Origin of the sequence: Prosthecobacter vanneervenii (genome assembly GCF_014203095.1) — a bacterium.
In the GTDB taxonomy this organism is placed as follows: domain Bacteria; phylum Verrucomicrobiota; class Verrucomicrobiia; order Verrucomicrobiales; family Verrucomicrobiaceae; genus Prosthecobacter; species Prosthecobacter vanneervenii.
In genome coordinates this window covers 1-57,671 of sequence record NZ_JACHIG010000009.1, presented here as the reverse complement: position 1 = coordinate 57,671, position 57,671 = coordinate 1, and the positions used below count along the sequence as shown (strand labels likewise).

Below are 57,671 nucleotides of genomic sequence, written 5' to 3'. Positions count from 1 at the left end.
TTCAGCGGCCTTGGCCTTGGTTGGGGCCTTCTTCACGGCTGCTTTTTTGGCGGGAGCTTTCTTGGCGCCTTTGGCTTCGGCTTTGGCGGCACGAGCCTTGCGGGACACGCCAGCTTTGGCCAGAGCTTTCTTGCGGGCGATGTAAAGCTTACGGCGGCGGCGTTTGATTACTTTGTTCAGTTGTTGACCCATGATGGATGATCGGTTGTCGTTTTACTTTTTTTGAGGGCCGGAAGAGTTCCACTGATCAAGGTTGAATCAAGACCAAATGCAGGCCCCCACCGCGGTTTTCCCCGGCGGCGGTTTTAGGGGTGATTTTGGCACTCCCGGCCGTTTTAGGGCTTTTTGTCGCCAGATTTCGCTTCCAGGCTTGATTCCGTCTGCGCGGCGGCCTGCTGGGTTGGGGGCACTTTGAAGAGCTTGCCGGTATAGGGGCACTTCACCGTCTGCCCAGCGCTCATGCCGGAGACGTCCACCAGCTGGGTCTTTCCTGCATAGGGACTGTTCACCATGTTCATGCGCCCCGGCACCGGCGAGCCGTAGGGCACGTTGTCAGTGTTGATGGAGGCGGGCGCAGACGGTGTGTTGGTCTTTGGGGCAGTCTGGTGCTGTGGCGCGGGGGTGCTGGCCACCTGGGGTGACGGAGAGGGCTCCTGCACGGGGATTTTCACCTTCGGGGCTGACTCAGTGGCGGGAGCGCTCGAGCGTGGGCGTGGCACATACCTGGAACTGGAAGACGGCTGGCTCAGGTAGCTGTTGGATGCTTGATACCTGCTGCGGCTGGGCAGGGGAGAATTCCAGGCGACTGAAGGCGTGTATCTGCGCTGAGGGCTGAGAGCATAGTGCTGGTAGCCCGCAGTGCCAACGCGGAATGGCGGGGATGGCTGGCGCGGGGCCTGCATGTAGCTTAGCAGGCCATTGGTCTGGATGTAGCGCCAGGCCTGCTCCGGTGGCATGGAGCATTGACTGAGGAGTGTGGCGGCTGCCAGCAAAGCGGTCATGCGTGCCATGCCTGGAGAGGTGCAACGTGAAGCTTTCATGAGTCTGCGTAAATGAAGGTTTAAGACGTTGATGCGGAGGCGCGACTCCACATGAGAACGCCCGATGCTGGCAGGCTCCAATCAAAGGGCAAGAAAACACGCAGGGAAAATCCTGCGATCTCCGAGTGGATTAAATAATTTCCATACCGACCATTCTCGCTGAACGTCAAACCATCTGTGGCTGCCCGATCTCCTGCTCATTCAGATAGCAGGAGGGGTCAGGGGCCCAGAGGTCGCCCGTCATCTGCAGCGCGCGCACACGGAAGCCGCCGCCGCACACATCCAGAAAGCTGCACTCGGCGCATTTGCCGGTCAGGTGCTCCTTGCGGTTGCGCAAAGCATTGAGCGTGGCGTTGTCGCGGTTGCTCCAGATGTCGCTGAACTTGCGGTCCTTCACATTGCCCAGCGTCAGCTCGTGCCAGAACTGGTCCGGGTGCACATTCCCCTGGGTGTCGATGTTGCTGATGCCGGTGCCGCTGCTGTTGGCACCGCCGCCGTTCCATTTCAGCAGCTCCATGGCTTTGGCGGCACGTTCGGGGTTCTCCCGCTTCAGGCGCATGTAGAGGTAGGGGCCGTCCACCGGCTGGTCCACAGTGAGAACTTCGCGCGGCTTGCCACTGGCGGCCCACTTGGCAGTGCGGTCCAGGATTTTGTCGATGGCACCCCGCGTCTCCTCATGTGGCACCTCCATCAGCTCGGCTCCGCGTCCGCTGTAGACGAGGTGGTAGAAGCACACGCGTTCGATGTCCTCTTTCTCGATGAAGTCCAGGATGCCCTCGATGTCGGCGATGTTGTGGCGGGAGAGCGTGAGGCGCAGGCCCACCTTCTGGCCCACGGCTTTGCAATTGCGGAAGGCGGCCACCGCCTTGTCAAAGCAGCCCACCTTGCCACGGAAGTGGTCGTGCGTGGCGCCCATGCCGTCCAGCGAGATGCCCACATACGAGAAGCCGATGTTTTTGATGCGCTGCGCCCACTCTGGAGTGATCAGCGTGCCATTGGTGGAAAGCGTGAGGCGCAGGCCCTTGCTGGTGGCGTATTCGGCCAGCTCAAAGAAGTGCGGGTGGATCGTGGGCTCGCCACCAGAGAGCAGCAGCGCAGGTACTTTGTACTCCGCCAGATCATCCACCACAGCTTTGCACTGCTCCCAGCTCAGCTCGCCGGGGTAAAATTTGGAGTCGGAATCCTGGTAGCAGTGCACGCACTTCAGATTGCAGCGGCGGGTGATGTTCCAGACGACGATGGGGCGGCGCTCGGCGGCGGAGGTGGGCGAGCCATGGCCGCGCCCGTAGCGCAGGTGGTCCATGGGCTGGGCGACATCACAGTAGAGGCGGGTGAGGTTGATCATAACTCCCCTAAAAACGCACAGCCCCACCCGCGATGCCCCGCCGATCTTGCGCAATGCGTGACCGCGATTGCCCGCCAAAACAAACCGCTAAAACAGGCCCGCCTTAGGCCTGCTCCGTGGTCTGGAAGTCGGGGTAGGCATTCGCCGCATGTTCGGCAAAGTCCAGCCCGTCGATCTGCTCATTGTCGGAGGCACGTAGGCCCACCATCTTGTCCACCAGCTTGAAGATGCCAAAGCAGACCGTGAAGGCGGTGAGCGTGACCGAAAAGGTGCCCAGAGCCTGCACGCCGAGCTTGTGCGCATCAAAGCCGTCCATGTTGAAGAGTGCCACGCTCAGCGTGCCCCACCAGCCATTGCAGAGATGCACGGGCACGGCACCCACGGCATCGTCGATCTGCATGCGTTCCAGCGCGATGGTAGCCACCGTGGTGATGATGCCGGCGATCAGCCCCACAATGAAAGCAGAGGCGGGAGAAATGTTTGCGCAGCATGCCGTGACACCCACCGCACCACCCAGCGAACCATTGAGCGTGATGCCCACATCCGGCCGCCCCTGCACAAACCACATCGAGATCATGGCCGAGAGCGCCGCCGCCGCCGGGGCGATGGTGGTATTCACCGCGATGCGGCCGATCGTGCCATTTCCTACCAGCGTGGAGCCCGCATTGAAGCCAAACCAGCCAAACCAAAGAATGAACACACCCAGTGCCGCCAGTGGGATGTTGTGCCCCGCGATCAGGCGCGGCGTGCCATCCTTGGCAAAGCGGCCATGCCTCGCCCCCACCACCAGAATACCCGCCAGCGCACAGGCGCCGCCGCAGCCATGCACCACCGTTGAGCCGGCGAAATCCACAAAGCCCATCGCCTCCAGCCAGCCCTTCTCTCCGCCGACTCCGAATGCGCCGCCAAAGCTGCCCCAGCACCAGTGACCGCCCAGGGGATAAACAATCGCCGCCAGCAGCGCCGCGTAGATGAGATAGCCTACAAACTTGGTGCGCTCCGCCATGGCGCCCGAGACAATGGTGCAGGCGGTGCCGGCAAACACGACCTGGAAGAACCAGAAGGCCCACATCTTGTCATCCGCCGGATGGTTGGAGATCCAGAAGCTGTCCGTGCCGATCCAGCCGCCTGCACTGGTGCCAAACATCAGGCCAAAGCCGATGAAGAGGAAGACAATGGCGCTGATGCAGAAGTCCAGAAAGTTCTTCATGATGATGTTGATGCTGTTCTTCGCGCGGGCAAATCCCAGCTCCACCATCGCAAACCCGGCCTGCATCACAAAGACGAGCGCTCCGGTGGCCACCATCCACACATAGTTCAGGTTCAGCTGCACGGTTTCAATGTCAGACTTCAGCGAGGCATCTGCCGGAGAGCTGGCCGCAGCGGGTGCGGCGGCGGGCGCAGGCGCGGGCTTCACCGCCTTGGCCACTTCGTTCAGCGTGCCCTGGCTGGCGTCCAGTTTTTTGATGATGGTGTCTAGCTTGGCCTCGATCTTGGCATTGCCCTCCTGGGCGGAGACGCAGGTGGCCAGGGTGATGAAGGCTAGAAGGCAGGCGCGGAAGTGCAGCATGTGAGTTGGGTGGGGCAGGTTCAGTTTTTCAAATGTTCCATCGAGGCATCCAGCTCCACGAGGAGCTGGCGGCGCTTTGAGGTGTTGGGCACGTGCTCGATCACGCTCACCGCCAGCTTGCGCACCTCGGTGGCGGAGAGGCGGTAGGGATCGGCTATTTTTGCCTCGTCGATCGTGCGCTGGATCAGGTTGCTGGCCTGGGCACGGCCCATCACCTTGCCCAGCACGCCCTCCACGCATTTGCGCACCGCACCCCATTGGTTGACGGTCGTTTCGGCCTTTTCCGTGATCTGCGCCAGGGCACGCGGGCTCGTGACCACCAGCTCTTCGATGCCATCCTCAGGCCCCTGAGCCGCAGGCTGCGGCTCGCTGGAGGCCGCACGCAGCAGCGGCGCATGGTCATTCAGCATTACCGAGGCGGCGCTGGCGGCCAGATCCGGGTCCGCACGGGAGGTCAGGAAAAACAGCATCACCACCTCCTCATGCAGCACGGCCAGCAGCACCCCGCCGTCAAACTCCAGGTAGATCTGGTGGATCTTGCGCCGCACCTGGCGATAACCCTCCAGCATCTGGCTCACGATCTCGCGCAGGTTGTCCGCACGCGTTTCGGAGAAGGGCATCTGCCGGTGGATGGTGTTCCGGCCTTTGAAAAGCAGCACGCCAGCCACGCCGTCCAGACGTTGCAATGATGCGGCGGAGGTGATCACAGGATTCAGGCTCATGGGCGCAAAAAAGGGTGATCAGCGTGCCAGGGATTCACGCACCTGTTTGATGGAGCGGCGGTTGCTGCTCACCACACCGTGCCAGTTGCCACGCTGCTGCCCCGCGCTGATGGCGGTCTGTCCTTCGCGGTCTTCCACGATGGCCATCTCCAGCGAGCGCATGCCCAGCGTCTCCGCCAGCTTGTCCGCAAAGTAGCCCACATATTTCACCTCGCCTGCAAAGCGTTGGGCGGACTCTGCATCCCCACCGGACACCGATTCACGCCCCTGAAAGGACTCCATTTTAATGAGACCGGGATCGGGTTCCATGCGGATGATGTTGCTGGGTTGCGTGGCCGCAGAGGTGCGGCTGGAAGATGCAGGAATGATGCGGGTTGATTCCATCTGAAGAAATATTTAAAGCAGCACGTGTGCCAAAATGTGTCTGGGCTTGGTAACAACATCCGTCAGTGTTTGAAAATCAGTCTCCTAAAAACAAAAAACCAGCCGGCGGAATTCCGGCTGGTTTGGTGCAGCTTTATTAGAGTCTGTAACTCGGACTAGAGCTTCGCCAGGCTGTCATCCAGCGCGGCGATCACCGTGCTGATGCTGGCCTCGGACTCGTCGCCCATGTTGGACACGCGGAAGGTCTTGCCCTTCAGCTTGCCGTAGCCGCCATCAATGATCATGCTGTGGTTCTTCTTCAGCAGGGCGATGAAGGCCGCCACGTCGATGTTCTTGTTGTTGGCCACGCAGGTCAGGGACTTGGAGCGGAAGCTCTCAGGGGCGAAGAACTCAAAGCCGTTGCGGCGCACCCACTCGTGCACCATGCCGTTGAGCTTGGCGTGGCGGGCGTAGCGGTTTTCCACGCCTTCGGCGAAGATCTTCTGCAGCTGATGGCGCAGGCCGTAGATGAGGCTGATGCACGGCGTGCTCGGCGTCATGCTCTTCTCGCCGTTGGCCTTGAACTCCAGGAAGTCAAAGTAGTAGCCGCGGTCATTGATCGTGGCGGCGCGGGCCATGGCGGCCTCGGACGCGGTGAAGAGCGCCAGGCCCGGAGGCAGCGCAAAGGCCTTCTGGCTGCCGGTCAGCAGCACGTCCAGGCCCAGCTCGTCAAAGTTCACCGGCACGGTGGTGAAGCCGGAGACGGAGTCCGTGATGAACATCACGTCCGGATACTTCTTCTTCAGCGCGGCGATCTCCGCGATGGGGCTGAGCACGCCTGTGGAGGTCTCATTGTGGATGAAGGTCACGGCGTCGAACTCGCCGGTGGCCAGGCGTTTGTCGATCTCATCGGCACGCACGGGCTGGCCCCATTCCACCTGGTAGGCCTCGGCTTCCTTGCCGCAGCGCTTGGAAACGTCCAGCCACTTGTCGGAAAAGGCGCCGTTGCAGCAATTGAGAACTTTCTTTTTCACCAGATTGCGGATGGAGCCCTCCATCACCCCCCAGGCGGAGGAGGTGCTCAGAAACACCTGCTGCTTGGTGCCGAAGAGCGTCTGCAGCATCGGCTGGATTTCGGCGTACAGATCCTGGAACCCCTTGCCGCGATGCCCGATCATCGGCTGCGCCATGGCGGCATAGGTGTCAGGGCTGACTTCAACGGGTCCGGGGATGTAGAGTTTGACGTGGTTGCTCATTGCGTTGGGTGAAGGGGGGAGGCGGAGTGTAGGGCGCTCCGGCGAGGGTGCAAGGGCTGTGTGGGGGGCGGCGCATAGGTGTTTGCGGCTCCGCTAGCGTCGTCTTAACTCAGCTCGGATGTGCTTGACTCTGAATGAAGGAAACATCGAGCGTGTAACGAGGCGAAGATTCAATCTGGAAGTTCGTGGACATGGAAATCACCTGGCAGTCGTCCTGATACACGACCGGCAAGTAGGTAAAAGACGTGCCGTGGCAGCCGCCGAGTGTGTCCATGATGCCGCCAATATACTCGTTGGCTACGAGCCAGTGGAGACGCTCTGGGCCAAACATGAGCAAATCAAGACCGACCGTGCCAAGAAACCACTGGCGACCACGCATCGCATTAGTTGCAGCCTCCCGAAGCAGGACAAAGCGGTCGTAATGTGGGTGTTTTGGGTTGCGGCATGAACGATGTCTCTGCTTGCGTGGCGGAAGTCCCGGAAGACTCAGTGAAAACCGCTCTCCAACATTGGGAGGTGGCAGTGTCGGCAGCTTTCCGGGGTCTGGGAACACCTTGAATTTCATATGCGCGAGGAAACGTCTAACGACCCAAGCTCAGCGATGGCAGAGGATGGCGCGCTGGCGGCAAGGTGGCGGAAGCTGCCAGCGTGACAGCCGGAGTCGTTCGCTGCTGCGCATGCTTAGGCGACGTTGGACAATCATGGCTTCACGCCTCTGGTCTTGTATCCCTTAACGTCGTTGCTTGCGGAGTAGTATCGAAGTGGGACGTCGAAGGTGGAGGCTACCGAATGAACAGTGTCTATGATGTCGGCCCTCTTCATTGCAGCTTCATTGCGCTTGAACATGAGGTGGTAGAAGGAGGCCCAGAGTAAGGCAGCGTCGGCAAAGTAAACGTCTTTCCTCGGGCCGATGAGTGAATAACAGCCGGAGCCCGGCATGATGGCATCCGCCAATGCAGTATTGGTCATCGAGCATGCGGAGATAAATAAACGGCGGTTCCGAAGGGCGGGGCGGACAATCTGGGCGAAGTCTGCGAACGGCAAGGTGTCTAGGGTCGTGAACATGGTGGTGGGGTTGCCGTGGCTGGAAATGTGAAGATACCGAAAGTCCGAATCGATGAATGTCTGGACTGCCCACATCAGTTCACGCTTCGTGCGGATATACCGGTATTCGCACTGTTTGCCGCTCAAGTGGAGTATATCTGAGATGATACGTCCCTCGAAGCGTGATGCTCTTTCGTCGTCGGGGTTGAGCGATTCGATGATGAATACTTCCGGGTGTGTCATAAGAAAAACGTTCTCAGTCGCCGAACGTCTAAGCTGAGGCACGGCAGGGGCGGAGGTGAGCTTCGACGTGGGAGGAGGCTAGCAGGTGGCGCACATCCTGCAAGGGGCGAAGGCGGTTGGCAGCAGGATGTGTGACACCTGCGGTCAAGCTACGAGTGTCATTCGCTGACACACCAATCATTTTTCAGGAGACGAACCCCACTCCACTCTATTACGCCCAGCCCAGCCACCCGCTGAGCGTCTTCATATCGCGCACATGTGCCTCGCGGAATCCCTTCAGCACGGCAGCGTCCTTCGGGTTCCCCTCCAGGTATTCCAGGTGTAACGAGATCGGTCCGCTGTAGCCGGTTTTCATGAGCATCTCGCCGTATTTCGGGTCCACCTGGCCTTCGCCGAGGGGGCAGGTGACGAGCTTCCGGCCGTTCCATTTGAAGTCTTTGAAGTAGGCGGCGCCGATGTGGTCTTTGACGAGGTTGAACTCCAGCGGCCAGGAGAGGCCGCCTTCGCAGGTGGAGTGTAGGATGTCGTAGGCGAAGCTGAAGTCCGCCGCCGGATACTCGCGCATGATGGAGTAGATGTCCCACACGGGCGCGCCGAAGTAGTCCTTGCCGCTGTGATTTTGAAACATGGGCTGGATGCCGATCTCCTTGCACAGGGCCACGAGGTCCTTGATCCTGGGGCGCACGGCCTGGAGCTGGTCCCAGATGGGCTGCTTGAGGTCGTACTTGTAGTAGTTCATGCGGAAGCGTTTCACGCCCAGCTTGGCCGCCGTGCGCAGCACCTCCTCGGTGCGCTGCTCCTTGCTCACTTCATTGATGCCGGAGGTCATGATGGTCATTTCCAGCCCCTGCTTTTTCAGCGCCTCGATGTACTTCGGCAGCTCATCCACCACCTTCTCAGGCTCGATGTGGCCCTTGGGCCGGATGGGCGACTCCACGCCGTTGTAGCCGGCCTCGGCACCCAGGCTGGCGATGTCGTCATAGCTCAGGCCGATCAGATGCTTGGTGAAGAAGCACACGGTGTTCTTTTTGGTCTCAGCCGCGGTGGCTGGCAGGGCGCTGGCGAGTGCAGTGGCAGAAAGGGTCTGAAGGAAGGAGCGGCGGGTGTTCATGAGATTGGGAGCATCCTCTCAACGCCGCACATGGCGACATTTTTCTGCCGGGTTTCGGTTACATCCGGCTGAGGCTGTCCACGAAGTTGGTGAGAACATTGATCAGGTGATGTTCCGTGAGATGCTGGCGGGTATCATTCCGACGCGAAAAGAGGGTGGGATAGCTCCAGGTGTCCCAGGGGTTGGCACCTCCGGCGGCTGTTGTTTTTTGAGCTTCGATTTTGGCTTTTGCTGCGGTCAGGGGCAGCAGCGGGCCTGTTTCCGTCGGGGGCTGGTTTTTCTCGGCGTCCAGCAGCGCACCCCAGAGGCGGCGCAGATCATGCAACCGGTTCAAGTCGGGGCCCGAATGCCTGCCGGCGGGGTCCAGGCGGAAGATCTGCAGCGCGGCATTTTCTCTCTCCTCATCGGCGATGCCGGAGGTTTCCGAAAGGGACGACAGCTCCTTCCAGGCATTAAGGTAATCGGGGTCCGTTTTCACCGCCTGGCGGTAGGCTTCAGCGGCATCCGCCGAACGGTCTTGAGATTCGCGAAGGTAGCCCAGCAGGTAATACACCTGCGCTTTCACGGGCGGTGTGGCTGCCAGCCGTGTAAACACTTTGTCCGCCGCGTTTTGCGCCTGGTGGTTTTTAAAGGCGCCTTCACAGCCAAAGCAGTGGCTCTCCACTCGGCCAAAGCTCTCGGGCATGAGCTCAAAGGCGCGCAGGTAGTGCTGCTCCGCCCTGGCCATATCTCCGACCTCGCTATAGCGCAGCGCCAGTCTGGACTGGATGCAGTAGGCGTCGGCAAAGTCCAGCAGTGCCGCCTCGTAGCGGCGCACGGCCTCGCTCAGCAGCCCGGCCTGCCACCAGTCGTCTGCGGCCTCGGACTTGCGGATGGCGCTCACGGCCCCGCGCATGATCTTGGCGGTGTCGGCGTCTCCTTTTTTCTCCAGTACCTCCGCCAGCACGGCGTAGGCGCGCATGCGGTCTCCTTTGCCCTGCTCGCCATCGCTGGGATCGATGGCGATGGCGGCACGAACGGTTTTTTCCGCTTCATCGAGCTTTCCGGCATTCAACTGCACGCGTGCCTTCCAGATGAGCGGCCGCTCCTCAAACCGGTCACGTTTCGCCATCTCATCCAGCAGTTCCTCCAGCGGTTGTTTGGCGCCCACTTTCAGCAGCAGCTCATACACGCCGTCCGTCGCAGGGTAGTCCTGCAGGGCCCGGCTGACCACGCGGCGGGCGTCGTCTGCACGTCCGGCACCGTCCAGGGCGCGTGCGGCGATCAGCAGCAGCGGAGTTTTTCCGCTGTTGTTGGACTCAAAGGCCGCCAGATCCGGAGCGCCCCAGTAGGGAGACTGCTCCAGCAGGGCCAGCACATCCGCATGGCGCCCCCCCTGGTCGTAGATGGCGGCCAGCTGAGTCAGCTGGGAGTCCAGCCGCACGCGGCCGCGTTGTGGCTTGTCTGCGCCAAGCATGCGGACGATTTGATTGGCCAGCACTGATTCCGCCTTGGGGCCACGCTGGTGGTCCAGCAGCAGATCCACCAGGGAATCCGCAAAAGATGGGCCGTTGGGGTCATTGTCAGGCAGCGTTTCATAGGTCGCGTTGGCCTTGGACAGGCCCTCCTCGATCAGTTCGGGCTTGCCTAGCAGCTGCCCCAGCGCCGCCAGCTTGCCGCAGAGGCGGATGTATTCGTCCAGGCCTCGGGAGTCGCCACCCCGCGCTTCCTGCTGAAAGCGGCTGAGCATCGCTTCGGTGACGTGCACGCCCAGCTGCTCCCAGCGTTGCCGTACTTCCTGCGCCTGTGCTTTGCCATCCGAGGCACCGCCTTGCGGGCCTGCATTCACCAGTTCGCGCAGCACCTGCACACCTTCCTCTCGCTTGTCCGCCGCCAGCAGCGCCAGGTAGCGGTGGGATTGGATCTGGCTTTTCACGCCAGCGGAGAGCCCGGGGGTGGCCAGGCTTTTGTCCATGAGTTCCAGCGCAGCGGCAGAGGCATTCTGACGTGCGGAAAGCTCGATGAACTGACGCCAGCAGGGAATGCCTGGGTCTTTCGAAAGGAGCTGCTTTAGAAAGCCCAGCACCTTGGCTCCCAGCCCCTGACGTCCCAGGGCATCGAGGTCATCCACATCGAGCTGAAGACCGCTGCCATCATCGCGGCGGCCGGCTTCCTCCAGGATCAGCCGTGTGGCATCCTCCGTCCTGCCATCGGCGATCAGCGCCACCAGGTAAATGCGCTCCGCGTGGTGCTGGTTCCCCTGCCTGTCCTTCTGGGAAAACTTCTTTTTCAGCGCCTCATAAAGAGCGGCGTCATCCAGCGAGTGCACCAGCTCCCACAGCGGCTTTTTGAGCAGGCCGATGTGCTTCAGAGCCAGGCTGGCAGCCAGCTTTTGTGTGGCGGTACCGTCGATCTCGATGGCATCAGGACCAAACTTCAGCACGCGGATCAGCAGCTCTTCGGCATGCTTTTCGCCGACGAGTTTGACGAGGTCAGGAATGTTGAGATTGCTCCCATGTCGCTGGCGGTAGGTGTCGTCTCCTTTCTCCAGCTGGGAGAGGCTTTTCTCAAAGGATGCCGCCTTTTCGGCAGGGGAGCCTGTCAAAGTTTGCAGTGTCTCCGCGATGTTCTCGATGTTCTCCAGATAGTTTTCGCGCTGGTAGTCCTCCAGTTTTTTGAGCGAAGCGACCTCCTTGCGCATCCGCTCCAGGCATTCTTTCTCTGCAGCGGTGTTTCCCAGAAGTGCTGCCGCCAGCAGGCGAAGGGCCTCGTTCTGTAGTGGCTTGGCTCCCTTGCGTTTCTCGAGCTGGGTACGGATCTCCTCCCACGCAGCGGGCGGAGGCAGGGCCATGATGATGGTGGCCATGCTCAGGCGGTCTTCATAGGCGCGGTTGGAGTAAAGCTGCTCGGCAGGGATGGTGAGGTAGGCGTCCAGCAGAGCCAGCCAGCGTTTTGCCGCCTCGGCCGGTGCCAGGGACGCCGCCTCGGTACGCATTGCTTTGACCATCAGCCGCAGCTCTTCCACGGGATCCGCCTTCTTTTCTGCGGCAGGCTGGGCTTGTGTCTTTTCCGCCAGCAGTTTGAGCACGGCGGCTGCGCCCATGTACTCCTCTGCTTTGGCTGTGAGCGATGCGGTGAGTATAAATATGCCTAGGAGTGGCTTCATGAGATGAATCTCATCAAATGATTCTTTCTTAGGCAAGAATAAAATGCCTGAAAACAAGGGTTTATGCCATTCACCCAGCCGTAAAAACCAAAGCTGCGAGGTTGCGCACGATGAGGGCACGTGTGTTCGTGCGGTTCCTCCAATCACCACACATGTCTCATCTTCAAGGCCAGAACATCATCCTCATGGGCGGCACCACGGGCCTGGGCTTGTCTGCGGCGAAAAAGCTCGTGGCCGCCGGGGCGCGGGTGGTGGTGACAAGCCGCACGCAGGAGAATGTGGACGCCGCTCTGGCAGAGCTCGGCCCGCAGGCGCGTGGCTTTGCCGCCGATGCTGCCACGCCTGAGGCGGCTGAGCGTGCAGTGGAGCTGACCCTCAGCGAGTTTGGCCGGGTGGATGCGCTCTATCACGTGGCAGGCGGCAGCGGCCGCAGCCGTGGCGATGGCCCCCTGCATGAGCTGACCGACGAGGGCCTGGACTACACGCTCGCTCTCAACCTGAACTCCGTCATCTACTCCAATCGCGCCGCGGTGAAGCAGTTCCTCAAGCAGGGCGGCGGCGGGGTGATCCTCAACATGGCCAGCGTGCTCGGCTACTCGCCCTCCGCGCAGTTCTTTGCCTCGCACGCCTACGCGGCGGCCAAGGCGGGCATCATCGGCTTCAGCAAATCCATCGCCGCGTATTATGCGCCGCAGAACATCCGCGTGAACGTCATCGCTCCCGCGCTGGTGGAGACGCCCATGTCCAAGCGCGCTGCGGGAAACAACGAGATCATGACCTTCATCAAAACCAAGCAGCCCCTCGACGGCGGCCGCATCGGCCACCCCGAAGACTGCGATGCCGCCGCGCTGCTGCTGCTCTCTGCCGATTCCAAATTCATCACCGGCCAGGTGCTTGCCGTGGATGGCGGGTGGACAGTGAGCGAAGGGCAGATTGGTTAGATGATGGATGGTAAAGTGCAGCGCTTTATATATTTATGGCATTCACGATCAAATCCCTGCATGAGATGGATTACGATCTATGCTATGCCGTCATTGGCCATGGTGGTGCTGAACTTCCGGTCATTCTGCGCGCAGGGCATGAGCAGGCATCGAGTCTATCCTTGGAATTTTCAGCCACGGTGCATTTTCGTTCGGTGATTCGTTTTGAAATCGAGAGGGAGCAGAATGAAGGTGAATCAGGCTTTTTCCCGACTGATGATCCCGCTGTCAGTGTGATTGATGGAACCGTGCAAAGCCATCTAGAGATCGACCCGGAATACGTTTTGATTGATGTCTGCATCCAGAATGGACCTGAACTTGTCACTTTCTGTTCTGAAGACCTGCTGAATACCATTCCACCCGTTGGGGCAAGGTTGAAAGCATGGGTATTAGGTCTCTCAATCAGTCCGACATTCACTTGATGAATTCAGCCCAACCCAACCTCATGAATTTATCCATCGGCATCGACCTCGGCGGCACCAACATCAAAGCCGCGCTTGTGGAGACAGCCAGCGCCCGCACCGTGGCTACGCTTTCCAAGCCCACCCGCGATGGCGAATTCGACGGCGACACCCCGCGCTTTGCTCTCACGGTGCGTGAGATCGTGCAGGAATTCGAAGCACAGGCCGGGCAAAAGCTCCGCGTCGGGCTCTCTGCGCCCGGGCTGGCGAATCCCAACGGCCATTGCATCGACTGGATGCCGGGGCGCATGCATGGGCTGGAGAAATTTCACTGGTCAGCCTTTCTGGAGCGCGACTGCCGCGTACTGAATGATGCCCACTCCGCTCTGCTCGGCGAGGTCTGGGCAGGCGCGGCGAAGGACACGCAGGATGCCTTCATGCTCACGCTCGGCACGGGCGTGGGCGGTGCCATCTGGAGCGGCGGTCGCTTGCTTCAGGGAAAGATCGGACGCGCAGGGCATCTCGGCCACGTCACGGTTGATGCGAATGCCGCCTGCGATGACTTTAACACCCCCGGCAGCCTGGAGGACGCCATCGGAAACCAGACCATCTCTCAGCGCGGCGAGGGCCGCTACGCCACCACACATGCGCTGATCGATGCGTATGGCGCAGGCGATGCGCATGCCGCCGCCGTGTGGCTCAAATCGGTGAAGCATCTCGCTGCCGCCATCGCCTCGCTCATCAATGTGCTCGACCCCGAGGTCGTCATCGTCGGCGGCGGCATCGCCACCGGAGCAGGGGAGCGATTGTTTGGCCCGCTGCAGCAGGCGCTGGACGGCTTCGAATGGCGTCCCGGCGGCAATCAGGCCCGCATCGTCCCCGCCACCCTTGGCGACAGCGCCGGGTGCCTCGGTTCTGTTTTTAATCTTCTTCAACACTCATGACTCCCGCCCTCCAATACCTCGACGCCAGCCAAGGCCTTCTCAACCGTGTCCGCGATCAGCTTCCGCTCATCCAGCAGGCCGCCGACCTGTTCGCGCAGACGATCCTCGCCGGGCAGATGGTGCACGTCTTCGGCTCCGGCCACAGCCGCATCTTGGTGGAGGAGATGTGGCCGCGCTACGGCTCATTCCCCGGCTTCAATCCCATCGTCGAGCTCTCGCTGACCTTCCACAATCTCGTCGTCGGGGCGAACGGCCAGCGGCAGGCCATGTTTCTGGAAAACGTCAGCGGTCTGGCGAACCGCATCCTGCGCAACTTCGACCTCAAGGCCGGAGACAGCGCCCTCGTCATCTCCAGCAGCGGCTGCAACGTGGTGCCCGTGGAAATGGCCGAGGAGTTCCAAAAGCGCGGCGTCAAGGTGGTGGGCATCATCAGCACCGTGCACAGCCAGGCCAGCACCAGCCGCCATCGCGATGGCAAAAAGCTCCAGGATTTCTCCGACATCGTCCTCGACACTGGCGCGCCGGTTGGAGACGCGATGATCAAGATCGAAAACCTCGACACCCCCGTCGCCCCAGGCAGCACCGTGGGCGGCTGCCTGCTGGTGAACAGCATCAAGGCCGAAGTGGCAGATCGCCTCACCAAAGCCGGCCAGCCACCCAAGGTGCTCACTGCAGGTGCAGTCGTCGGCGCTGCGAAAGCCACCGAACTCTTCGAGGCCGCGTATGACGAGCACGCCCGGCGTATCGCCCCGTATTATGCGGGGCTGGGAGCTTAGTTAGCCCAGCCTCCTCCGCCTCAGCAGCATCGCCACGCCCACGGAACCGATCAGCACACAGCTTCCAGGCTCCGGCACAGGGGTGGAGGTGATGTCGAGGTTGGAGATCGTGGCATAGGTGGTGCCTAGGCTGAGAGCGGAGGAGCCGACCTGCGCATCACCGATGAAGCGTACTCCGATAGGCCCGGTAGGCGTCGAGCTGTCCGTGGTGTAGGTGAGGCTGATCGTTCCCGTGGGCACGCCGGTGCCCAGCAGCCCGGCAATGTTGATCTGCGTGCCGTTGCTGTTGCTGGTCAGGGCATTGCCCGAGCCGTCGATCAGCTCAAAGGTGAAGCTCGGCGTCAGCCCGGACACCGAGCTGAGCAGGCCGTTGTTGCCGTCCACGTCAAAGCTCACGCTGTAGGTCGTGTTTGGGCTGTAGCTGAGGATGCTGCCCGGTGTGTCAAAATAGGCCACGGCATCCCAGGCATAGTGAATGCTGGCTCCCGTGCCCAGCAGGCCCAGAAGCGAGTTGTTGTCATTGCTGACACCAAACTGCAGCGATGTCCCCGTGAGCGTTGCTTGCGCTGCCGACTCCGTCAGGCTGAGCAGAATGGTGGCATTGGCCCCGCCTTGAGCCGTCAGGTCCCACAAGCCTCGAGTGGCGGTGGTGGAGCCATTGGAAAGCGTGATCGATATCAGCCCTCCGCCGGGGACGTCATAGGTCACTGGGCTAGAAGAGGGGAAGAGGTCGCTGTAGCTGCTGCTTCCAGATCCCACCAGGGTGGTTTGGGCGCTAAGCGTATTGAGGGTGCAATAATTAGCTAATGCAAAACAAAACACATGGTTAAGTTTCATAAGGTTGGATGGTTGGAGCTGTACTATCCATACCTAGTGCATCTATTGCAAACTAAACTAAGGTTTAGTTTAGGCGCAGTTGCGGTCATTGCAGCTTTCAGCCCAGCAGTTGTGCTTTGCGGCTTGGCTTTGACGCTAAGTCTCTTGCAGTCCTATGCTTGCCCATGCAGTCCCAACCGCTCCGCACCTCCGTCATTGGCAGCTATCCTTTTCCCGGCTGGCTCGAGTTTTCAGCCCGGCATCTGGCTGAATTTGGCAGTGCGGACATCTCTGAAATGCAGGACGACGCCGCTCAGGTGGCCATCCAGGATCAACTGGCCGCCGGGCTGGATGTGATCACGGACGGCGAGCAGACGCGCTTTGACTTCAATCTCTCCTTCTACGGCTTCATCGAGGGCATCGCGCTGGAGCCCGCCAGCCCGCGCCGCTTTGGCCCCCCGGCGCATGACCAGCGTGGCAAGCACGAGATCGTGGGAGAGCTGCGCGCCCCGCGCGGCCTGGGTGCGGTGGAGGAGTTTCAGCGCCTGCAGCGGCTGGCTGCGCATACGGGCAAGCGCCTCAAAGTCTCCGTGCCTGGGCCCTACACGCTTAGCGGGCGGCTTGCGCCGAATGCTCAATACAAAGACCGCTACGCCATCACCGAGGCGCTGCTGCCCCTCGTGAACAAGGAGATCGCCGATCTCGTAGCCGCCGGCGCGGAGGAGATCTGCGTGGATGAGCCCAGCATGAGCTGCTACGGCTACCGCGAGGATACCAAGCGCTTTGTGGACATCTTCAACCGCACCGTGAGCAGCGGCTATGGCAAGGCACGCATCTGCACGCACCTGTGCTTTGGCAATTTCAAAGGCCACCCGGTGGGCTGGCGCAAATACGCGCCGCTTTTCCCCGCCTTCTTGGATCTTCATTGCGACGAGGTCCACGTGGAGATGGCCAACCGCGAATACGCCGAGCTGGAAGTCATCAAACCGATGGCCGAGCGCTACGATGTCGCCGTGGGCATCATTGATGTAAAGAGCTACCACATCGAGACACCCGAGCAGATCGCCGACGCCGTGCGCGCCTGTCTCAAGCACGCGCCTGCGGAAAAGCTCGTCTTTGCCCCAGACTGTGGTCTCTCACAGACCGCACGCTGGGCCGCCAAGAAGAAGCTCGCGAGCATGGTGGCTGGCGTGGGCATCGTGAAGAAGGAGCTCGGCCTGGCCTGAGGCCGCCTGGCCCGCTAACGCAGTCAAAGTTAGACAAATAAAAAGGGCGGACCGGAGTCCGCCCTTCTGGTTTTGGGTTTGGGTTTTGGGGGGGGAATCGAATCAGGCCAGACGCGGCTTCACCAGCGTCTCCAGGCGGTTCACACCACGGCGGATGCGCGCCTTGATGGTGCCCAGTGGCTCGTGGAGGCGCTCGGCCACCTCGGCCTGCGTCAGTCCGCTGAAGTAAGTCAGCTCGATGGCCTCGCGTTGGTCGTCCGTCAGTCGTGACACCGCACTGTGCAGAATGGTGTCGCGCTCCTTGGTTTCCAGATTTTCGTGGCCGGAGGGCTCAAACTCATACTGGTCCTTCTTGTTTTCTGTCTCAAAGTCGTCATTCAGGCGTGAGCGGCGCTGCTTGGAGCGGATGCGGTCGATGGCACGATTCCGGGCCAGGGTGGTCAGCCAGGTGAGGGGCTTGCCCTTGCGGGGTTCGTAGAGGTGGGCCTTGTTCCAGACCTGCACCAGCACTTCCTGCATCACGTCCTCGGTGTCGTGGTGGTCGTTCAGTACATTGGAGATGGAGGCAAAGATGAGGCCGCTGTACTTTTTGTAGAAGGTCTGGAAGCTGGCTGAATCGCGCTCGGCGATTCGCTTCAGGAGCCGGATGTCTTCGATGACGCTGGGATCTAACTCGGGGGTCGTTTCAGTCGCGTTCATGTTGAGGTGTGGTTGGCTAACGAGGGGAATAATTGCGACAAAAGTGATCTTCGTCAAAGATTTGTTTTATTTTTGTCTAATAGTAAGTCGATTTTGTCTAGATTCCGCTACACGGCGGCTCCCGAAGACTGGACAAATGTACGAGGTCCGGGGTAGGGGGCTTATTCCCAGCTTGTCTAGATTTCCGCACAGTGTCGGCGGACATGGCTAATCGGCCATGACGGGCTGAAGGTGTCTCCACGGGAGTCCTTCGCTGGGTTCAATGTGCATCCACACCCAGGCTTGAAGCGCCAGGCACTCCAGCCAGCGCAGTGCCTTATTGGACCTTCTTTTTGCCTGCTTTCTTCCCGGCATTGGCAGGCGGCGCGGCGCGGCCGTCTGGCTTGGAGGGATCGTAGGCGGGGTTGGGCGTGGGTAGCAGCGCACCCACGTCTTTCTGCCAGGCCTGCAGTTCGGCCAGCATGGCCTTCACACGCTCCGGTTCCTGCTTGGACAGGTCTTTGGTTTCACTGAGATCAATCTTTAGATTAAAAAGCTCCGGCCGCTCCTGCTCGGACCACTGGATGAGCTTCCAGTCACCCTTTCGCATGGCGGCCCCGGGGGCTCCGCCCTGATTGCCGTAGTGCGGGTAGTGCCAGAAGAGCGGGCGCTCCGGCAGCTCTTTGCCCTCCAGCACGGGGCGCAGGCTCACGCCGTCGATCTTGGAGGTCGGCTTGGTGCCTGTGATATCTGCCAGGGTGGCAAAGTAGTCCGGACTGCACACCGGCGTAGCCACCGCGGTGCCTGGCTTCACCACGCCGGGCCAGCGCACGATGAGGGGCTCGCGGATGCCGCCCTCATACAGCCAGCCCTTGCCGCCACGCAGCGGCAGATTGGAGGTGGGAGATCCCTCGCTCGTGCTCAGGCCGCCGTTGTCGGAGGTGAAAAAGACGAGCGTGTTTTTGTCCAGGCCCAGTTGTTCCAACTTAGACAAAACCTTGCCCACGGCGGCGTCCATGGCCTCCACCATGCCGGCATAGACAGCGTGCTCCTGCACCAGCCGCACATCGCGTGGCTCCTCGCGGCCAAACTTGGGCTCCAGCCCCAGTTTCTGGCGCTTGGCCTCATACTTGGCCTGCAAATCCGGGCGCGACTGCAGCGGCGTGTGAACGGAGTAGAAGGAGAAGCAGACAAAGAAGGGCTGCGCCTTGTGCGCCTCGATGAACTTCCCCGCCTCCGTAGCCAGCCGGTCAGGCAGGTGCTCGCCAGGCGGGCCGTCGGGCAGGCGCGGGTTGTCGTAGGGCACGAAGTATTTGCCACGGCCATAGGGCCCGCCGCGGTCGATGCCGCCCATGTTCACGTCGTAGCCCTGGTCCTCTGGCCAGAAGCCCTCGGGGCCCAGGTGCCACTTCCCGCCAAAGAAAGTGGCATAGCCCGCGCTTTTCATGAGCTCTCCCAGCGTTACCTCCTCATGCGCCAGGCGGTCGGAGTACGGCGCAGGCAGCAGGCGTGTATTGCGCTTCCAGCCTTCCGGTTTCAGCGGCGCGCCGATGTAGTCCGTGATGCCCGTGCGCTGAGGCCAGCGCCCCGTCTGGATGGCTGCACGCGTGGGCGAGCACACCGGGCAGGCGGCGTAGGCATCGGTAAAACGTGCTCCTTCTTTGGCCAGGCGGTCGATGTTCGGCGTCTCGTAAAAGCTGCTGCCGTAGCAGCCGAGGTCGCGCTGCCCCAGGTCGTCCACCAGGAAAAACACCACATTGGGCCGCTCTGCGGCAGGCAGCACCGAGGCGCAAAAGACGAGGGAAAGCAGGCATTTCCGAAACATGGCCGGTGAAAACGGACCGCCGGGCCCGGACCTTGCCCGCGTTTTGCCTGCCTCCATTCCCCCTTGCACCCGGGCCGAATCCGCCGACTCTACGCGCCCTTTTTTCCGCCATGATCCCCAACGCCTACCGTTCCCTTCACTGCAACGCCGTCCGCTCTGAGCACATCGGCCAGACCGTCACCCTGTGTGGCTGGGTGAATTCGGCGCGCGACCATGGCGGCGTCATCTTCATCGACCTGCGCGACCGCGAAGGCCTGACCCAGGTGGTCTTCCGCCCGGAAGAAAACGCCGAGCTCGCCGCGCAGAGCCACACTCTGCGTGACGAAGACGTGCTGCAGATCACCGGCAAGGTGGCCGCCCGTCTCAAGGGCACCGAAAACGCCAAGCTGGGCACCGGCGATGTCGAAATCGTCGCCACCGAGTGCAAAATCCTCAACAAGGCCGACGTGCTGCCCTTCCAGCTGGACCGCGAGCTGTCCAATGAGGACATGCGCATGAAGTACCGCTACCTGGACCTGCGCCGCGAGCGCATGAGCAAGAACATCCGCACGCGCCACAAGATCACCAACGCCGCGCGCAACTACCTGGACGGAGCTGGCTTCATTGAAGTGGAGACGCCGATCCTCAGCAACCCGACGCCTGAAGGCGCACGCGACTTCCTGGTGCCTGCCCGTCTGAACCCCGGCAAATTCTACGCGCTGCCGCAGGCCCCGCAGCAGTACAAGCAGCTCATGATGGTGGCCGGTTTGGAGCGCTACTTCCAGATCGCCCGCTGCTTCCGCGATGAAGACCTGCGCGCCGACCGCCAGCCGGAGTTCACCCAGATCGACATCGAGGCCAGCTTCATCCAGCGCGACGACATCGTGAACCTCGTCGAAGGCCTTCTCGTGAGCATGTTCAAAGCCGGCACCGGCCGCGACATCCCCGCGCCCTTCCCGTGCATGACCTACCAGGAAGCCATGGACCGCTACGGCTCCGACAAGCCGGATACGCGCTACGGCAACGAGATCGTGGACATGGCCGACGTCTTCGCGAACAGCGGCTTCAAGATCTTCCGCACCACCATTGAAAACGGCGGCGTCGTGCGTGCCATCAATGCCAAGGGCTTTGCCGGCATCACCACCGGCCAGATGATCCGCCTCAACGAGATCGCCACGCAGGCGGGCATGAAGGTCAAGCAGCTCGCCTTCATCAAGGTGGAGCGCGATGCCAACGGCGTGCTCGAATACAAGAGCCCGCTCTGGAAGTTCTTCAGCGAGGACGAGCAGAAGGCGCTCATCGCCAAGCTCGGGGTCGAGGAGAACGACATCGTCTTCTTCTACGCCGGCACCTGGCAGGAAGCCTGCGACATCCTCGGCCGCGTGCGCGTGGAGATCGCCAACATGACGCAGCTCACCAAAGACAGCACCGCGCTGAACTTCCTGTGGGTGGTGGACTTCCCGCTGCTGGCCCAGGACGCGGAAACGCAGAGCTGGGTGGCCGTGCATCATCCCTTCACCCGCCCGAAGACGGAAGACATTCCGCTCATGGAAGCCGGCGAATACGCCAAGGTGCGCGCCGAAGCCTACGACGTGGTGCTCAACGGCTACGAACTCGGCGGCGGCTCCATCCGAATCCATGAAAAGGACCTGCAGGCCAAGCTCTTCAGTGTGCTCGGCGTGAACGAAGAGGAGCAGGCCCACAAGTTTGGCCACATCCTCGACGCCTTCCGCTTCGGCGCACCTCCCCACGGCGGCCTCGCGCTCGGCCTCGACCGCATCGCCATGCTGGTGAGCGGAGAGGACAGCATCCGCGAAGTGATCGCCTTCCCGAAAAACAACAAGGGCAGCGATTTGATGACCGACAGCCCCACGCAGATCGACTTCAAGACCCTGCGCGAGATCTACATCCAGAGCACCTACAAGGAGAAGAAGCCGGAGGCTGCAGCAGTGGCGTAAAGTTGCTCAGTTGCGCCGCAACTGAGTTTCTGACCGCACTGAACTCCCGACACTCCCAGACCAACCCAGTTGCGGCGCAACTGGGCTACTTGGGCTTTGCCCACACTCGATACTCGCCTTCCTTCAAGCGGGCCTTGATGGGGTTGTCGAAGATATATTTCTTGAACTTCTCCAGGCTCGCCGCGCTGCGCACGACGTGGTCAAAGCTCTCCCACTGCCAGAACTGCCCTTCTTTCCCGAGCATCGTGTTGATTCTCCCTGCGGTGTATCGCTTCCAGTTTCGGCAGAGATTTTTCATCTCGCCACGTCGATGCACGCCTGCGAGCACATGCACATGATTTGGCATAACCACAAAAGCCTCCAGTGCATATCTGCTGCCGTCTTGATGCCGCAGGTTTTCAGCCACGATCTCGCTCACCCTCGGCTGCTTGAGAACACACTCGCCATGGCACTCATCCAGCATCCCATGCCACTTGAGGGTGAAGAGCCTGTAAAACTCCCGATGATCCCGCTCTGGCAGCATCTCGACTTCACGCTGCCAGTCTTCCAGCTTTGGATCGATGCCATGCGCCTCCAGCCATGCATGTCGCTCCGCCTCCCATTGTACCAATACATCCCGTGGAATCGAATCCGCCGTGCGCCAGGTGATGAAGTAGAAGGCGTTGTCCTGTTCCCAGTGCGGCAACTGCCGCTGCGAGACATCAGTCTTCGCCCGTGGATCAAAGAACCGAAACTCCATGCAACAGCGTAAAGTTGCTCAGTTGCGCCGCAACTGAGTTTCTGAATCGCGTTGACCACACGAAGACCTTGGGACCAGAACCCAGTTGCGGCGCAACTGGGCTACTTCCGCAGCGCCCGCATCAGCGCGTCCATCTCTTCGTTCACATCTCCCGCATGGCCAAGCGTCTGCGCGATCTCTACCTTCACGGTTTCGCGAAAACGCTTCCGCAAACGATGCACGGCCACCTTCATGGCTTCGATGCTCATGCCTAGCTTCGCAGCGGCTTCGCTCTGCGGAGCGGCATCGCCTTCGGCCGTCAGCCAGGGTTTCAGTGTCTCAAACTGCGTTGATTTGCCATCCTCGCGCATGTCACGTTCCAGCTGCGCCAGCGCACGCGCCAGCAGCGTCAGCGCCCATTCACGGTCAAAGGCCACATCCGGTGATTCGATGCTCGCATCCGCGATCTGCAGTCCCGCGCCGGTCTGCTCAGAGCCGCCGTCGATCACCGCATGCACCTGCCCGCCTCCACGCTTGGCCGCATGGTCCCGGTCTCGTTGATTGGCGGCAAAGCGTTTCAACACCATGAGCAGATAGCTCCGGAATTTCCCACGCAGCGGATCGGCCCCGTCAATCGTCCCGCCCTCAAGCAGCTTGGCAAAGAAGTCATGCGCCAGATCCCGTGCCACATCCTCGGCACGCCCGTCGCGCCGCAGAAAGGCCACCACCGGCGCATAGTAGGCCGCGCACAGCTCGCTCAGCGCCGCTTTCGCCTGCGGGTCCTCGCCACGCGAACGGGAGACGAGCGTCCAGCGCGTGTCATGGAAGGAGGAGGTCATGGGAGGGGCGGGGTCTTCACGTGAGTAAAAGTCACGCTTTGGATCTTGCGGCTGCGAAACTGAAAAGACTCCACTTCGCTGAGAGACACCCGGAAGCTCCGTCGCTGAACGATGTTCCCTCCGCTTCCAGCCCACGACAGATCAAGCGACCCGGTGCTGCCGCCGTTTTTCAGCCGCGCCACGGCATCATAGAGAGTGTCGTAGGAACCCATGGACCATGAGACAAAAGCCAGATGCCGGGAGTCGTCTCCAGGCCCGGCAAGCATGCAGTCCTTGCTCAGCCACATCGCCCCCTGCCAGGTGGATGGGATCACTTTGCCAGGCTGCCATGGACCGATGGAGTACCGCAGGGTGATCTGGACTTCCGAAGGCAGCCTGCCAACGCGCCCAGGACTGAGCACATAGCCGAGCAGTGGATTATTTCGCCCCGCCAGACCATTGCCCTGCCCCATGAGGCTGCCATCGCGATCTTTTAACGGCAGGCCGCTCGCATCACTGATTTCCACCCCGACCGCGCTGTAAGGATCAAAGTCCGGATGTTCAAACCACATCTGCAGCCAGCAGTCTTCAGCACCAGCAGAGCACATGGAATCTCCCGATGATTCGGTGACGAGACGGCGGGATTTTTCATCGTACAGCGGCTTTCCATCCGGAGAATACAGCGGCCATTCCCAGCTTTGCTGGTTCCGCTGCAGCCGCACAAAGCGCAGCACGGGCTTTTGCTCCAGAGCACGGGCGGTGCCTTCCACCACAGGCGGCGGTGAGGCGTTAGGCGCTTCCGGCCCCACATCCGCGCCCGCCTTCCACGCCTCCCTGGGCCAGTACGAAAACAGCATCTTGCCGATGATCTTATCCCACGGCATGAAGAACTCCTCCTTGCTGCTGCCACGCTTCAGCCGCAGGCCCTTGGGCTCCACTGCCACCACGCGGCCCAGCCACGTCTGGCCGCTCTCATGGGCATAGGCAATCAGATCTCCTGGCGCGAAGCCGGTGTTGAGGCGTGAGGCCAGCCACCAGCTGCCTTTGGCCACGCCGGGCTCATTGCCATGGGGGATGGAATAGGACGCGCAGATGAAGGCCTTGATGAAAAAGCCCAGCACCAGCGCCGGTAGCAGCAGTTCAAGATTTCGCGCCAGCCGGTGTGGCTTGATCTCCGGCCCGCCCACCGGATGGCGGCGCATCCATACCAGCGTGGAGATCACCGAAGCCGCCACGCCGGCAAGTGTGAGCGTGAGCGCAGCCCAGGCATACGCATCCTGATGGCGCGGCAGCTGGTAAAAGCCCGCCAGCCCTGCTCCCACGATGGTGAGCGACCAGCCAAAGAGCTGCTTGCCAAAGACAGCGTTCACATCATACCAGCGCTGATCGGAGACAAAGGCGGAAGGCAGGCGCACGCCGTAGAGGGAGTTCATGGGCACCAGCCGCAGCCACAGCGGCAGGCTCATGCCCGCCAGGATGAGTCCCACGACTCCGATTGCAGATGCGATAAAGATGGGCGCGCTTATTCCCGCCACGCCCGCGTGCAGCCAGTGGCTGAACATCCACGCCAGGGCTCCAAAGACCAGCAGCATGGCAGGCAGCGTCCATAGCACTCGAGAGGGGCGCTCATACCAGGGGGTGGCATTCCTGCTGCTCCCCAGTGCCTCAAACTCCAGCTGCCTGCGCGCCCACCATGGCACGAGGACTGAGGGCAGCATCAGCGGCAGCCACAGGAAGGCCCCAAAGCTCATCCACCCGGAGGTGTCTGACATCCAGCGCAGCGCGGCGGGCAGCTCGGCAAAGGCTTGGTACACATGCGGCGCGTACACCTGGCCGCCCAGCCCATGCTGGGCGATGACATAGCCTCCGTGCGCGTACCATCCGAAAGCCGTGCCCCCCAGCGCCTGCCAGCCGATGGCCGCACCGCCTGAGGCCAGCGTGCCGATGCTGAGCCCGCCCAGGGCAAACACCAGCGCCAGCGCCAGCCCGCCCCAGCAGACCAGCCCCACCGCCATGCCCCCGATGGCCACCACGCCCACGGCCATGCCGCCGCAGGCAAAGATGCCACGAGCCTGCCCGCCAAAAGCCACCACGCCCACGGCCTTGTCTCCCAGGGCAAAGAAGCCGCGCGCTACGCGCTTGCGCCCGGTGGCGGGATCGATGCCGGAGGTCACATGCAGCAGCGGCATGCCAAAGAGCGTGCGCCTGGTCTTGTATTCAAAGCTTTGAAACTGCCACGCCACTGAGCGCCGCATCTGAGGTGGCAGGCTGGCCACACCTTCGATTTGTGTCTTAAACTCCCCCGCACTCTGCTGGCGGCGCTCGCGCTCTTTGGCCAGAGCCCTGAAGACGATCTCGTCCATGCCGCCGTTCACCGCCGCCTTTTCAGAGGGGGCGGCAAAGCGGCCGAGCGGCAGCTCTCCGGTGAGCATCTCGTAAAACACCACGCCCAGGCTGTAGATGTCTGCGCGGTGGTCCACCGTGGCGGGCTTTTCGATCTGCTCCGGCGCCATGTAGGGGGCAGTGCCCAGCCGCGCGCCGCTCTGCGTCAGCAGCATGGAGTCGCCGCCTTTTTCATCCAGGATCTTGGCGATGCCAAAGTCCACGATCTTCACCCGGCCCTGCGCATCCAGCAGGATGTTCTCCGGCTTGATGTCGCGGTGCAGCACGCCCTGGCTGTGGGCATACTGCAGCGCCTCGCACATCACGGGCACGATGCCCAGCGCCTGCTCCGGTGTGAAGCGCCCGGCACGCATGGCCTGGCGCAGGTTTACACCATCGACGTATTCCATGATGAGGTAACAGAAGCCTCCGCTCTCGCCAAAATCATGCACCGTCACGATGCCCGGATGGCTCAGCCGCGCCAGCACACGGCCCTCCCGTGTAAATCGCTCCGCAAAGCCGGGCGTCGCCGCCAGCGACTTGGGCAGCACTTTCAGCGCCACGATGCGGTCCAGCCTCGGCTGGCGCGCCTTGAAAACCGCGCTCATGCCGCCGTGGCCGATGAGATCCAGGATTTCGAGATCAGGAAACGCAGCCGCGATTTCCGCCACAGAGGGCAGGTCGGCGCGGGAGAGTGGCAGTGTGTCCGCGCCGCCGTCGGTCGGCATGGCTGCTGCGGCCATGAGGTCGGCGGGGTTCAGCCCATGAAAGGGATCAGAGGAGGAAGGGGGAGAGTCCATGATACCGGCTGCATGGGGAATGTGGCGGCGCAGGTTACACAAGATCATGCGGGGCTGGCCAGAAACTTCAGCAAGGCGGCTGGAATCCTTTCTTGCCTAACGCTGGCGAAAACGGCAAACTCCGCCCCAACCTCTTTCCCACCAACCCCGCCATGCGCCGCCACGCGCTGCCCAGCCTTTTCCTGCTCCTCATGTCCATTTCCGGTCTGTCATCTGCCGCCAGCGTGGAATCCCGAACCTGGGGTAAAACACCGGCGGGCGAGGAGGTCCAGCTCTTCACGCTGAAAAACACCGGCGGTCTGGAAGCGCAAATTTGCACCTGGGGCGGCTACATCGTCACGCTGAAGGCGCCGGATAAAAAAGGAGCTCTCGCGGATGTGACGCTGGGCTTTGACAGCCTGGACGGCTACCTCGGCAAGAACCCCTTTTTTGGCTGTATTACCGGTCGCTACGCCAACCGCATCGGCGGGGCAAAGTTCACCCTCGATGGCGTGGAATACTCCGTAACGGCCAACTCTGGCAAACACCAGCTTCACGGCGGCAAGGCAGGCTTTGACAAGAAACTCTGGGCCGCCAAGGCGGTTAAGGATGGGGTGGAACTCAGCTACACCAGCCCCGATGGCGAGGAAGGCTACCCCGGCACCCTGAAGTGCACCGTGACCTACACCCTCACGCCTGACAACGGCCTGAAGATCGACTACGCGGCCACCGCGGACAAGGCCACTGTGCTGAACCTGACCAACCACGCCTACTTCAACCTCTCCGGCGAAGGCAGCGGCGACATCCTCGGCCACCAGCTGACGATTCCCACCGAACAGATCACCGCCACGGACGATGACCTCATTCCCACCGGCGAGATCGCCAGCATCAAGGGCACGCCGTTGGACTTCACCACTCCGCATGCCATCGGCGAGCGCATCGGCGCGGACTTCAAGCCTCTCGTGCAGGGCATCGGCTACGACCATAACTACGTCCTCCAGGGCAGCGGCCTGAAGCTGGCAGCCATCGTCAAAGACACCGCCAGCGGTCGCGTGATGACCGTGCGCACCACGGAGCCCGGGGTGCAGCTCTACACCGGCAATCATCTCAATGGCGTGCCGGGCAAGGGTGGGCATATTTATGCAAAGCGGCATGGTTTCTGCCTGGAAACGCAGCATTATCCCGATAGCCCGAATCATCCCAGCTTCCCCGGCACGACCCTGCGTCCGGGCGAAACCTTTCAGAGCACCACGATTTACCAGTTTTCTGCCGAGTGAGCGCCCCCACCACCACCGTCCTGACCGATCGCGTCCCCCTGCTTGAAACCCAGCCCCCTGCTTTCATCCAGGAGCAGGACTTTGCCGCCCGGCAGTACCGCGGCCGCCGGGACAATCAGGAGGACTACTATGCCTTTGCCGATGCGGCGGAGCCCGAGGAGCGCAGCCTGGAGCGCCTGCTTCTGGTGGTGGGAGACGGCCTCGGCGCGCATGCCGGTGGCAGCGTGGCCAGCTACATCGGGGTGAACGCCTTTGTCCGTGCCTACCACGAGCAGGACGGTCCCAACTCCTGGAAGCTCCGCCACGCCGTGGAGGTGGCGAATGAGACGCTAGGCTTCATCACCAGCCGCATGCCCAGCGTGGCCCCGCCCATGGGTACCACGATGGTGGGCGTGCTCATCACCCCCAAAACCTTGGAGTGGATCAGTGTGGGGGATTCCCCGCTCTTCCTCTTCCGCGATGGCGAGCTCATCCGCCTGAATGCGGACCACAGCCTTTCCCCCATCATCGACGCCCGCGCCGCACGCGGAGAGATCACCCGCGAGGAGGCGGAAAACCACCCCGACCGCCACACGCTGCAGGCCGCCCTCATGGGCATGCCGCTGGCCCTCATCGACGCCCCGCCGGAGCCGCTGGTGCTGAAAAAAGGAGACATCGTCATCGCCGCCAGCGACGGCATCTTTACCCTCACTCACAAGGCGCTGGAGGAGCTGCTCAGCTTTGGCAAGCACACCACGGCCGACAAGATCTCCGACGCCATCATCTTTGCCATCCGCCGCATCAACAACGACCGCCAGGACAACACGACGGTGGGTGTGGTGAAGATCAGCTAGGAGTGAAAGGAACTTGAGGAAGTGGCGCGCCTTCGTGCCATCTCCTGGCTTACTCCCTTGCCCTTGAGTCGATGCAGATGGTTACAGGGCCGTCATTCACCAGCGCCACCTTCATGTCCGCTCCGAAGATGCCACGTGCCACCGGTCTGCCCATCTCCGTCTCCAGCAGGGCGAGAAACTGCTCGTAGAGCGGGATAGCAATCTCCGGCCGCGCCGCGCGGATGAAGCTGGGGCGGTTTCCTTTCTTGGTGCTGGCATGCAGCGTGAACTGGCTCACCACCAGCAGATCGCCGCCCACGTCTTTCACACTGAGGTTCATCTTTCCCTCCGCATCGCCAAAGACCCGCATCTGCGTCACCTTTTGCACCAGCCAGGTCAGGTCATCGAGTGTGTCCTCGCCTTCAATCCCGGCCAGGATCATGAACCCGGTGCCAATCTGGCCGGTGATGCTGCCATCCACAGTGACGGAAGCAGAGGAGACGCGTTGGAGTACGAGGCGCATGGGTTATTGACGTTCAATCCACCGATACGCCGCCAGCGAGTTCTTCCAGAAATACTTTTCACATGCCTCGCTGCCCTTGCTGCGGAAGAACTCGTCCACGACCTTGAAGACGACATCATAGGATGCGCCTTTGTCGGAGACGGGCCAGTCGCTGCCGTAGATGAGGCGGTCGGGGCCGAAGGATTCCCAGAGATGATCGAGAATGGGGAGGTAGTAGGCGGTATCCTGCGGAGCCTTGCCGTACTCACATTTCACCTGTTCCACCAGCGCGGAGACTTTCATGAGGACGTTCGGCAGCTTGGCCACGGCACGGATGTTTTCCTTCCACTCGGGGCGCAGAGACTGAGGATCGCCGGAGGCTCCGAGGTGATTGATGACGATGCGCAGGTCCGTCACATCAGTGGCCAGCTTGGCGGCATGTGGCAGATAGGTGGGGCCGCCATTGAGGTCCAGCTCCAGGCCATGCTCAGCCAATGCCTTGGCACCAGCCAGCACAGCATTCTGCTTTGTCGTGTCCTGCAAATGTGTGCCACTCCAGCGCACACCACGAAAGATGGGATTGGCGGCAAAGCGCTTCAGATGGTCAGCGAATGCATCGCCCGGATCGAGATGCCCCACAAAGCCCACGATGCTCTTCTCCTTCGCGGCCAGATCGAATATCCACTGGTTGTCCTCCACCAGCGGGCTGGCTTCGACCACGACGGTTTCCTTCACGCCATGCGGTGCAGCCACAGCCAGCCAGTCGGCAGGCAGCACGGTGCGGTAGAGTGGTGATCCTTTGCCAGGCCATGGCACGCCACCTGGCCGCGAGGGATCATAGAAATGAGTGTGCGTGTCGACGATGCGCGTGGCTGGCGCTGCGGCCGGCGCAGATTCATGCAGCAAGGCAGCGGCAGCGGTGGTCTGGAGAAAACGACGGCGGTTCATGCGGAGATGGGTGAACAAACGTCACACGATCTCAATACTGTGCGGCAAAAGATCGAGCGTGCGGAAGAGTGCGCCTTTCGTCCGCGCGTGCACGCGCAGCAGCACATCGCCCGCCTGCACCTGCGTGCCGGTCTTGGCGATCTGGTCGCAGCCCACGGCGTAGTCGATAGGATCGGCGGCCTTGGAGCGTCCGGCCCCCAGCTCCAGCACGGCCTGGCCGATGCCTCCTGCATCCATCTTTGTCAGTGTGCCGCTGGCAGTGGCCTTGAGTTCGCCGATGAAGGGGGCACGATGCACGGAGGTCATCTTTTCCAGTGTCTCCACATTGCCGCCCTGGGCCTGCACCATCTTTTGAAACTTCAGCCACGCTTCACCCCGGTGCAGCATGGCGCGCAGTTCGGCGCGGGGGGAGATGGAAACGGCGGAGGCCAGATCCAGCACGATGTCCTCCAGGTCCTGCGGGCCTTCGCCCTTCAAGCAGCGCACGCATTCGGCCACCTCCAGCGCATTGCCGGCGGACTCTCCGGTGGGCTCATTCATGGCGCTAAGGCGAACGCTGGAGCGCACTCCCATGGCCTGGCCCACGGTCACGAGGCTCTGGGCCAGATGATGGGCGTCCGCCTCCGTTTTCATGAAGGCGCCGCTGCCCCACTTCACATCCAGCACCAGGCGGTTGAGACCCTCGGCCAGCTTCTTGCTCATGATGCTGGCGGTGATGAGCGGAATGCTTGGCACCGTGCCGGTCACATCCCGCAGGGCGTAGAGCTTCTTGTCCGCCGGGCAGATGCCGGCGGTCTGCCCCACCATCACGCAGCCGATGCGGTCGATCACGTTGTGAATCTCCACCTCGTTGAGCTGCGTGCGGAAGCCGGGGATGCTCTCCAGCTTGTCCAGCGTGCCGCCGGTGATGCCGAGGCCCCGGCCGGAGATCATGGGCACCCAGACGTTGTCACAGGCCAGCAGCGGCGCGAGAATGAGGGAGGTCTTGTCGCCGATGCCGCCGGTGCTGTGCTTGTCCACACGCATGGGGTCATGGTCATTCCACAGCAGCATGGTGCCGCTGTGCAGCATGGCCTCCGTCAGCGCGGCGGTCTCCTCCGGCGTCATGCCGCGGAAGTAGATGGCCATGGCCAGCGCGCTCATCTGGTACTCCGGCATGTCTCCGCGAGTGAAGGCGTCGATCACATGGCGGATGTCTCCGGAGGAAAGAACGCCGCCGTCGCGCTTGTGCTCGATGAGGGTCGGAATGTGCATGGAGCATGCTTGCTTCCGGCCTGCCTGTTTGGCAATGCCGGAGTGGTTTTGTTGGTATGCTGCAACTGGGTTCCGCTGTGTCCATGCTTTACGTGGTTTCTCAGCGCGGATTGTACTGCGTCAGTGCTCGTTCTAGCTCCTGCTCTGGCAGGTGCCATCAGTGTCATACCACGCACAGCAGAAAACGGGTCTCATGGGTGGAAGCCAGCATCCCATGCTCCCGGCCTCTGGCGTAGAGGGATCGTCCCGATCCCTCACGCTTTCGCATCTCCCTGCATTCTCGCGTCTCCACCTTCAGACCTGTTTTTATCGCATCAGGGTGTAGATCTGTTCTCGAAAAGCCAGTCACATTGCCATAGCGGTGCAGGGGCCCCATCGACTGCGTTAGTCGCTTGCCTGGTATCTTCAAATACCAGGTGGCGCTCCCGCCTTTCCACTGCGGCCGATGCGCTCGCTGGTTCACTCGGACAATCTTTTCGAGAACAGGTCGAATGACCCGCCGTGAGGTCGCCATGCTGAAAGTCGCGGTTTTCTTTCGCGAAGTGGTTGTTCAAGCCTTCATGGTAGTGCTGCACCTTGTGCTAGCAGGTGCTGCCTGAATGATGCCATGGGTGTCTCGCATAGCTGCGAAAGCCATGGGCTCATGGATAGGCAGGCGTAATTAGAATCTGATGTTGTAGAGCGGCAAGGTGCTCCCGGTCTGCACACGGAATTCGCGATTCACAACGCAGGGCACTTTGTCCAAAGCCAGAATCTCCTTGGTGTAGCGGGCGTTGGCGTCGGGGCTGGCCTCCACATGAATCATGTTTCCGGCAGCATCCTGGATGATGAAGACATAGCCGTGAGTTTTGACACCATAGCGGTCGCTGGGATCCTGGCTGTACGTAAGATGCACAGGTGGCGTGGTATAGACCATTTTTGACTGTGCGCGGATGTTTATCTCAAAGTTCACTTTCTGCAGCACGATCAAATGATCGTCGGAATCGCTGAGGTTTCGGGCCAGAGTGATGGCGGTGCCGCGGGCATTTTCCAGGTCGCGCCGCACCTCCTGGTTGCTGAGGTTGAAAGTGTAAGTGACCTCCACGGTTCGCAGGTCGCCGTCGGATGCGCCCCGCGTGTTCTTGGCTGGCAGCGTCTGGCAGACCAGCCGGTATTTCTGCGATGGAGCCGCTGCCGGAGCTGGCGCAGGAGCCGGTGGTGCTGCTGCTGTGGCCGGAGTGGTCCCATGCTGCTCCTGCCAGCGGGAAATGTACGCGTTGTCCTCCTTGCAGAGTGTCTTGCGGCTGACGGTGAGAGTCTGCTGATCGTCGGCGCGTTTCAGCGTCACGCTGTCACCGGAGACAGCGGTGATCTCCGCCTCCAGCAGCGAGCCCGCGAGGCTGACAAACACGCGGTTCTCCGCAGCAGCCAAAGGTGCTGTGACGAACGATAGTAAGAGCAGGCAGAGAAAGCGCATGGCCGCGAGAAAGTAGGGCTGAGCCCTATTTTGCCCGAAATGTGGCGTGCTTTCAAGCCTCCCGCAGCAGGATGGCATCCACATTGATGCCGTCATATAGCGCATCACTGAGGATGACCAGAGGGTCTCCATGCTTGATGAGTTTTTCACGACGCAGGAGTTCCAGCGCGTTGCGGATGGCCGCCTCAGGGTCGCCTTCGGCAAACTGCAGCACAAAGGGGTTTACCCCGCGTGCCGTGACAAGTGTGCGGCTCACGTGCAGGTTGGGTGTAAAGGCAAAGATGGGCGCAAACTCCGGACGCTGATGCGCCAGCAGATGCGCCATGACGCCACGGATGGTGAAGACGAGCAGCTTGCTGCCGGGAATGCTGTTGGCCAGTGTGATGGCGGCCTTCACGGTCTTGTGCTTGTTGGTCTTCAGCGGGGCATCACTGGCAAAGCGTCCGGAGGGATACTTTTGCTCGATGCGGCTGATGACGGTGTCCAGCACCTCCACGCACTTCTCAGGATAGCGGCCTACGCTGGTTTCGCCGCTGAGCATTACGCAGTCCACCTGCTCGATCACGGCATTGAAAATATCCGTGACTTCCGCGCGGGTTGGCACGGGGTTTTCGATCATGCTCTCAAGCATCTGCGTGGCCACGATGACCTTTCGGCCGTGGTAGGAGCAGCGCTCCACGATCTGGCGCTGGATCAGCGGCAGGTCTTCAATGGGGCACTCGCTGCCGAGATCCCCGCGGGCGATCATGATGCCTCCAGATGCCTCCACCAGCGCGTCGATGTTGTCGATGGCCTGCTGGTTCTCGATTTTGGCGATGACGCGCGCCTTGCTCTGTTTCTGCTCCAGCAGAAGCTGCAGGTGCTGCAGGTGGCCGGGCTCCCGCGCAAAGCTGAGGGCAAAGAAATCCACGCCCAACTCCACCCCGAGGTCGAGGTCTGCGTAGTCCTTTTGCGTGAGCGGGGGCAGGCGCACCGGTACGCCGGGCAGATTGATATGGCGGCGGGATTTCATCTCGCCTTTCGTCATCACGGTGCCGATGACGCGCACGGTGGAGACTTCGGTGGCCTTCACCTGAATCATGCCTCCATCGACCATGATGGTGTCGCCGATTTTGAGGTCCTTGCCCAGCTCCGGGTAGTTCACAGTGACGGAATACTTGGTGGTGGCGGGGGCCTCCGGCTTGCAGCGAAACTCCACAGTGTCTCCCACCTGCAGCTGCCAGGGCTGCTCCACATCTCCGGTGCGTATGCTCGGGCCGGTCAGGTCCATGAGCACGGCGATCTCCCGCTTGGAGGCGGCGGCGGCCTCCCGCACGCGGCCATAGACGGTGCGCACCCAGTCATGCGAGGCATGGCTCATGTTCAGGCGGATCACATCCGCTCCTTTCGCGATTAGATTAGCCAGGACTTCAGGACTCTCCGTGGCAGGCCCGAGAGTGCAGAGGATTTTGGTTTTGCGCATGGTTGGCATATTGAGAGCAGGTGACGGGCCAGCGTTGGCCCTGTCTTGCTGCCGCGCAACACTTAGAAGGCAAAGAGTGCGTTGTAATTCGTTGAGATGATTCCTTGCAATTCATCCACACCCATCCCCCGAACCCTGGCCAGCAGCTCGTAGCTCACGCGCAGGTTGGCCGGATGATTCAGCGCCTTGCCATTAGCTGTGTGCAGCGGATGGGGGTTGAGCTCGTCCGGCGGCCACATGTCGGGGGCGTCGGTTTCGGCAAGAAGGCGGTCCAGGGGAACCTTGGCGAAGGTCTCCAATTGCGCGGCTTTGCGCGAGTGCCCAAAGTAGGGACTGAGGGAGAAGTAGGCGCCCATTTTGACAAAGCTCGGAATCATCTCCGCAGGGCCGCCGTAGGAGTGCAGCAGGAATCCACGGCGTGGCAGCGGGGTGCTGCGCAGCGTCTCCTCCAGCAGGCCAAAGGCGCGCAGGCAGTGGATGATGGCGGGGCGGTCCAGCTCCACGGCCAGGGCCAGCTGCGTGCGCAGACAGTCGAGCTGGGCCTCGATGTCCGGGTTCTCGATCCAGCGGTCCAGGCCGATCTCTCCCACCACAGCTTTGGGGTGGGATACCAGAAAATGCCGCAATGTGGTGGCCCATTCAGGTGTGCGCTCTTTGACATACCACGGGTGCAATCCAAAGGCCGGGCGCACCCACGAGTGCTGGCGCGCCAGCTCCGCCACAGCGGGCCAGTCCTCCTCGCAGGAGCCATTCACGATCATCTCCGCCAGCCCGGTCTGCGGCATGCCTGCAATGATCTCCGCCCGCCATGGTTCAAGGCGGTCGTCCTGCAGGTGATTGTGGGCGTCGTAGAGCATAAAGCAGCCCAGTTGCGCCGCAACTGGGGAGGGCTGGCGCAAACAGCCATGCATCCGGACATTCGCAAACGGGCGTTGATGCGGACGCGCTTTAATTGCAGCGGCATAGCAAGACTGCTCTAAACAAAAAAGCCCGCGCATGCTGTGGAGCACACGCGGGCGTTTGAATCAGTCGCGCCTCAGTTGTTGGGCACCATGAGGAGCTTGGTGTCTCCCTTGCTCCACACGCGCAGCAGCACGGTGTTTTCGCTGTTCTTCGCCAGGGCGCGGGCCTCGGCGGCATTGGCCACGGGCTTGCGGTTCACGTGGGTGATCACGTCGTTCTCCGCCACACCCATGGCGGCGGCGCGGCTGTCGGGCTCCAGCTTGGTGACGATGACGCCGCTGACGCTGGCGGGTACGTCGTGGCGCTCGCGCAGGGCGGGGGTCAGAGTCTGCACGGTCACGCCGGTGACGAGCTCGCCGATGTTGTCCTTGGCCGGGCCGCCCTGGCCGGGGCGGGGCAGCATGCGGCTGCCGCCGTTTTCAGAGAGGGCCTCCTCTGGCAGGGCCTCCAGGGTGGCGGTGAGAGTGATCTTCTTGCCGCCGCGCATCACCTCGATGGGGATCTGCGATCCGGGCTTGGCACTGCTGACGATGAGTCGCAGGCGGCTGCTGTTGTCCACCCTCTGGTTGTTGATGGAGACGATGACGTCCTCCAGCTGCACACCGGCTTTTTCGGCAGGAGATTCCGAGCCCACCATCATCACGACAGCGCCGCCCTGCTCCTTGATGCCAAGGCGCTCGGCCAGGGCTGCGTCCAAGTCGGCGATCTGCACGCCGAGAAAGCCGCGCTGCACTGCGCCGTCGTCCAGCAGGTCCTCGACGATGTTGAGGGCCATGTTGATCGGGATGGCAAAGCCGATGCCGGCATTCATGCCGCTGCGGGAGAGAATGGCGGTGCTGATGCCCACCACACGGCCCATGCCGTCCACCAGCGGGCCGCCGGAGTTGCCGGGATTGATGGAGGCATCCGTCTGGATGAAGTCCTCATAGCCCTGCACGCGGGTGCGGCCGTTGTTCTTGCCCACGATGCCCTCATTGCTGCGGCCCAGGGCGCTGACGATGCCCTGCGTCACGGAGCGGCTGAGCTCCATGGGCGCACCGGCTGCCAGCACGATGTCTCCCACGCGCAGCTTGGAGCTGTCTCCCAGCGTGGCGGGCTTGAGGCCCTTGGCGTCGATCTTGATCAGCGCCACGTCTGTCAGCGGATCGGTGCCTATCACCTCGGCCTTGTAGGTCTTGGTGGCGCCGTTTTCATCCAGGGAAACCTCGATCTTTTTGGCGTCGGCCACCACGTGGTTGTTGGTGATGATGTAGCCGTCTTGCGTCACGATCATGCCGGAGCCGACACCGCGCTCCTGGTGGGCGTCGTCATCCTGGGGGATCTGCGGGCGCTGGGGCTGCTGCGGCTGGCCACGGCGGCGCGGGTTGGGATTCGGCGCGGGCTCATCGTCCTCATTCATGCCGCCAAAACCGTCCGGGCCGCCAAAGAAGCGGTAAAAGAAGGGGCGCAGCTGCGGCGGGATCTGGTCCACGCCCGGGGTCTTGATGGGGGTGGAGGAGTAGATGGTCACCACGCTGGGCAGGATCTTGTCCACCACGCTGGCGTAGCTCATCTGCAGCTGCCCGTTATTGGGCAGGGGGCTGTTGTCCTTGAGGATTTTGCCGGAAAACTCCGAGGGCGGCTGTCCCTTTTGGTCCGCAGGCGGCATCAGCGTGGGCGTTGACACAGCCTTCTCGGTCGGAGGGAGCGGTGCCACTGCCTGCTGGGCTTGGAGGCCGGAGAGGCCTGCGGCCAGCACACCGGCACAGGTGAACGCGATACAGAAGCGGGGATGAGTCTTCATGAGTGGTGCGGAGGTTGGTTTTTGGGGCTGGCACTGCGGACGTGCCGCAGTGCTTTCAGACGGGGGATACCGGGTAATGTTGAACAATTCCGTCGGAAAGAAAGGGGCTCTTTCATGGCGATGGCTGGCAGGAAAAACCCACGGCAGCGATCTTGTTGCGCATAACAGAATGTTTTTTCATGGCCGTCACCCACAGGTCCCACGAGTGAATTCTCGGGGGGTTGAGGAGATGCAGGAGTAACGCTGGCGGAGCGGGAATGGATGTCCGCTCCGCGCTTAGGGGCGGCTTACTTCCGCGCCTCGGCCAGGGCCTTGTCCATCACTTCCTTGATCGTGACTTCAGCACCGCCGCGGCGTTTGCTCTCATCGGCGGCTTCCATGAAGGCGTAGATCTCCAGGGTTTCCTCGGGGGTCACGGGGGCCACGCCGGTGCGGAAGAAGTGAACGGCGGCGTAGAGCAGGGGATCATAGCCGTCGTAGGTGCCGATGTCGGCCTCGCCTTTCTCGCCAATGGCCTTGCCGCCGTAGCCTTTGGACTCGGTAAAGGTGCCGGTGCGGCCACCTTCCCAGGTGCCGGTCACGGTGATGCGGCTGACGGTCTGCTTGCTCTCCTTCTTGGTGGCCTTGTCCACGGTGGTCACTTCCTCCATCACGGTGCCGCGCTTCACGCTTTGGCAGCCGGTGCCCATGACGGTAAAGAGGGACTCCACACCGTGGATGCCGTACCAGAAGAGGTCAGGGTGGTGCTCCTCCAGGCTGGCGGGGCTGGTGGTATTGGCCTTCTGCACTTTGCCCACGCTGCCACCGCGCACGGCCTTGGTGCCTTTGCCAAAGCGCAGGGAGGATGACGAGAAGACCGGGATGCTGGCCTTCTTGGAGGCGTCGAGGATCTTGATGGCGTCCACCAGCGTGCCGGCGATGGGCTTGTCGATGAAGACGGGCTTGTGCGCCTCCAGGCACGGCAGCACCTGCTCCAGGTGCACGCGGCCGTCATTGGACTCCAGAAAGACCACGTCCACCTTGTCCAGCAGGTCGTGGATGCTGGGCACGATCTCCACGCCCATGGCCTTCACCTTCTCCGTGTACTCCGGCACGCGCTGGGTGCTGGAGGGAATGTCCTTGGACCCCTGCGGATACGCGGCCACCAGGCGCACGCCCATGACCTCCGGCTTCTGCGGCGTGGTGTTCAGCGTCTTGGTGAAGGCCAGCACGTGGGAGGTGTCCAGCCCGATGATGCCCGCACGGATGTTCTGGGCGCTGGCTGGGGAGGAGAGAAGCGCGAGTGCGCCGACGGCGAAGAGCAAGGAGCGAATCATGGCGCAGGACTACGCCGCGCACGGCACGGCCTTTCGCCGCCGTTTTGGACACCCAACGCCCTGCGTAGGAGAAACCGCCCCCGAGAAGCACAAAAGCACGGAAACAGGTGCGAAAAAGCAGTGGGCAGAGTTTGCAGTGGTTTGCGGTTGTTGGCGATGGTTTGCTATAGCTGTGCAAGCGCGGAGCTCTAGGCGAGTATGTGTCGCTATGTCGCTACGTTTCTATGCGCTTGTGCTCGCGCGCGTTTTCGCACTCTGGCAAACCACTGCAAACAATCGCAAACGACAGCCAACCATGGCAAGCCTCCCTCACTTCCCCCCCACGCAATACACCGCCTGATTGCTGCGCAGGATCAGCCTGTCCCCGCTCACGGCGGGCGTGCCGTGGAAGTAGGTGGTGTCCTTGGCAAATTCGTTCGTGCCCAGGAGTTGGTACTTCGGGCTGGCGGCCAGGATGAAGGTGCCGTTGCGGCGGGAGACGCACACCAGCTTGTCGCCGAGCAGCACGGGCGAGGCGTAGAAGGGCTTGCCACCACCGCGCGAGCCCATGGTCACGCGCTCGCGATAAACGGCTTCGCCGGTCTTGGCGTCGATGCACAGGGCGAAGCCCTGATCATTGATGACATAAAGATAGCCGTCTTTGTACACGGGAGTGGGCACGTAGGTGCTGGAGCTGCTGTCCCACAGAACGGCAGAAGTGCCGAGATCGCCCTTGGCACCCGGCTTCACGCTGATGCCCACGCTGCGGGTGGAGGGGAAGCCGCCAAAGACAAACACCTGCCCCGCAGCTCCGGGAACAATGCTTGGGGAGACATTGCCGGTCAGACCGTGCGCGGCATACCAGCGCAGCTTGCCGGTTTCGGGATTCATGCCCCAGAGCTCCTGCGGGATGGCGATCACGAGGTCATCCACGCCGTCGTGCTTGAGGATGCTGGGCGTGCCGTAGGCCATGCCGTAGTCGCCCTCGGCCTTCCACAGCACCTTGCCGGTCAGCTTGTCCAGGCCGTAGAGGAGCTGGGATTCATCGCTGGCGTTTACGATGAGCACATTACCATGCAGGATGGGGCTGGCGCCTGAGCCCCAGCGGCGCTGGCCGGAGCTGGTGCCGCAGGAGGTCTGCCAGAGCTTTTTGCCCTGAAGGTCAAAGGCTAGAGCCCCGGTCTTGCCATAGAAGACATACACGCGCTCGCCATCCGTCACGGGGGTCTGCGTGGCATAGCCGTGCTCGGTGATGAAGCCTTGAAATGGATCTTCCGCAGCCGCGCTGGGCACTTTGGCATCCCATAGGATCTTGCCATCGGCGCGGTTCAGGCACACGAGGTGGCGCGTGAGCTGGCGCATGTCGTTCGCACCCTCCTTGTCGCCATAACCGCTCCAGCAGGTGACGAAGACACGCTCTCCGGAGACGATGGGGCTGGAGGAGCCCGGGCCGGGCATGGCGGCCTTCCAGAGCAGGTTTTCCGTGTCGCTCCACTTCAGCGGGATCTTCGATTCGCCCACCACCGCCGCCCCCGTGGGTCCGAGAAAGCGCGGCCAGTCTGTGCCTGCGGTAGCCGCAGAAAGCAGCGCAGGAGCCGCCAGCGCAAAGGCGGAGGCAAGAGAGCGAACGAGAGGGAAAGTGTAGGAGCGAGAGTGGATGCGGGAGCAAAGCGGAGTCATGTCGGCATCCCTTAACCCTGAGCGCGGAGAAAAGTTACGCGTGGAATGCGGAGGGCTGATCAAGCCAGTTGAAAGTCCAGCCTTCAGCCGCCATCTTCAAAGCATGAGCTTCTTTGAATCTGCGGCCGTGCTGGAGGATCCCCGGCATCTGACTCTGGGCAGCCCAGTCCCTGAAGTGTTCTCGCGCCACTGTCGTGTCATAGTCATGTTTGATAGTGAAGTACAGAAAACGTGGCCGCAGGGCTTCCTCGAAGAGATCCACATTGATGATGCTGCGTTTGAGCGTCCGGCTCAGGGGACAGCGCCCGCCATCGCACCGCTGGATGCATGAAGGTGCTGCTGGATACCAATATCTGCATCGCCCTGATGAAGGGGCGTGAAAAAACGGTGCAGCGGCTGCAACTGCTCCAGCCCTCGGATTGCGCCATTTCCACGGTGACGGCCTTTGAGTTGCTCACCGGAGTGCTCAAATGCCAGAATCCCGTCGGTGAGCGCGCCAAAGTGATGCGCCTGATGTCTCTGGTGCCTGTGCTGCCGTTTGATGAGGCAGCAGCTGTTAGGGCGGCAGAGGTGCGTGCCTATCTCGAGTCCATCGGCAAAGTGTGCGGTCCCTACGACATGCTGCTCGCTGGGCACGCCTTGTCTCAGGGGCTGAGTATGGCGACGAACAACGTGGGCGAGTTTTCACGTGTTCCAGGATTGCAGGTCGAGGACTGGCTGGCTTGAGGGTTAAGAGTAGAACAACGAAGATGGGCGTAATCGAGGAATGATCTGATGATCACCCTCACGCCCGCACCGGCTGCGCCTGCAGCGCGGCCATCGAGAAGCGCTTCATCAGACTGCCGGCTGCCACATACCCAAAGCCAAACAGGAAGAGCAGCAGGAAGGGGATGCTGCCCCACTGGCCGCGCTGGGCGGCGAGGGCGATCATCCAGCCGAAGTAGCCGGTGAGCAGGACTTCGATCCACAGGGCGATGGATTTGCCGGCTTTGTAGAGCGGGCGCTGTTTCGCGGCCTGGGCCTTGCTTTCCACGCCATACTTCGGTGTGCGCACAAATTCCGAGGACTGGTTCATGAGCGCCTCCAGCACGGCCTTGCCGTTGTTGATGCTCATGCCGATGCCGAGCGCCAGCAGCATGGGCACGTAGGGCAGGGTTTTCAGCCAGCCGCCGCGCTGCTGCGCACCCTGGGCCGTCATGTAGAAAATCACGACGCTGAGGGAGGCGAAGAAGAACACCGGCACGTCCACAAACACCGCCTTGTGCCAGGAGCTGCCCATGACGAAGTTCGCCGGATACATCAGCACCAGCGTGCAAAGCGTGAGCAGGTAGGCAAAGTTTGAGGTCAGGTGGGAGGTGGCCTCGATCTTGAGACGCAGAGGGATGTCGCTGCGCCAGACGTCCATGAGGATCTTTTTGCACACCTGGATGCTGCCCTTGGTCCAGCGGTGCTGCTGGCTCTTGAAGCCGTCCATGTCCGGAGGCAGCTCGGCGGGCACGACAACGTCTTTGAGGTAGATGAATTTCCAGCCCCTGAGCTGGGCGCGGTAGCTGAGGTCCAGATCCTCCGTCAGTGTATCGTGCTGCCAGCCGCCGCCGTCTTCGATGGCCTTGCGGCGCCAGATGCCGGCGGTGCCGTTGAAGTTGAGGAATTCGCCATGGCGGCTGCGGGCGGTCTGCTCCAGCACCAGGTGCCCGTCCAGAAACAGGGCCTGCAGCTTGGTGAGGAGGGAGAAGTCCTTGTTCAGGTGCCCCCAGCGGGCCTGCACCATGCCCACCCGCTCGTTGGAGAAGTGGTGGATCACCTGCTTCAGGTAGTCGGGCGCGGGCTGAAAGTCGGCGTCAAAGATGCAGATGTACTCGCCCTTGGCGGTGGCCATGCCTTCGTCCAGCGCACCGGCTTTGAAGCCGTGGCGGTTGGTGCGGTGGCGGTACTCGATGTCGAAGCCCTGGGCCTTGAGGTCGGCGGAGAGCTTCTCAGCGTGGGGGGCGGTTTCGTCCGTGGAATCGTCCAGCACCTGGATCTGCAGGCGGTCGCGGGGGTAGTCCAGGGCGCTGACGGTGCGCAGCAGGTTTTCCACCACATGGAGTTCGTTAAAGATGGGCAGCTGCACCGTCACGAAGGGCAGTTCCTTGAACTCATAGGCAGGCACGGGCACGTCGTCACGGTGCTTCCAGAAGTGATATAACACCTTGATTCTGTGCGCACCAAAGGCGGACAGGGCGGTGAAGACGAGGATGTAGCTGGTAAACCAGAAAAAGTTATCCCACACAATCATATCGGGAAGGGGAGGCGGGCCATGGGGGCGTCATCAATCTCCACCAGTCACCAAGAATCAAGCAGCAATTCGGGTGCCAGCAGGAGAGGGATTTTTGAGGTCGGGGTAGTTATAAAGATGAATTTGCGGGCAGGCTTGGCGCGATCAAGGCAGGTGACGGAAGGAAGGTACGCAGTATGGGGGAGGGAACTCTCCAAAGGAGGAGCTGCTTTGCTGGCGCTCAGGGCCAAACTCGCCATCATGCCCCGCATGGCCACTGAACTGCGCGACTGGTACGACACCCCTCTTTACTACGACATCGTCTTTGATGATGGCACGGTAAAGGAGGCCGACTTTCTGGAGGGGGCCATGGCGCGCTACGCACGGCCTGGCAAGGGGCGCCGCCTGCTGGAGCCCGCCTGTGGCAGCGGTCGGCTGGCGCTGGAACTGGCGCAGCGCGGCTGGGAGGTGTGCGGCTTTGATGGCAATGCGCACATGACGGCCTTTGCCCGGCAGCGGCTGGAGGGCGCAGGCCTTCAGGCCCGGCTCTGGGAGGATTGGATGCAGAGCTTTACCCTGCCCAAGGGGGTGAAGGGCGGCTTTGATCTGGCCCACTGCCTGGTCAGCACCTTCAAATACCTCCACACGGAAAAGGACGCGGCCGAGTGCCTGCGGCGAGTGGCGGCGGCACTGCGCCCCGGCGGCCTTTTTTGCCTCGGACTGCACCTGACGGACTATGACCGTGGAGGCTCCGAGCACGAGCGCTGGGTGGCACGCCGTGGCAGGATCGAGGTGGTGTGCAACACCCACACCTGGCCCGCCGACCGCCGCACCCGTCTGGAAAAACTGCGCACCCGGCTCAAGATCACGGACTCAGGCCGCACGCACACGCAGGAGACGCGCTGGGAGTTCCGCACGTACAATGCCGCTCAGCTCCGTGCCCTGCTGCGCAAGGTGCCCGAGCTGGAGCTCATGGAGTGCTATGACTTTACCTGCGACCTCCAGGAGCCCCGCCGCCTGGACGACAGCTACGCCGACGTTCTGCTGGTGCTGCTGCGGCGGTAGGGACGGCTCAAGCGGCCTATTTCGCGGTCAAGATAGGCATTTTTGCACTAAGGTATTGCTTTAGCCGGGCCGGTTTCGGTAGGATGCTGATTTCCTGTGGTGCTCCGGACTTCTGAAATTTCGCACAAATTTCTAATAAAGTGGACTGTGGGAAGTTAGTCAGATGACGCCGCCAACCACCATGCGCCCCCGTCTTTTCATCCTTCTCTCTGCGGTGCTCGTTGCAGCCGCTTTTTTTGCTTTTCGTGCCACCCGCCAGCAGTCTTTGACCGTGGAGGGGCACTCCTGCTGCCCTCCTGAGAAAAGCCGCACGCGCCAGACTCCAGGCCCTGTCCACGCCAGCACGCTGAAGCCTGGCAAACCGAAGGCGGAGGCTGTGGAAAGCACCGAGGCAAAGATCCAGTCGAACGGCGAGATGGCCGCCTTCACCAGATGGACGCAGGACTATCTGGAGGCAGCGCCCGAGGATCGTGCCAAGATGGTGGAGGAAGGGGTGAAGCTGGCGCAGGCGCGCCGGCCGGTGATCAAGCAGCTCATCAAGGATGATCCGAAGACGGCGCTGGAGCGCGCGGTGCCGATGGTGGTGCGGCAGCAATTGCCGACTAGCATCGTCTCGCTGTTGGAAAAGCGTTTGAATGGAGTTGCCGCCATTCAAGTGTTTAAGGGGGTGCCCGCACCTGGTGAACCGTTGCCGAACAAACCGGTGATGTTTCGTGAGGCAGAGTTTAAGGAGGGGGGGACATACCGCGCGTATGTCTATGGCTCGCTGGAACAAAAGCTTTCGAACTCGCCTGGTGTCTCTCTGAATGGCATCGCTGTCGACTCGGACCTCGCGGTGAATGATTCACCTTCTCGTCAGCTCGAGCCAGGCGAAAAACTGTCCGCAGAAAAGCCGCTTGTTGCGATTTGCCCGATCTCGGGCCTGAAGACCGAGGCGGAAGGTTTGCAGCCGGGCGATGCAGTGAGCGAGACGGCCAACATTGTCGAGACAGCGACCGAGATCGTGAGCCTATGCGGCGGGTATCACCGAGATCCGTTCAACCAAACCATCATCTGGGGCGAAGGCGTGAGCGGCGGTGTGTTTGGTTACTCTGGGAATTTGCCGTCCGCACCGACGCCATCGCTCGGCACCTTCAAGGTGCTGGCGATCCCGATGACGTATGCAGATACCAACAAGGTGCCCGCGACCGAGGCGGAGCTGTCCGCCGTGATGCGTGACTGCGGCGAGTTTTTTTCCAAGGCATCGTTTGGCAAGCTCACGATGCTCGGCGTGGTAACGCCACCGGTGAAGTTGCAGCACAATGAAGCCTGGTATGTGAATCGTGACACCTCGAACGGCGGAGACATCAGCGGCACCAGCCTGGAGCATCAGCATGCGCGTGAGGCCGCGCGGCAGCTCGGCTATGATTGGAATGACTACGATTGCATCGTCGTGCGGCACAACGGTGGCCCTGGCTCCTACGGTGGTCTTGCCAGCGGCAATCTCGTTTGGGCACGCGACAACACTCTGCGTGTATGGTGCCACGAAATGGGCCACACGTTTGGCCTCGCTCATGCCAACTTCTGGGACACCGCCGGCACCAGCAGCATCGGCGTGGGTACCAACGAAGAGTATGGTCACGACTACGACATGATGAGCGGTGCGAGCACGACCCTGGCACACCATTACAATTCACAGGCGAAGAATCAGGTGAGGTGGCTGCCGAGCAACTTCATTCAAAACGTCACCCAAAGCGGCCTCTACCGCATCTACGCGATGGACACCGGTCTGCTGCTGCCAAGCCGCGCGTATTCGATGACGATTACGAAGGACACGCAGCGTGTTTATTGGGCCGATGTCCGCACCTTGTTTGACACGAACCCGTGGATCAAGAACGGCCTCTTCCTCGGCTGGCGCTTTCCGAACGGCGGCGCGAGCAATCTCCAGCTCATCGACAGCACGCCGGGTTCACCGTTTCTCAAAGAAGACTCGCCCATCTCACTCGGCAGCACGTTCTCGGACACGGAAACGGGCATTCACATCACCACCGTCGCGATGAATGATTCGCCGCGCTACATGGATGTGGCGGTGAACTTCGGTTTCTTCCCGACCAACAACGAACCAACGCTCACGCTCACGGCCTCGAACACATCGGTGCCCACCGGAGCCACTGTGACGTTTACGGCAACTGCCGCTGATGCCGATGGCGATACGCTGGCCTACTCCTGGCAAAACTTCGGCGACACGTCAGTGAAGGTGGTTTCGCCAAACGCACCCACGATGTCGCGCACCTTCCCGACTGCGGGCAGTTACGTGGTTACGTGCACGGTGAGCGACATGAAGGGCGGCACGGCGTCGCGCAACGTTTTGATCACGGTCGGCAATGGGAATTCCCGCTACGCCATCAGCGGTCGCATCACCAATGCTGGTGCTGGCGTTGCGGGGGTGACTGTGCTCGCCAACGGTGCCAACGGCGTGGTCACGGACACTGATGGCTACTACATCATTCCCAATCTCTCGGCGAACAGCTACTCGATGACGCCGCTGCTCTACGGCTTCAACTTCAGCGAGCGCTTCAACAACAACATTGTCGTCGGCCCCAGCGCCACGGGTGCGGACTTCGTGGCTACGCCGAGTTCGTTCGTCACCATCACGGCAACGAATCCAAACGCGAACGAGCTTGCACCCGTCACCACCGGCAGCTTCCGTCTCACCCGCACGGGTGATCTTGGCTCTGCGCTGGTGGTCAATGTCAATGCCGCATCGGGTGGCGCGACCAAGGGCACGGACTACACATTTGCTCCCGACTACGCCACCGGTTCGCAGGGTTTCAGTACTTTCACGATTCCGGCGAACTCGGCGACGCTTGATGTTGTCGTCACACCATTGGTCGATGCGCTGGTGGAAGGTCCTGAGACCGTGATTCTACAACTCGGTCCCGGCGTTGGTTATCTGGCCAGCAATCCATCGACGGCGACCGTCGTGATCAATGACGATGACACGGTTTTGCCCAAAGTATCGCTCGCTGTGTCGAAGGGCTCAACGATTGAAAACAGCGGCGTGCCGATGAGCTTTACGTTCACCCGAACGGGTTCGACGGGAGCCGACTTGATTGTGCCTTACAGCATTGGAGGGACGGCGACGAACGGCACGGACTACACGAGCTTGAGCGGTTCGATCACGATCCCGAACGGCTCGGCATCGGCGACGCTGAGCGTATCACCCATCGACGATGCCTTGACCGAACCCGTTGAAACGGTGGTGCTCAGCATCACGACGGGCGCGAGCTTCATCGCTGATCCGCTGGCGCTGAGCGCCTCGGCAAACCTCGTCGATGATGAAGTGCAAACGGTGAGCGTGGTGGCGACGGATCCTGTGGCGCAGGAGATCGACCTGACGCAGCCAGGCGCTGTGGCGAACACGGGAACCTTTGTCATCACACGCACGGGTGACACGACGAATCCGCTCACCGTTTACTATGCGATGAGCGGCACGCCAAGCACCGGCACGCCCGCATTGCATGGCGTGGACTATGAGCAACTGCCTGGTTTGGTCACCATTCCGGCATCGCAAACGCAGGCAACCGTCACGATCATCCCGCGCTACGACACGATCGGTGAAGGTCCGGAAACAGCGGTAATCACGCTCGGCGCGGGTTCCGCAAACTATGTCGTCGGCACGCCGAACGTCGCCACTGTGACGATTAATGACGCGGCGGGAACCGTGCCTTACATCGACGTGGAGAACATCGGCGCAGTCACCGAGCCAAGCACGACCGGAACCTTTCGCTTTACGGTGCGTGGCGATCTGACCACGCCGCTGATCGTGAACTATTCACTCAGTGGTACGGCAACGAACGGCGTGGACTATGACAGCGGATCGGTTTGGAATCCGCAAACATCCAATACAACGTCCACGCTGAATGCGGTGTGGGCGGCCGATGCGAACAATGCCTGGGCCGTGGGTGCCGGAGGCACCATCATGAAATGGGATGGCACAAGTTGGAGTGCGCAATCATCCGGCGTGACCTCCAGCCTGAACGCCGTGTGGGGCACCAGCGCCACCAGCGTGTGGGCCGCGGGCGACGGCGGTGTCATCTTGAAATGGAACGGCACTGCCTGGAGCGCACAGACTTCAGGCACCACGAACATCCTGCGTGCGGTCTGGGGAACGTCCGCCACAAGCATCTGGGCCGTGGGAGATGGCGGCACGATTTTGTTCTTCAACGGCACGGCCTGGAGCGCGCAGACGTCTGGCATTGCCACCGCGCTCTACGGGGTGTGGGGCAGCTCCGCGACCAGTGTGTGGTCAGTGGGTGCGGGCGGTGTGATCCGCTTTTGGAACGGCTCGACGTGGGCGGCACAAACCTCGCCCACGACCAATACGCTGCGCTCGATTACCGGCAGCAGCGCGACGAGTTTGTGGGCTGCCGGTGCGGCGGGCACGCTTCTGCGTTCGACCACCGGCACGAGTTGGAGCACGCTCACTTCTCCCACGACTCAAGACCTTTCCGGCATCTGGGCAGCCGATTCGAGCAATGCCTGGGCCAGCGGCAGCAACGGCGTCATTCTGCGCACCACCAATGCCACGACATGGACTGCGCAAGTCTCCAATGCCGTGCCAGCACTCAGCGGAGTGCGCGGCATCAGCACCGCCAATGTCTGGGCCGTGGGCGCCAGCGGCACCATCGTGAACTACAACACCGCCGCGAGCATTCCGCTGTCGGGCTCGTTCACCGTTCCACTGGGGATGAGTGTCTTTGACATGATTGTGCGTCCCATCGACGATGCCGTGGCGGAGGAGTTGGAGAATGTGGCGATCACCATCACTCCGAGCGCCAGCTACACGACTTTTGGCCCGACCAGTTCAGCATCCATGTGGGTCATCGACAATGAGCAGCCATCGGTGTTTGTCGATACGCAAGTGGGCACTGCCGGAAGCTCGACGGTGACGGAAGGCACGACCTCAACCCCCACGAAGTTTTATGTCTCACGCACCGGTTCGACGACGGCGGCACTCGCTGTGAACTTCACGCTCGGTGGCTCTGCGACGGCTGGCACTGACTACACGGTGACGACAGGTGCGAACCTCACCTTCAGCGGCAACACCGGTACTCTCACCATCGCAGCGGGCGCCCTTGGAGGTGATATACCGCTCGTGATCACCAACGACACCACCTTTGAAGGCACTGAGACGATCACCTTTGACTTGGCTGCCGGCTCGTATGGGCGTGGTCCTGGCACGCTGATGTATCTCGCCGACAATGAGACGAGCACAGCCTCGGTCGGCTTCCAGGCGTCGTCGTCTGCGGTCAATGAGAACGCGGGCACGGTGAACATCCCCGTCACGCTCTCATCCGCACAGGCGGCGCCAGTGAGCATTGATTATGCGCTGGGCACGAATACGTCGGGTTCGAGTTCCAGTGTCAGCACGCAGGCGCTGCCTTACTGGGTGCGCGTGGTGCGCGCGGGATCGAGCCTGACGTTCTTCGAGTCCAACGATGGCAGTGCGTGGGTCCAGCGCGGCGGCACCGTCACGCTGAGCGGTTTGTCTTCGTCCACCTATTACGCAGGCATTGCGCTTGGGTCGGCATCGTCCTCCGTTTCTTCGACGGCATCGGTGGACAATTTTGCCATCACCGGTCTCGATGCTGGTGCCACCGTCGGATCAGAAGGTGCGGTGAATCTCAGTGCCGCCACGGGTTCGCACACCAACACCAGCGGCGTTTACAGCATCACAGCCACCGGCACCGGACCGGGCGGTGGTGCGACGACTGATCAATTCAGGTTTGTCTATTTTCCTGTTTCAAATTCGGCGAACTGCACTGTTACCGCACGCCTTGCGAGCCAGACTGCAACAAGCACCGGCGCCCGGCTCGGCGTGATGCTGCGTAACGATGTGACCAATGCAGGTGCGATTTACGCCGCTTCGCTGGTGCATGGCACGGGTGGTTTTCTCAGCGGTTCACGCGCAACCCTGAATGCTGCAGCAGCCACACAGACGGCGGTGACCACGCCGATTCTTTCCAAGTGGTTCCGCCTCCAGCGCTCGGGTGATGTTTTCACTTCATCGCAGTCAAATGACGGCACCACCTGGGTCAGTGTCGGCACCACGCAAACCATCGCGCTCGGTCCCACAACACTTGCCGGCATCTTCTGCTCCGCGCGCTCAGATGGCACCGTTGCCACGGCGACGTTTGACAATGTGAGCCTTACTGGCAGCGGCACTCTTCAGGGACGGGATGTAGGGTTCGTCAACGTCGATGGCTCGGAGAGCTTGAACGGCGGCGTGTGGACGGTGAATGGATCGGGTTCCGGTGTGAGCACTGGCGGAGACGAGGGGCGCTTCGTCGCCAGAGAAGTCAGCGGTGACTTCACCTTGATTGCCAGGCTCACGAGTCTGTCGGGTGGCGCCAGCAATGCGCAGGCAGGTGTGATGATGCGCACGGACCGCAACGGCTACGCACGTGACTTCTATGCCGGCTGGTCGAACTCCCTGGCCATTGAACAATTCTACCGCACGCAATCCGTCTCGAGCGCCTTCGGCTCCGGCGTCGATTACACGTTCGCACCTGGCACGCTCACCTTCGCTCCGGGCGAGACTTCCAAGAACATCAGCATCATAATCAACGACGACAACATGCGCGAGCCGAACAACCTCGTGACCTTGCAGTTGCTCAATCCCAACGGTGCAGTGCTTGGCACCAACAGCTACCACGGACTCACCATCGTCGATAACGACACCGGCTCCGCAAGCCCCTATGTGAGCTTTGCTGCGGCATCGACGACGGTGGTGGAGAACGCGGGCTTTGCCGTGATTCAGGTTAGTCTCAGCACCGCCGCGACAACGAACGTCTCCATCGACTACTCCATGGCGGACGGCACGGCATTGAGCGGCAGCGACTACACGGGTGCCAGTGGCACGCTGAACTTCGCTGCGGGCGATACAGTGAAAACGATCACCGTGCCGATCCTTGATGATGGCATTGTCGAGAGCGCGGAATCGTTCACACTCACACTGTCCAATCCCGTCGGATTGCTGACGAGCAGTATCACCACGCACACCGTAACGATCAATGACGACGACCTGCCGACCGTGAGCATCGTCGCGAATGATCCCAACGCTTCTGAGACCGGACCCGACAACGGGCAGTTCACCATCAGCCGCTCCGGGCCGACGACCTCCCCGCTGACCGTTTTGCTCGCGCGCAGCGGCACCGCGACGAGCAGCACGGACTTCACCGCGATAGCCACACCCTTGAGCTTTGTGATCCCCACCGGACAGACCAGCGCGACGCTGGATGTGGTGCCGGTGGATGATGCGACCAACGAAGGCTCTGAGACCGTGATTGAAACCATCAGTGCTGACGCTGCCTATGTGATCGGGACTGCGTCCTCGGCCACGGTCACCATCGCCGACAATGATCGCAGCACGGTGACCATCGCCGCCACCGACAACATCGCCAGCGAGACGCCGGGAAACACCGGCACCTTCACCATCACTCGCACCGCACCGACCAACGTCGCGCTCACGGTGACGGTGGCGATCGCAGGCACCGCCACGAACACCACGGACTACAGCACGGTCAGCACGTCAGTCGCGTTTGCGATCAACGATGTGAGCAAGACCATCACCATCACACCCGTGAACGACTCGTTGCAGGAAGGTGATGAAACCGTGGCCGTCAACATCGTGGCTGGCGGGGGCAATTACACGATCGGCACGCCGGACGCGGCATTCGTGACGATCCAGGACAACGACAGCGCGCCGACGCTCTTCATCAACAGCCCCGGTGAACAAGGCGTGCTGCTCGCCAGCAGCAATGGGATCATCCTCAGCGCCACGGTGAGTGATGATGGACTGCCTTCGGCAACGACGCTGCAATGGACACAAGTCAATGGTCCTGGGACGGCGGCGTTTGCTTCACCGACGAGTGCGACCACCGCCGTCACCTTCAGCGTCGCAGGAACCTATGCGCTGCAACTCAGCGCCTTCGACGGATTGTTCACCAGCACAGACCAGGTCACGGTCATCGTTGGCGGCAGTCTCACGGCGGGTGATTGGATCTCGCAGGATCTCGATCCCATCGCGGCCAAGCGCGGACAAGGATTGCAGAGCGGCACGCAATTCAGCGTGAATGGCAGTGGTGGCGGCTACGCTTCGCGCGGCACCGATCAAGCCAGTGTGATGCTGCGGAGTTTGGATGGCGATGGCAGCATCGTCGCCCGACTCACAACGTTCACCACGACAGCAGCGCTTTCTGGCATAACCATCCGTGATTCGATGGCGCGCGGCGCGCGGCGCGCTGTGCTGGGTTACGTGCCCGGCACTGGGCTGCAGTTTCGTGCACGCACCACTGCGAGCTCGAGCGACACGCTCGTTGCCACCGGCACTGGGTTGACCTTGCCATTGTGGCTCAAACTGGACCGCGTGGCCGCCACCAATAACATCACCGCATCCTACAGCAGCGACGGCGTGAACTACACGCAACTCGGCACGACGACCGCGATCACGATGGACAACCGCGCGCTGTTCGGACTCACGACCACGAGCAATAGCACGAGCACCGTGGCGAATGCCGTGCTGGACAACGTCAGCACCACACCCGCGCTGAGTGGTCCGGCATTGGTCAGCGAAGACGCGACGGCATCACCTGCCGCCGCCGGCAGCGGCAGTGAGAGCGCGGGGACTTACACCATCGCGGGTTCGACGACTGGTTACTTCTACGGCTGGCAGTACTATGGTGATCTGGTCGTCACTGCGCGCCTCAACACCATGACCTCCGGCGCGGGCAGCGCCATCGCGGGCCTGCGTTTGTCGGAAGGTCTCGATGCCGGAGCTTATGTGCAGTTTGGTCGCATCGGCTCCAGTGCATACAATGGTTACTATTGGACCGTCATTGCCGGCGGCACGGGTGATGGCCTGCCGAGCGGTGTCAATAACGGCGACTGGCTGCGTGTCGTGCGCAAAGGCACCTCCGTCACCGCCTTCCGTGCGCCCAATGTGAGCGGCAGTCCAGGCACTTGGATTCAAGTCGGTCAACCACAGACCATCATCATGACCACGCCTGTGTGGGTCGGCTTCTACGTCAACAATGCGTCGGGCGTCGGACTCAACACGGCCACTTTCAGCGGCCTCACCATCGAGTCCCTCAACAAGGCGCCGATTGTCGGCATCGCCAGCACCGCCACCTACCCGCTCTCCCCCGTGCCGCTGGACGGCACCGTCACGGACGACAGCTACCCCACGCCCGTCAGCCTCAGCACCACCTGGAGCCGGCAGAGCGGGCCCGCCAGCGTGGTCTTTGCCGACGCCACGCAGGTGGACACCACCGCCACCCTCAGCCAGCCCGGCAGCTATGTGCTGCGCCTGACCGCCAATGACAGCAGCGCCCAGACCTTCAAAGACCTGACCTTCACCGGCTACGCCAAGGCCTTTGAAGTCTGGCAGGCGCAAAACTGGACCGCCTACTCCGACCCCAACGCCGCAGCCACCTACGACGCCGACCGCGACGGCCAGGCCAACCTCCTGGAATACGCCTTTGGCACCCCGCCGCAGACCGCCGGCACCTCCCCGCTGGTGTACGACACCACCGCCGTCAGCACCGACAAATACCTCCGCATCACCGTGCCGAAAAACGCCGCCGCCACCGATGTGACCTTCACCGTCGAAGCCACCAGCGACCTCACCAATCCCAACGGCTGGAGCAGCGTGGGCCTCGTCACCGAGCAAAACACCAGCACCCAGCTCATCGTCCGTGATGCCCTGCCCATGAGCGCCAGCGGCCCCCGGTTCATGCGCGTGAAGGTGGTGCGGAATTAGAGGGGAGCTTGCAGTCGTTGGCGGTTGTTTGCCGTGGTTTGCCGTGGTTTCCCAGAGCGCGGAGGCCACTCCCAGCGCTGTGGAGCGGCGACGATCCGTCGCCATGCAGAGATATCCAGGCACGCGGGTGCCCCACCCGCAAAGACGGTCTCCCCGAGAGGAGGAGTAAGAGGAAGAGGCGGAGGAAGATCTCGCGCACACGCGCAGCGCTGTGGAGCGGCGACGATCCGTCGCCCTGAAGACTCATCCAGAAGCACGGTCCGCCGCACGCAGGGCCGGTAGCGACGCGCTGCGCCGCGTCCGTAGAATCCTTCCTCCCATCGCCATCTGCTAACCTTTCCCTCATTCCCAAAGCCCCCTGCTTCCCGACCAACCACTGCCAACCACTGCCAACCATCGCAAACAACTGCAAACAACTGCACCCCCCCGCACCTCCCCCCGCACCTCACGCTGGACATTCGCCGCGAATCCGCTCCAATACCGCCCGCATGAATTCCTCCCCCCTGGCCGGCCTCCTCGCACTCGCGCTTTGCGTCTGCGCCCCCCACGCCCCTGCCCAGGCTCCCGAGCCTGCCGCCCCCGCTCCCTCCAATCCGCCCCAGCCCAAGACCTTTGAATTCAAAGACGGCGACCGCCTCGTCCTCCTCGGCAACACCGTCCTCGAGCGCGAGCACGACTACGGCTCCTTCGAGCCCCGCCTCGACCTCGCCCTCGGCGAAACCAAAGTCACCGTGCGCAACCTCGCCTGGAGCGGCGACACCGTCTTCGGCCATGCCCGCTCCTACTTCGGCCCGCCTGAGGAGGGCCTGCAGCGCCTCTCCGTGCACCTGGAGATGCTCAAGCCCACCGTCGTCCTCCTCTGCTACGGCAGCGAGCTCGCCTTCGAGCGCCTCGGCGGCCTCCCCGAATTCCTCACCGGCTACCGCAGCCTCATCGAGCTCATCCACGCCAAGGCCCCCGGCGCCCGCATCATCATCGCCACCCCGCCACCCCTTGAGACCCTCCCGCCCCCGCTGCCCGACCTCAGCGGCGAAAACAAAAACCTCTCCAGCCTGCGCGATGCCCTGCGCACCTTTGCCCTCAGCCAAAATGCCTTCTTCATCGACTGGTTTGAGCTCATGGGCGGCCTGCCCAAGCCCGGCGTCATCCGCCAGCCCCTGACCGAAAACGGCGTGCACTACACCCGTGCCGGATATGAAAAGCTCAGCGCCAAGCTCGTCGAAGGCCTCGGCCTCAAGACCCCCACCGCCCCCACCCCCGCGCTCGAGAGCCTGCGCCGCGCCGTCATCGCCAAAGACACCCTCTTCTTCAACCGCTGGCGTCCGCAGAACGAGACGTACCTCTTCGGCTTCCGCAAACACGAGCAGGGCCAGAACGCCAAGGAAATCCCCATGTTCGACCCCCTCATCGCCCAGGGCGACGAAACCATCCAGAAGCTCAAGGAAGAAGCCCTGCAGCAGGCCCGCAGGCCGTGAGGCCCCCCGCGCAGCGGAATCCTACTCGTCCTCCTACTCCTCCTCGATTCTATAGCGCCGCAGACACGAGCGGTTAGCAGTCGTTTGCCGTTGTTGGCCGTTGTTTGCAATGGTTTGCAATCGTTGATCCCAGCCCGCAGGGGCAACGGGAGTGCGGGCCTCCGCCACACCCATCCAACGACCTGCCGCCCCCCCCCCCCCCGCATTCCAAACCGCCCCGCATCTTGCACTGGCAAGTGCCCGCCTGCGGATACCTTGGCGGCCATGAACCTAAAGCTCACCGATTTCCTCTTCACCGCCTTCAACGGCATCGTCGCCGCTGTGCACCGGGGCACCGGCGAGATCCTCTGGAAATGGCAGGCCCCCTGGGGCAACGGCTTTGTCAGCCTCCTGCCAGACGGCGACCGCCTCATCGTCAGCGTCAGCGGCTACCTCTATGCGCTCGATGCCTGGTCAGGAGCTCAGATCTGGATGAACGAAATGAAAGGCTGCGGCATAGGCGTGGCCAGCCTCGCCTCCATGAGCGCCAGCACCAGCCACCCCCACCTCGCTGTTGCCGCTGCCGCCGCCCAGGAATCCGCTGCCCCCGGCACCTTCCCAGGCATGATGCCCGGCGGCATGGGCTGACCGCCACGCTGCCAACACGCCGCAGGTGTGGGGATCAAGATGATCCCCCTCCGTCGCTGTGGCAAAGCCTCTTATACCACCAGCAGTTGAAAAGGAGTCTTGATGCCATCTTAAGATGGTGATCATCACCTCCACGTCTCCCAGCCTTTCCACATTCCAAGGACGGCGCACCTTTTTCAGCGCCTGCGATACCACAGACCCGAAACTTCGGCCCCGGCACAGCGGTGCCCTACCAGCCCCTTGGCACGCGCTACTCTGGATGGTAGGGATGCGCTGTGCGCGTCCCTGGAATCCTTTGTTCCCAAGCAGCCTGCCACCTTACCGCGATCCCCCATTCCAAAAGCCCCGCCTCCCGGCGGTCTGCAGCGGTGAGGCTTTGCCTGGCTCAGAGTCAGACCTGTTTTCAACAGATTGTGGTATTACCCGGCACCCCGCCTCTGCCAAAGCCTCCGCGCCCCGAAGCGGAACAAGCGCTCTCTTTTCAACCACCCGGCTGCCTGCCCCGTCGGCTGTCCAGCTCCAGCGCTGAAGTCATTCCCAGCCCTCAGGGCCGCTCCACCACCCGCTCTGCGCTCAGCTCAGTGCCCAGGTGATTACGCCCATGCATTTGCTTGCGATCCTGGCGCACGGTAAAGTAGTCAAAACGTTCCCCCGTGCCCCAGTGCAGTTCATAGCTGTAGGTGTCATTACGGTAGCGCTGTACGCGCTTCCAGGTGCCGTCGGAGTTCACGGTGCCGTCTTCGCGGATCGTCGCCATAAAGCCATCCTTCCACCGCCACGTGCCCACAAAGGGCTCAGGCACTGGCGCGCGGCCACGGCGGTCGCCCTGGGTGTCGCGCTCATTAGCCACGGTGAAGTGGTTCGCATCTGTGTTAAAGGTCAGCACCAGGCCCACGGCATCGCGCACCGCCACGCGCACCGTGCGTGGGGCCACCACCTCCCACCTGCCCTCCCAGACGATCTTGTCCTTGTGCCAGGCGCTCATCATGCCGCCCGGGCGGAAGCGCACCGCCTGCCAAGCCCCCTGCTTCAGCACCGTGGTGCCGCCCACCTGCACCTTGTCATCCGCATTCACCCAGTCCCAAAGGGTGTTTTCCAGGCTGGCGCGCAGGCCCTCCGCCGTATCTGGCACGGAGCCCGGCGCATTGCGCGGGCTGTTTTGCAGCGCCCCCTGGTCAAAGCCCTGGCGCACCAGGTAGAGGATGTCCTCATCGCTCAGCTGGCCCGCCTTCAGCGTCACCAGCATGCCATCCACCGACTTTTTCACCACGATGTCATCGCCCGAGATCTTCTCCAGACTGGCGCGCAGCACACGGCCCTGCAGGTCGGTAAAATTGCGCTTTTCACCCGCAGCCCACCCCGGGGCCGACACTAGGCAGAGCACGGCAGCAGCCGCTGGGATGCACCTGACATTCAGAAACAGCAGAGAGCGGAAACACATGGAAGAAAAAGCAATGAGATGCCCGCATTCTGCAAAAAAACCATAAGAAGCGCAACATAAACCAGCAGGCTCCCACCCTACCGGCACATCCCCACCGCCTGCAAAGCAGCGCTCCCCCCTCGCCCCTCCGGCCAGCCAACACAAACAATCGTCAACCACAGTAAACCACCGTAAACTCCCCGCGTATGCCCGATGTCTTCACCCCGGCCAAGCGCAGCGAAGTGATGAGCCGCATCCGCTCCACCGGCAATGCGGCCACCGAGCTGCGGCTCGTGGCGCTCATGCGGGCGGCAGGCATCACCGGCTGGCGGCGTCACGTGCAGCTCTCCCTCGGCACCACCGCCATGTCAGTGCCCCCATCTTCCTCGGCCTCCCCCGCAGCCCCAGGCAAAGCCAAAGCCGGGGGCAAAGTCAAAGCCAGTGCCCCCACGCCCGCCACACGGCCCCTGCGCGTGCGGCCCGACTTCATCTTCCGCACCCAGCGCGTGGCCGTCTTTGTCGATGGCTGCTTCTGGCACGGCTGCCCCCGCCACGCCACCCGCCCCCGGCAAAACCGCAAATTCTGGGACGAAAAGATCGCTCGCAACCGCCAGCGCGACCTCCTCGTCACCCGCCGCCTGCGCCAGCGCGGCTGGACGGTGCTGCGCCTCTGGGAATGCGCCCTCACCCGCCAGCGCCAGCCGCGCACCCTGGCCAGACTGCGCCGGGCGCTGGAAAAGTAGCCCAGTTGCGCCGCAACTGGAGGGGGCAGGGGGCACCGCTTTGGGCGATGGCTTGCCGTCGGTGATCCCAGCGCCCGCGCCAGCGCACGTCCGGATGGAGCGCCTGCGTCCCGCAGGCCGTCTTCCGCGTCCTCGCGGAAGACCGTCTCGTGACCCCGCATCATCCCACAGCCCCGCGTGTCGCAACGCCCCCCACATCGCACGCCCCACCGCACCGAGCCCTCCCCTCATCGCCCGCCCCTCGCACCGCGAGCACCCACACCCCATCGCACCCCACAGACCCGCATCCCGCGAGGACGCCGGATGCAGCACGCGAGACGCGTGCGCTCCTCCCGGACACGCCCCCAGCGCCCACAAACCCACGGCAACTTTTCCCCTCTCCCAAGTTGCCACGCCACGTCCCCAAATCCTCCCCGCCGCCTTCCTCCGCCTGCCATCCGCTGCGCTGCCATTCTCTTCCCTGCCGCTTCGTTCACAGGCTCCGGCCCTCAACTCGCGCTCATGGTTGCCGGTTGCCCACCCTAAGCACGGCAACCGGCAACCACCTTAGCCTGAAGCTCATAAAGCCGATGATCAGCTCCAGCGATAGGAGACTGGAAAGCCCGGCATCAGAGCCTCCACCTTGACTCATTGTCTCTAGGCCGTGTTTGAAAACCCTCAAGAGCCATATCTGAGCCAGTCGATGACGGAGGCAAACTGAATGAGGGAGAGGAAGTGGCGAGCAAGCTTGT

43 protein-coding genes (1 of these 43 running past the window's edge) are annotated in these 57,671 nt (G+C 62.0%); 15 read left to right on the top strand and 28 right to left on the bottom strand.

The features are described from left to right. The 11 genes from HNQ65_RS18950 to HNQ65_RS18900 all read right to left on the bottom strand — a co-directional run. Window positions 1-192, bottom strand: partial view of a hypothetical protein gene (locus tag HNQ65_RS18950; RefSeq protein WP_184341893.1) — the 5' portion only. 57 nt of this gene lie to the left of the window's left edge; the window shows 192 of its 249 coding nt (coding positions 1-192); it begins with the start codon at window positions 190-192; its stop codon lies off the left edge, out of view. A 143-nt stretch (window positions 193-335) separates the two neighbouring features. After that, window positions 336-1,040 (bottom strand): hypothetical protein, encoded by a 705-nt coding sequence (locus HNQ65_RS18945; protein ID WP_184341891.1) that lies wholly within the window; start codon window positions 1,038-1,040, stop codon window positions 336-338. A gap of 166 nt (window positions 1,041-1,206) precedes the next feature. Beyond that, window positions 1,207-2,385: a radical SAM/SPASM domain-containing protein gene (locus tag HNQ65_RS18940; protein WP_184341889.1), complete on the bottom strand. Its 1,179-nt coding sequence runs from the start codon at window positions 2,383-2,385 to the stop codon at window positions 1,207-1,209. A gap of 103 nt (window positions 2,386-2,488) precedes the next feature. Then, the gene (locus HNQ65_RS18935; protein ID WP_184341887.1) at window positions 2,489-3,955 is read right to left on the bottom strand and encodes an ammonium transporter; all 1,467 of its coding nucleotides are present in this window, start codon (window positions 3,953-3,955) and stop codon (window positions 2,489-2,491) included. 20 nt (window positions 3,956-3,975) lie between these two features. Continuing rightward, on the bottom strand, window positions 3,976-4,677 hold the full coding sequence (locus tag HNQ65_RS18930) for a hypothetical protein (RefSeq protein ID WP_184341885.1): 702 nt from the start codon (window positions 4,675-4,677) through the stop codon (window positions 3,976-3,978). 18 nt (window positions 4,678-4,695) lie between these two features. After that, window positions 4,696-5,061, bottom strand: a complete 366-nt coding sequence (locus HNQ65_RS18925) for a hypothetical protein (RefSeq protein ID WP_184341883.1) — start codon at window positions 5,059-5,061, stop codon at window positions 4,696-4,698. A gap of 155 nt (window positions 5,062-5,216) precedes the next feature. After that, window positions 5,217-6,296: a pyridoxal-phosphate-dependent aminotransferase family protein gene (locus HNQ65_RS18920; protein ID WP_184341881.1), complete on the bottom strand. Its 1,080-nt coding sequence runs from the start codon at window positions 6,294-6,296 to the stop codon at window positions 5,217-5,219. A gap of 109 nt (window positions 6,297-6,405) precedes the next feature. After that, a complete protein-coding gene (locus HNQ65_RS18915; protein ID WP_184341879.1) occupies window positions 6,406-6,861 on the bottom strand; it encodes a hypothetical protein in 456 nt (151 codons plus the stop codon). A 134-nt stretch (window positions 6,862-6,995) separates the two neighbouring features. Next, complete coding sequence (locus tag HNQ65_RS18910) at window positions 6,996-7,583, bottom strand: hypothetical protein (protein ID WP_184341877.1); 588 nt, start codon at window positions 7,581-7,583, stop codon at window positions 6,996-6,998. A gap of 211 nt (window positions 7,584-7,794) precedes the next feature. Then, window positions 7,795-8,694: a sugar phosphate isomerase/epimerase family protein gene (locus HNQ65_RS18905; protein ID WP_184341875.1), complete on the bottom strand. Its 900-nt coding sequence runs from the start codon at window positions 8,692-8,694 to the stop codon at window positions 7,795-7,797. Between the two features lie 58 nt (window positions 8,695-8,752). Next, window positions 8,753-11,839 carry a tetratricopeptide repeat protein gene (locus HNQ65_RS18900; protein WP_184341873.1) on the bottom strand — a complete coding sequence of 1,029 codons (3,087 nt, stop codon included), beginning with the start codon at window positions 11,837-11,839 and terminating at the stop codon, window positions 8,753-8,755. A gap of 152 nt (window positions 11,840-11,991) precedes the next feature. Here HNQ65_RS18900 and HNQ65_RS18895 point away from each other — a divergent pair, with 152 nt between their 5' ends. Genes HNQ65_RS18895 through HNQ65_RS18880 form a run of 4 tightly spaced genes read left to right on the top strand, consistent with a single transcriptional unit; the run spans window position 11,992 to window position 14,940 of the window. Next, complete coding sequence (locus tag HNQ65_RS18895; RefSeq protein ID WP_184341871.1) at window positions 11,992-12,780, top strand: SDR family NAD(P)-dependent oxidoreductase; 789 nt, start codon at window positions 11,992-11,994, stop codon at window positions 12,778-12,780. 35 nt (window positions 12,781-12,815) lie between these two features. After that, window positions 12,816-13,241, top strand: coding sequence for a hypothetical protein (locus HNQ65_RS18890; RefSeq protein WP_184341869.1), 426 nt, complete (start codon window positions 12,816-12,818; stop codon window positions 13,239-13,241). 23 nt (window positions 13,242-13,264) lie between these two features. Next, window positions 13,265-14,164 carry an ROK family protein gene (locus tag HNQ65_RS18885; protein ID WP_184341867.1) on the top strand — a complete coding sequence of 300 codons (900 nt, stop codon included), beginning with the start codon at window positions 13,265-13,267 and terminating at the stop codon, window positions 14,162-14,164. Continuing rightward, on the top strand, window positions 14,161-14,940 hold the full coding sequence (locus HNQ65_RS18880) for a sugar isomerase domain-containing protein (RefSeq protein ID WP_184341865.1): 780 nt from the start codon (window positions 14,161-14,163) through the stop codon (window positions 14,938-14,940). The genes HNQ65_RS18885 and HNQ65_RS18880 overlap by 4 nt, the downstream gene beginning before the upstream one ends. Here the strand turns inward: HNQ65_RS18880 and HNQ65_RS18875 are convergent, their stop codons facing one another. Continuing rightward, window positions 14,941-15,777 carry a PEP-CTERM sorting domain-containing protein gene (locus HNQ65_RS18875; RefSeq protein ID WP_184341863.1) on the bottom strand — a complete coding sequence of 279 codons (837 nt, stop codon included), beginning with the start codon at window positions 15,775-15,777 and terminating at the stop codon, window positions 14,941-14,943. A 164-nt stretch (window positions 15,778-15,941) separates the two neighbouring features. On the opposite strand from HNQ65_RS18875, the gene HNQ65_RS18870 reads away from it, so the two are divergent. Beyond that, entirely contained in the window at window positions 15,942-16,982 is a 1,041-nt protein-coding gene (locus tag HNQ65_RS18870) for a methionine synthase (RefSeq protein WP_184341861.1), read from the top strand. Window positions 16,983-17,084: 102 nt separating this feature from the next. On the opposite strand, the gene HNQ65_RS18865 is transcribed toward HNQ65_RS18870, so the two are convergent. Both HNQ65_RS18865 and HNQ65_RS18860 read right to left on the bottom strand, forming a co-directional pair. Further along, window positions 17,085-17,681 carry an RNA polymerase sigma factor gene (locus tag HNQ65_RS18865; protein ID WP_184341859.1) on the bottom strand — a complete coding sequence of 199 codons (597 nt, stop codon included), beginning with the start codon at window positions 17,679-17,681 and terminating at the stop codon, window positions 17,085-17,087. A gap of 316 nt (window positions 17,682-17,997) precedes the next feature. Then, complete coding sequence (locus HNQ65_RS18860; RefSeq protein WP_246438426.1) at window positions 17,998-19,485, bottom strand: sulfatase; 1,488 nt, start codon at window positions 19,483-19,485, stop codon at window positions 17,998-18,000. 110 nt (window positions 19,486-19,595) lie between these two features. Here HNQ65_RS18860 and aspS point away from each other — a divergent pair, with 110 nt between their 5' ends. Beyond that, window positions 19,596-21,422, top strand: coding sequence for an aspartate--tRNA ligase (gene aspS, locus HNQ65_RS18855; protein WP_184341855.1), 1,827 nt, complete (start codon window positions 19,596-19,598; stop codon window positions 21,420-21,422). 85 nt (window positions 21,423-21,507) lie between these two features. Here aspS and HNQ65_RS18850 read toward each other — a convergent pair whose 3' ends face one another. The 3 genes from HNQ65_RS18850 to HNQ65_RS18840 form a co-directional block, all read right to left on the bottom strand. Continuing rightward, window positions 21,508-22,161: a transposase gene (locus HNQ65_RS18850; RefSeq protein WP_184341853.1), complete on the bottom strand. Its 654-nt coding sequence runs from the start codon at window positions 22,159-22,161 to the stop codon at window positions 21,508-21,510. Between the two features lie 101 nt (window positions 22,162-22,262). Beyond that, the gene (locus HNQ65_RS18845) at window positions 22,263-22,979 is read right to left on the bottom strand and encodes an RNA polymerase sigma factor (RefSeq protein ID WP_184341851.1); all 717 of its coding nucleotides are present in this window, start codon (window positions 22,977-22,979) and stop codon (window positions 22,263-22,265) included. Beyond that, entirely contained in the window at window positions 22,976-26,140 is a 3,165-nt protein-coding gene (locus tag HNQ65_RS18840; protein ID WP_184341849.1) for a serine/threonine-protein kinase, read from the bottom strand. The genes HNQ65_RS18845 and HNQ65_RS18840 overlap by 4 nt, the downstream gene beginning before the upstream one ends. A 152-nt stretch (window positions 26,141-26,292) precedes the next feature. Between HNQ65_RS18840 and HNQ65_RS18835 the strand changes: the two genes are divergently transcribed. Both HNQ65_RS18835 and HNQ65_RS18830 read left to right on the top strand, forming a co-directional pair. After that, window positions 26,293-27,396, top strand: a complete 1,104-nt coding sequence (locus HNQ65_RS18835) for an aldose epimerase family protein (RefSeq protein WP_184342278.1) — start codon at window positions 26,293-26,295, stop codon at window positions 27,394-27,396. Continuing rightward, window positions 27,393-28,229 carry a protein phosphatase 2C domain-containing protein gene (locus tag HNQ65_RS18830; protein WP_184341847.1) on the top strand — a complete coding sequence of 279 codons (837 nt, stop codon included), beginning with the start codon at window positions 27,393-27,395 and terminating at the stop codon, window positions 28,227-28,229. The genes HNQ65_RS18835 and HNQ65_RS18830 overlap by 4 nt, the downstream gene beginning before the upstream one ends. Window positions 28,230-28,278: 49 nt before the next feature. Here the strand turns inward: HNQ65_RS18830 and dtd are convergent, their stop codons facing one another. From dtd to HNQ65_RS18785, 9 genes are all read right to left on the bottom strand, one after another. Further along, the gene (gene dtd, locus HNQ65_RS18825) at window positions 28,279-28,731 is read right to left on the bottom strand and encodes a D-aminoacyl-tRNA deacylase (RefSeq protein ID WP_184341845.1); all 453 of its coding nucleotides are present in this window, start codon (window positions 28,729-28,731) and stop codon (window positions 28,279-28,281) included. A gap of 3 nt (window positions 28,732-28,734) precedes the next feature. After that, complete coding sequence (locus tag HNQ65_RS18820) at window positions 28,735-29,658, bottom strand: amidohydrolase family protein (RefSeq protein ID WP_184341842.1); 924 nt, start codon at window positions 29,656-29,658, stop codon at window positions 28,735-28,737. A gap of 21 nt (window positions 29,659-29,679) precedes the next feature. Beyond that, window positions 29,680-30,912: a thymidine phosphorylase gene (locus HNQ65_RS18815; RefSeq protein ID WP_184341840.1), complete on the bottom strand. Its 1,233-nt coding sequence runs from the start codon at window positions 30,910-30,912 to the stop codon at window positions 29,680-29,682. 661 nt (window positions 30,913-31,573) lie between these two features. Then, window positions 31,574-32,368: a hypothetical protein gene (locus HNQ65_RS18810; protein ID WP_184341838.1), complete on the bottom strand. Its 795-nt coding sequence runs from the start codon at window positions 32,366-32,368 to the stop codon at window positions 31,574-31,576. Between the two features lie 52 nt (window positions 32,369-32,420). Then, complete coding sequence (gene pyk / locus HNQ65_RS18805; protein ID WP_246438424.1) at window positions 32,421-33,830, bottom strand: pyruvate kinase; 1,410 nt, start codon at window positions 33,828-33,830, stop codon at window positions 32,421-32,423. A gap of 62 nt (window positions 33,831-33,892) precedes the next feature. Further along, a complete protein-coding gene (locus HNQ65_RS18800; RefSeq protein WP_184341834.1) occupies window positions 33,893-34,687 on the bottom strand; it encodes a TatD family hydrolase in 795 nt (264 codons plus the stop codon). A gap of 179 nt (window positions 34,688-34,866) precedes the next feature. Next, the gene (locus tag HNQ65_RS18795) at window positions 34,867-36,576 is read right to left on the bottom strand and encodes a Do family serine endopeptidase (protein ID WP_184341832.1); all 1,710 of its coding nucleotides are present in this window, start codon (window positions 36,574-36,576) and stop codon (window positions 34,867-34,869) included. 287 nt (window positions 36,577-36,863) lie between these two features. Continuing rightward, on the bottom strand, window positions 36,864-37,892 hold the full coding sequence (locus HNQ65_RS18790) for a Gfo/Idh/MocA family protein (RefSeq protein ID WP_184341830.1): 1,029 nt from the start codon (window positions 37,890-37,892) through the stop codon (window positions 36,864-36,866). A gap of 309 nt (window positions 37,893-38,201) precedes the next feature. Further along, on the bottom strand, window positions 38,202-39,551 hold the full coding sequence (locus HNQ65_RS18785; protein ID WP_184341828.1) for an outer membrane protein assembly factor BamB family protein: 1,350 nt from the start codon (window positions 39,549-39,551) through the stop codon (window positions 38,202-38,204). A 103-nt stretch (window positions 39,552-39,654) separates the two neighbouring features. Here HNQ65_RS18785 and HNQ65_RS18780 point away from each other — a divergent pair, with 103 nt between their 5' ends. Both HNQ65_RS18780 and HNQ65_RS18775 read left to right on the top strand, forming a co-directional pair. After that, window positions 39,655-39,882, top strand: coding sequence for a hypothetical protein (locus HNQ65_RS18780; protein WP_184341826.1), 228 nt, complete (start codon window positions 39,655-39,657; stop codon window positions 39,880-39,882). Beyond that, window positions 39,879-40,277, top strand: a complete 399-nt coding sequence (locus HNQ65_RS18775) for a PIN domain-containing protein (RefSeq protein WP_184341824.1) — start codon at window positions 39,879-39,881, stop codon at window positions 40,275-40,277. Before HNQ65_RS18780 ends, HNQ65_RS18775 begins: the two co-directional genes overlap by 4 nt. Window positions 40,278-40,335: 58 nt before the next feature. Here HNQ65_RS18775 and HNQ65_RS18770 read toward each other — a convergent pair whose 3' ends face one another. After that, on the bottom strand, window positions 40,336-41,829 hold the full coding sequence (locus HNQ65_RS18770; RefSeq protein WP_184341822.1) for a cellulose synthase family protein: 1,494 nt from the start codon (window positions 41,827-41,829) through the stop codon (window positions 40,336-40,338). A 249-nt stretch (window positions 41,830-42,078) separates the two neighbouring features. Between HNQ65_RS18770 and HNQ65_RS18765 the strand changes: the two genes are divergently transcribed. From HNQ65_RS18765 to HNQ65_RS18750, 4 genes are all read left to right on the top strand, one after another. Next, a complete protein-coding gene (locus tag HNQ65_RS18765; RefSeq protein ID WP_184341820.1) occupies window positions 42,079-42,873 on the top strand; it encodes a class I SAM-dependent methyltransferase in 795 nt (264 codons plus the stop codon). A gap of 181 nt (window positions 42,874-43,054) precedes the next feature. Then, on the top strand, window positions 43,055-52,675 hold the full coding sequence (locus HNQ65_RS18760; RefSeq protein ID WP_184341818.1) for a Calx-beta domain-containing protein: 9,621 nt from the start codon (window positions 43,055-43,057) through the stop codon (window positions 52,673-52,675). Between the two features lie 488 nt (window positions 52,676-53,163). Continuing rightward, window positions 53,164-54,150 (top strand): GDSL-type esterase/lipase family protein, encoded by a 987-nt coding sequence (locus tag HNQ65_RS18755; RefSeq protein ID WP_184341816.1) that lies wholly within the window; start codon window positions 53,164-53,166, stop codon window positions 54,148-54,150. Window positions 54,151-54,414: 264 nt separating this feature from the next. Then, window positions 54,415-54,777: an outer membrane protein assembly factor BamB family protein gene (locus HNQ65_RS18750; protein WP_184341814.1), complete on the top strand. Its 363-nt coding sequence runs from the start codon at window positions 54,415-54,417 to the stop codon at window positions 54,775-54,777. Window positions 54,778-55,321: 544 nt separating this feature from the next. Here HNQ65_RS18750 and HNQ65_RS18745 read toward each other — a convergent pair. Continuing rightward, a complete protein-coding gene (locus HNQ65_RS18745) occupies window positions 55,322-56,218 on the bottom strand; it encodes a hypothetical protein (protein ID WP_184341812.1) in 897 nt (298 codons plus the stop codon). A gap of 185 nt (window positions 56,219-56,403) precedes the next feature. On the opposite strand from HNQ65_RS18745, the gene HNQ65_RS18740 reads away from it, so the two are divergent. Continuing rightward, window positions 56,404-56,940 (top strand): very short patch repair endonuclease, encoded by a 537-nt coding sequence (locus tag HNQ65_RS18740; RefSeq protein ID WP_184341810.1) that lies wholly within the window; start codon window positions 56,404-56,406, stop codon window positions 56,938-56,940. Window positions 56,941-57,671 lie beyond the last annotated feature (731 nt).

Excerpts from the sequence above, each read along its gene's own strand:
- HNQ65_RS18945 (WP_184341891.1), bottom strand. The coding sequence starts at position 1,040 with ATGAAAGCTTCACGTTGCACCTCTCCAGGCATGGCACGCATGACCGCT.
- HNQ65_RS18940 (WP_184341889.1), bottom strand. The coding sequence starts at position 2,385 with ATGATCAACCTCACCCGCCTCTACTGTGATGTCGCCCAGCCCATGGAC.
- HNQ65_RS18935 (WP_184341887.1), bottom strand. The coding sequence starts at position 3,955 with ATGCTGCACTTCCGCGCCTGCCTTCTAGCCTTCATCACCCTGGCCACC.
- HNQ65_RS18930 (WP_184341885.1), bottom strand. The coding sequence starts at position 4,677 with ATGAGCCTGAATCCTGTGATCACCTCCGCCGCATCATTGCAACGTCTG.
- HNQ65_RS18925 (WP_184341883.1), bottom strand. The coding sequence starts at position 5,061 with ATGGAATCAACCCGCATCATTCCTGCATCTTCCAGCCGCACCTCTGCG.
- HNQ65_RS18920 (WP_184341881.1), bottom strand. The coding sequence starts at position 6,296 with ATGAGCAACCACGTCAAACTCTACATCCCCGGACCCGTTGAAGTCAGC.
- HNQ65_RS18915 (WP_184341879.1), bottom strand. The coding sequence starts at position 6,861 with ATGAAATTCAAGGTGTTCCCAGACCCCGGAAAGCTGCCGACACTGCCA.
- HNQ65_RS18910 (WP_184341877.1), bottom strand. The coding sequence starts at position 7,583 with ATGACACACCCGGAAGTATTCATCATCGAATCGCTCAACCCCGACGAC.
- HNQ65_RS18905 (WP_184341875.1), bottom strand. The coding sequence starts at position 8,694 with ATGAACACCCGCCGCTCCTTCCTTCAGACCCTTTCTGCCACTGCACTC.
- HNQ65_RS18900 (WP_184341873.1), bottom strand. The coding sequence starts at position 11,839 with ATGAAGCCACTCCTAGGCATATTTATACTCACCGCATCGCTCACAGCC.
- HNQ65_RS18895 (WP_184341871.1), top strand. The coding sequence starts at position 11,992 with ATGTCTCATCTTCAAGGCCAGAACATCATCCTCATGGGCGGCACCACG.
- HNQ65_RS18890 (WP_184341869.1), top strand. The coding sequence starts at position 12,816 with ATGGCATTCACGATCAAATCCCTGCATGAGATGGATTACGATCTATGC.
- HNQ65_RS18885 (WP_184341867.1), top strand. The coding sequence starts at position 13,265 with ATGAATTTATCCATCGGCATCGACCTCGGCGGCACCAACATCAAAGCC.
- HNQ65_RS18880 (WP_184341865.1), top strand. The coding sequence starts at position 14,161 with ATGACTCCCGCCCTCCAATACCTCGACGCCAGCCAAGGCCTTCTCAAC.
- HNQ65_RS18875 (WP_184341863.1), bottom strand. The coding sequence starts at position 15,777 with ATGAAACTTAACCATGTGTTTTGTTTTGCATTAGCTAATTATTGCACC.
- HNQ65_RS18870 (WP_184341861.1), top strand. The coding sequence starts at position 15,942 with ATGCAGTCCCAACCGCTCCGCACCTCCGTCATTGGCAGCTATCCTTTT.
- HNQ65_RS18865 (WP_184341859.1), bottom strand. The coding sequence starts at position 17,681 with ATGAACGCGACTGAAACGACCCCCGAGTTAGATCCCAGCGTCATCGAA.
- HNQ65_RS18860 (WP_246438426.1), bottom strand. The coding sequence starts at position 19,485 with ATGTTTCGGAAATGCCTGCTTTCCCTCGTCTTTTGCGCCTCGGTGCTG.
- aspS (WP_184341855.1), top strand. The coding sequence starts at position 19,596 with ATGATCCCCAACGCCTACCGTTCCCTTCACTGCAACGCCGTCCGCTCT.
- HNQ65_RS18850 (WP_184341853.1), bottom strand. The coding sequence starts at position 22,161 with ATGGAGTTTCGGTTCTTTGATCCACGGGCGAAGACTGATGTCTCGCAG.
- HNQ65_RS18845 (WP_184341851.1), bottom strand. The coding sequence starts at position 22,979 with ATGACCTCCTCCTTCCATGACACGCGCTGGACGCTCGTCTCCCGTTCG.
- HNQ65_RS18840 (WP_184341849.1), bottom strand. The coding sequence starts at position 26,140 with ATGGACTCTCCCCCTTCCTCCTCTGATCCCTTTCATGGGCTGAACCCC.
- HNQ65_RS18835 (WP_184342278.1), top strand. The coding sequence starts at position 26,293 with ATGCGCCGCCACGCGCTGCCCAGCCTTTTCCTGCTCCTCATGTCCATT.
- dtd (WP_184341845.1), bottom strand. The coding sequence starts at position 28,731 with ATGCGCCTCGTACTCCAACGCGTCTCCTCTGCTTCCGTCACTGTGGAT.
- HNQ65_RS18820 (WP_184341842.1), bottom strand. The coding sequence starts at position 29,658 with ATGAACCGCCGTCGTTTTCTCCAGACCACCGCTGCCGCTGCCTTGCTG.
- HNQ65_RS18815 (WP_184341840.1), bottom strand. The coding sequence starts at position 30,912 with ATGCACATTCCGACCCTCATCGAGCACAAGCGCGACGGCGGCGTTCTT.
- HNQ65_RS18810 (WP_184341838.1), bottom strand. The coding sequence starts at position 32,368 with ATGCGCTTTCTCTGCCTGCTCTTACTATCGTTCGTCACAGCACCTTTG.
- pyk (WP_246438424.1), bottom strand. The coding sequence starts at position 33,830 with ATGCGCAAAACCAAAATCCTCTGCACTCTCGGGCCTGCCACGGAGAGT.
- HNQ65_RS18800 (WP_184341834.1), bottom strand. The coding sequence starts at position 34,687 with ATGCTCTACGACGCCCACAATCACCTGCAGGACGACCGCCTTGAACCA.
- HNQ65_RS18795 (WP_184341832.1), bottom strand. The coding sequence starts at position 36,576 with ATGAAGACTCATCCCCGCTTCTGTATCGCGTTCACCTGTGCCGGTGTG.
- HNQ65_RS18790 (WP_184341830.1), bottom strand. The coding sequence starts at position 37,892 with ATGATTCGCTCCTTGCTCTTCGCCGTCGGCGCACTCGCGCTTCTCTCC.
- HNQ65_RS18785 (WP_184341828.1), bottom strand. The coding sequence starts at position 39,551 with ATGACTCCGCTTTGCTCCCGCATCCACTCTCGCTCCTACACTTTCCCT.
- HNQ65_RS18780 (WP_184341826.1), top strand. The coding sequence starts at position 39,655 with ATGAGCTTCTTTGAATCTGCGGCCGTGCTGGAGGATCCCCGGCATCTG.
- HNQ65_RS18775 (WP_184341824.1), top strand. The coding sequence starts at position 39,879 with ATGAAGGTGCTGCTGGATACCAATATCTGCATCGCCCTGATGAAGGGG.
- HNQ65_RS18770 (WP_184341822.1), bottom strand. The coding sequence starts at position 41,829 with ATGATTGTGTGGGATAACTTTTTCTGGTTTACCAGCTACATCCTCGTC.
- HNQ65_RS18765 (WP_184341820.1), top strand. The coding sequence starts at position 42,079 with ATGGCCACTGAACTGCGCGACTGGTACGACACCCCTCTTTACTACGAC.
- HNQ65_RS18760 (WP_184341818.1), top strand. The coding sequence starts at position 43,055 with ATGCGCCCCCGTCTTTTCATCCTTCTCTCTGCGGTGCTCGTTGCAGCC.
- HNQ65_RS18755 (WP_184341816.1), top strand. The coding sequence starts at position 53,164 with ATGAATTCCTCCCCCCTGGCCGGCCTCCTCGCACTCGCGCTTTGCGTC.
- HNQ65_RS18750 (WP_184341814.1), top strand. The coding sequence starts at position 54,415 with ATGAACCTAAAGCTCACCGATTTCCTCTTCACCGCCTTCAACGGCATC.
- HNQ65_RS18745 (WP_184341812.1), bottom strand. The coding sequence starts at position 56,218 with ATGTGTTTCCGCTCTCTGCTGTTTCTGAATGTCAGGTGCATCCCAGCG.
- HNQ65_RS18740 (WP_184341810.1), top strand. The coding sequence starts at position 56,404 with ATGCCCGATGTCTTCACCCCGGCCAAGCGCAGCGAAGTGATGAGCCGC.